This window comes from Methylobacterium sp. J-068, assembly GCF_022829445.1.
Lineage (GTDB): Bacteria > Pseudomonadota > Alphaproteobacteria > Rhizobiales > Beijerinckiaceae > Methylobacterium.
In genome coordinates, this window is record NZ_JAKSXY010000049.1 from 1 (window position 1) to 57,671 (window position 57,671).

44 protein-coding genes are annotated in these 57,671 nt (G+C 69.8%); 18 read left to right on the forward strand and 26 right to left on the reverse strand.

The features are described from left to right. The 4 genes from MKK54_RS05105 to MKK54_RS05120 all read left to right on the forward strand — a co-directional run. Window positions 1-928 (forward strand): glycosyltransferase family 2 protein (locus MKK54_RS05105; RefSeq protein WP_244009622.1); only part of this gene is annotated, 928 nt, incomplete at its 5' end. A 477-nt stretch (window positions 929-1,405) separates the two neighbouring features. Continuing rightward, the gene (locus MKK54_RS05110; RefSeq protein ID WP_244009624.1) at window positions 1,406-8,827 is read left to right on the forward strand and encodes a type I polyketide synthase; all 7,422 of its coding nucleotides are present in this window, start codon (window positions 1,406-1,408) and stop codon (window positions 8,825-8,827) included. Window positions 8,828-8,852: 25 nt separating this feature from the next. After that, window positions 8,853-10,229 (forward strand): aminotransferase class I/II-fold pyridoxal phosphate-dependent enzyme, encoded by a 1,377-nt coding sequence (locus MKK54_RS05115; RefSeq protein WP_244009625.1) that lies wholly within the window; start codon window positions 8,853-8,855, stop codon window positions 10,227-10,229. 237 nt (window positions 10,230-10,466) lie between these two features. Continuing rightward, window positions 10,467-10,616: a hypothetical protein gene (locus tag MKK54_RS05120; RefSeq protein WP_244009626.1), complete on the forward strand. Its 150-nt coding sequence runs from the start codon at window positions 10,467-10,469 to the stop codon at window positions 10,614-10,616. 98 nt (window positions 10,617-10,714) lie between these two features. Here MKK54_RS05120 and MKK54_RS05125 read toward each other — a convergent pair whose 3' ends face one another. Continuing rightward, window positions 10,715-12,103 carry an Nramp family divalent metal transporter gene (locus tag MKK54_RS05125; RefSeq protein ID WP_279597184.1) on the reverse strand — a complete coding sequence of 463 codons (1,389 nt, stop codon included), beginning with the start codon at window positions 12,101-12,103 and terminating at the stop codon, window positions 10,715-10,717. Between the two features lie 131 nt (window positions 12,104-12,234). Next, window positions 12,235-13,932 carry a PAS domain S-box protein gene (locus tag MKK54_RS05130; protein WP_244009627.1) on the reverse strand — a complete coding sequence of 566 codons (1,698 nt, stop codon included), beginning with the start codon at window positions 13,930-13,932 and terminating at the stop codon, window positions 12,235-12,237. A 788-nt stretch (window positions 13,933-14,720) separates the two neighbouring features. Between MKK54_RS05130 and MKK54_RS05135 the strand changes: the two genes are divergently transcribed. Next, window positions 14,721-15,749, forward strand: coding sequence for a DUF2865 domain-containing protein (locus MKK54_RS05135; RefSeq protein WP_244009628.1), 1,029 nt, complete (start codon window positions 14,721-14,723; stop codon window positions 15,747-15,749). 178 nt (window positions 15,750-15,927) lie between these two features. Continuing rightward, window positions 15,928-16,845, forward strand: a complete 918-nt coding sequence (locus MKK54_RS05140; protein WP_244009629.1) for an MBL fold metallo-hydrolase — start codon at window positions 15,928-15,930, stop codon at window positions 16,843-16,845. Window positions 16,846-16,901: 56 nt separating this feature from the next. Here MKK54_RS05140 and MKK54_RS05145 read toward each other — a convergent pair whose 3' ends face one another. Next, window positions 16,902-17,681, reverse strand: coding sequence for a DUF1499 domain-containing protein (locus tag MKK54_RS05145; RefSeq protein ID WP_244009630.1), 780 nt, complete (start codon window positions 17,679-17,681; stop codon window positions 16,902-16,904). 281 nt (window positions 17,682-17,962) lie between these two features. On the opposite strand from MKK54_RS05145, the gene MKK54_RS05150 reads away from it, so the two are divergent. After that, complete coding sequence (locus MKK54_RS05150) at window positions 17,963-18,439, forward strand: MarR family winged helix-turn-helix transcriptional regulator (RefSeq protein ID WP_244009631.1); 477 nt, start codon at window positions 17,963-17,965, stop codon at window positions 18,437-18,439. Here MKK54_RS05150 and MKK54_RS05155 read toward each other — a convergent pair. Then, on the reverse strand, window positions 18,436-19,164 hold the full coding sequence (locus MKK54_RS05155) for an HAD family hydrolase (protein WP_244009633.1): 729 nt from the start codon (window positions 19,162-19,164) through the stop codon (window positions 18,436-18,438). The two genes, MKK54_RS05150 and MKK54_RS05155, sit on opposite strands and share 4 nt — an antisense overlap. Further along, window positions 19,154-19,693 (reverse strand): hypothetical protein, encoded by a 540-nt coding sequence (locus MKK54_RS05160; protein ID WP_244009635.1) that lies wholly within the window; start codon window positions 19,691-19,693, stop codon window positions 19,154-19,156. The genes MKK54_RS05155 and MKK54_RS05160 overlap by 11 nt, the downstream gene beginning before the upstream one ends. Window positions 19,694-19,798: 105 nt before the next feature. Between MKK54_RS05160 and MKK54_RS05165 the strand changes: the two genes are divergently transcribed. Together MKK54_RS05165 and MKK54_RS05170 are read left to right on the forward strand one after the other, a co-directional pair. Beyond that, window positions 19,799-21,193: an aminotransferase gene (locus MKK54_RS05165; RefSeq protein WP_244009636.1), complete on the forward strand. Its 1,395-nt coding sequence runs from the start codon at window positions 19,799-19,801 to the stop codon at window positions 21,191-21,193. Window positions 21,194-21,883: 690 nt separating this feature from the next. Continuing rightward, entirely contained in the window at window positions 21,884-22,834 is a 951-nt protein-coding gene (locus MKK54_RS05170) for a metallophosphoesterase (protein WP_244009637.1), read from the forward strand. A 54-nt stretch (window positions 22,835-22,888) separates the two neighbouring features. Here the strand turns inward: MKK54_RS05170 and MKK54_RS24485 are convergent, their stop codons facing one another. From MKK54_RS24485 to MKK54_RS05210, 9 genes are all read right to left on the reverse strand, one after another. Then, window positions 22,889-23,017, reverse strand: a complete 129-nt coding sequence (locus tag MKK54_RS24485; protein WP_279597185.1) for a hypothetical protein — start codon at window positions 23,015-23,017, stop codon at window positions 22,889-22,891. Between the two features lie 109 nt (window positions 23,018-23,126). Continuing rightward, a complete protein-coding gene (locus tag MKK54_RS05175) occupies window positions 23,127-24,659 on the reverse strand; it encodes an acyl-CoA carboxylase subunit beta (RefSeq protein WP_244009639.1) in 1,533 nt (510 codons plus the stop codon). A gap of 144 nt (window positions 24,660-24,803) precedes the next feature. Further along, on the reverse strand, window positions 24,804-25,598 hold the full coding sequence (locus MKK54_RS05180) for an ATP12 family chaperone protein (protein WP_244009640.1): 795 nt from the start codon (window positions 25,596-25,598) through the stop codon (window positions 24,804-24,806). Window positions 25,599-25,653: 55 nt separating this feature from the next. Continuing rightward, window positions 25,654-26,328: an HAD-IA family hydrolase gene (locus MKK54_RS05185; RefSeq protein WP_244009641.1), complete on the reverse strand. Its 675-nt coding sequence runs from the start codon at window positions 26,326-26,328 to the stop codon at window positions 25,654-25,656. Window positions 26,329-26,341: 13 nt separating this feature from the next. Continuing rightward, on the reverse strand, window positions 26,342-26,800 hold the full coding sequence (locus tag MKK54_RS05190) for a hypothetical protein (protein WP_244009642.1): 459 nt from the start codon (window positions 26,798-26,800) through the stop codon (window positions 26,342-26,344). A gap of 81 nt (window positions 26,801-26,881) precedes the next feature. Continuing rightward, window positions 26,882-28,327: an RluA family pseudouridine synthase gene (locus tag MKK54_RS05195; protein WP_244009643.1), complete on the reverse strand. Its 1,446-nt coding sequence runs from the start codon at window positions 28,325-28,327 to the stop codon at window positions 26,882-26,884. Between the two features lie 81 nt (window positions 28,328-28,408). Then, complete coding sequence (locus MKK54_RS05200; RefSeq protein WP_244009802.1) at window positions 28,409-29,656, reverse strand: Hsp70 family protein; 1,248 nt, start codon at window positions 29,654-29,656, stop codon at window positions 28,409-28,411. Between the two features lie 81 nt (window positions 29,657-29,737). After that, the gene (locus MKK54_RS05205) at window positions 29,738-31,234 is read right to left on the reverse strand and encodes a carboxypeptidase M32 (RefSeq protein WP_244009644.1); all 1,497 of its coding nucleotides are present in this window, start codon (window positions 31,232-31,234) and stop codon (window positions 29,738-29,740) included. Window positions 31,235-31,476: 242 nt separating this feature from the next. After that, on the reverse strand, window positions 31,477-32,793 hold the full coding sequence (locus tag MKK54_RS05210; RefSeq protein WP_244009645.1) for a replication-associated recombination protein A: 1,317 nt from the start codon (window positions 32,791-32,793) through the stop codon (window positions 31,477-31,479). A gap of 135 nt (window positions 32,794-32,928) precedes the next feature. Between MKK54_RS05210 and MKK54_RS05215 the strand changes: the two genes are divergently transcribed. Next, window positions 32,929-33,654, forward strand: coding sequence for an intradiol ring-cleavage dioxygenase (locus MKK54_RS05215; RefSeq protein ID WP_244009647.1), 726 nt, complete (start codon window positions 32,929-32,931; stop codon window positions 33,652-33,654). A gap of 10 nt (window positions 33,655-33,664) precedes the next feature. On the opposite strand, the gene MKK54_RS05220 is transcribed toward MKK54_RS05215, so the two are convergent. The 4 genes from MKK54_RS05220 to MKK54_RS05235 all read right to left on the reverse strand — a co-directional run bounded on the left by MKK54_RS05220 (window position 33,665) and on the right by MKK54_RS05235 (window position 37,947). Continuing rightward, on the reverse strand, window positions 33,665-35,116 hold the full coding sequence (locus MKK54_RS05220) for a Do family serine endopeptidase (protein ID WP_244009649.1): 1,452 nt from the start codon (window positions 35,114-35,116) through the stop codon (window positions 33,665-33,667). A gap of 121 nt (window positions 35,117-35,237) precedes the next feature. Next, window positions 35,238-36,050 carry a hypothetical protein gene (locus MKK54_RS05225; RefSeq protein ID WP_244009651.1) on the reverse strand — a complete coding sequence of 271 codons (813 nt, stop codon included), beginning with the start codon at window positions 36,048-36,050 and terminating at the stop codon, window positions 35,238-35,240. A 155-nt stretch (window positions 36,051-36,205) separates the two neighbouring features. Beyond that, a complete protein-coding gene (locus tag MKK54_RS05230) occupies window positions 36,206-36,568 on the reverse strand; it encodes a phasin (protein WP_244009653.1) in 363 nt (120 codons plus the stop codon). Between the two features lie 125 nt (window positions 36,569-36,693). After that, complete coding sequence (locus MKK54_RS05235) at window positions 36,694-37,947, reverse strand: glycosyltransferase (protein WP_244009655.1); 1,254 nt, start codon at window positions 37,945-37,947, stop codon at window positions 36,694-36,696. A gap of 139 nt (window positions 37,948-38,086) precedes the next feature. On the opposite strand from MKK54_RS05235, the gene MKK54_RS05240 reads away from it, so the two are divergent. The 3 genes from MKK54_RS05240 (at window position 38,087) to MKK54_RS05250 (ending at window position 41,846) form a co-directional block, all read left to right on the forward strand. Beyond that, a complete protein-coding gene (locus tag MKK54_RS05240; protein WP_244009657.1) occupies window positions 38,087-39,358 on the forward strand; it encodes a glycosyltransferase family 4 protein in 1,272 nt (423 codons plus the stop codon). A 371-nt stretch (window positions 39,359-39,729) separates the two neighbouring features. Beyond that, a complete protein-coding gene (locus MKK54_RS05245; protein WP_244009658.1) occupies window positions 39,730-41,547 on the forward strand; it encodes an acyl-CoA thioesterase in 1,818 nt (605 codons plus the stop codon). A 116-nt stretch (window positions 41,548-41,663) separates the two neighbouring features. Next, complete coding sequence (locus MKK54_RS05250; RefSeq protein ID WP_244009659.1) at window positions 41,664-41,846, forward strand: hypothetical protein; 183 nt, start codon at window positions 41,664-41,666, stop codon at window positions 41,844-41,846. A 98-nt stretch (window positions 41,847-41,944) separates the two neighbouring features. On the opposite strand, the gene MKK54_RS05255 is transcribed toward MKK54_RS05250, so the two are convergent. Both MKK54_RS05255 and MKK54_RS05260 read right to left on the reverse strand, forming a co-directional pair. After that, on the reverse strand, window positions 41,945-43,627 hold the full coding sequence (locus MKK54_RS05255) for an acyl-CoA dehydrogenase family protein (RefSeq protein WP_244009660.1): 1,683 nt from the start codon (window positions 43,625-43,627) through the stop codon (window positions 41,945-41,947). 191 nt (window positions 43,628-43,818) lie between these two features. Then, window positions 43,819-44,691 (reverse strand): DMT family transporter, encoded by an 873-nt coding sequence (locus MKK54_RS05260; protein ID WP_244009661.1) that lies wholly within the window; start codon window positions 44,689-44,691, stop codon window positions 43,819-43,821. A 140-nt stretch (window positions 44,692-44,831) separates the two neighbouring features. On the opposite strand from MKK54_RS05260, the gene MKK54_RS05265 reads away from it, so the two are divergent. Both MKK54_RS05265 and MKK54_RS05270 read left to right on the forward strand, forming a co-directional pair. After that, a complete protein-coding gene (locus MKK54_RS05265; protein WP_244009662.1) occupies window positions 44,832-45,716 on the forward strand; it encodes a YihY/virulence factor BrkB family protein in 885 nt (294 codons plus the stop codon). 132 nt (window positions 45,717-45,848) lie between these two features. Next, window positions 45,849-46,673: a transglutaminase-like domain-containing protein gene (locus MKK54_RS05270; RefSeq protein ID WP_244009663.1), complete on the forward strand. Its 825-nt coding sequence runs from the start codon at window positions 45,849-45,851 to the stop codon at window positions 46,671-46,673. Window positions 46,674-46,996: 323 nt separating this feature from the next. Here the strand turns inward: MKK54_RS05270 and MKK54_RS05275 are convergent, their stop codons facing one another. Further along, window positions 46,997-48,772, reverse strand: coding sequence for a glucan ABC transporter ATP-binding protein/ permease (locus MKK54_RS05275; RefSeq protein ID WP_244009665.1), 1,776 nt, complete (start codon window positions 48,770-48,772; stop codon window positions 46,997-46,999). A gap of 231 nt (window positions 48,773-49,003) precedes the next feature. Between MKK54_RS05275 and MKK54_RS05280 the strand changes: the two genes are divergently transcribed. Together MKK54_RS05280 and MKK54_RS05285 are read left to right on the forward strand one after the other, a co-directional pair. Beyond that, on the forward strand, window positions 49,004-49,777 hold the full coding sequence (locus MKK54_RS05280) for a motility protein A (RefSeq protein WP_244009666.1): 774 nt from the start codon (window positions 49,004-49,006) through the stop codon (window positions 49,775-49,777). 51 nt (window positions 49,778-49,828) lie between these two features. After that, entirely contained in the window at window positions 49,829-50,662 is an 834-nt protein-coding gene (locus MKK54_RS05285; RefSeq protein WP_244009667.1) for a flagellar motor protein MotB, read from the forward strand. A gap of 67 nt (window positions 50,663-50,729) precedes the next feature. Here the strand turns inward: MKK54_RS05285 and MKK54_RS05290 are convergent, their stop codons facing one another. Next, a complete protein-coding gene (locus tag MKK54_RS05290; protein WP_409564131.1) occupies window positions 50,730-51,242 on the reverse strand; it encodes a CAP domain-containing protein in 513 nt (170 codons plus the stop codon). A 22-nt stretch (window positions 51,243-51,264) separates the two neighbouring features. Beyond that, the gene (locus MKK54_RS05295) at window positions 51,265-53,970 is read right to left on the reverse strand and encodes a DUF3772 domain-containing protein (RefSeq protein ID WP_409564132.1); all 2,706 of its coding nucleotides are present in this window, start codon (window positions 53,968-53,970) and stop codon (window positions 51,265-51,267) included. 587 nt (window positions 53,971-54,557) lie between these two features. On the opposite strand from MKK54_RS05295, the gene MKK54_RS05300 reads away from it, so the two are divergent. Further along, window positions 54,558-55,106, forward strand: coding sequence for an HNH endonuclease (locus tag MKK54_RS05300; RefSeq protein WP_244009668.1), 549 nt, complete (start codon window positions 54,558-54,560; stop codon window positions 55,104-55,106). Window positions 55,107-55,248: 142 nt separating this feature from the next. Here the strand turns inward: MKK54_RS05300 and MKK54_RS05305 are convergent, their stop codons facing one another. From MKK54_RS05305 to MKK54_RS05315, 3 genes are all read right to left on the reverse strand, one after another. Beyond that, window positions 55,249-55,494: a hypothetical protein gene (locus MKK54_RS05305; protein ID WP_244009669.1), complete on the reverse strand. Its 246-nt coding sequence runs from the start codon at window positions 55,492-55,494 to the stop codon at window positions 55,249-55,251. A gap of 80 nt (window positions 55,495-55,574) precedes the next feature. After that, complete coding sequence (locus MKK54_RS05310; RefSeq protein WP_244009670.1) at window positions 55,575-56,495, reverse strand: outer membrane protein; 921 nt, start codon at window positions 56,493-56,495, stop codon at window positions 55,575-55,577. 269 nt (window positions 56,496-56,764) lie between these two features. Further along, entirely contained in the window at window positions 56,765-57,607 is an 843-nt protein-coding gene (locus tag MKK54_RS05315; RefSeq protein WP_244009671.1) for an outer membrane protein, read from the reverse strand. Window positions 57,608-57,671: the final 64 nt, after the last annotated feature.

Consider the following 57,671-nt stretch of genomic DNA (forward strand, 5'->3'; position numbering starts at 1 on the left):
GGCGGCACGGCTGAACGCTCTCGCGGACATCGCCGCGCCGATGGGGGCCAGCGCCGTGCGGGGGCCCCTGGGCTTCAACCGCCTGGTGCGGTCACTGCCGGAACCGGCGCCGCTGGTCTCGGTGATCGTCCCGACCCGCGATCGGGCGGAACTGCTCGGCGTGGCTCTCGAAGGCCTGCTGACGAGCACGGATTATCCCGTCCTCGAGGTCATCGTCGTCGACAACGAGAGCATCGAGGCCGACACGCGGGCCCTGTTCGCGCGCCATGCCGGCGATGCGCGGGTCCGCGTTCTGCCGGTGCCGGGCGCCTTCAACTTCTCCGACCTCTCCAACCGGGGCGCCGCCGCGGCGCGCGGCTCCGTCCTCCTGTTCCTCAACAACGACATCGAGGTGATCGAGCCGGGCTGGCTGCGCGAGATGGTGTCCATCGCCCTCGATCCCGGGATCGGCGCGGTGGGTGCCAAGCTGCTCTACCCGGACCGGACGCTGCAGCACGGCGGGATCATCCTGGGGATCGGCGGCGTCGCCGGGCACAGCCACCCGGGATTGGGGGAGGCGGAACCGGGCTACTTCGCCCGCATGGTACTGTCGCAGGAGGTCTCGGCCGTCACCGGAGCCTGCCTCGCCGTACGCGCCGACGCCTTCGCCGCCTGCGGCGGGTTCGACGCGGAGCGCCTCGCCGTGGCCTTCAACGATGTCGATCTCTGCCTGCGCCTGCGCGCCCACGGATATCGAAACGTGTGGACGCCCCACGCGCGCCTGATCCACCACGAGTCGAAGAGTCGCGGCGCCGAGGATACCCCGGAAAAGCGCGCGCGTTTCGAGGGCGAGGTCGCCGTCATGCGGGCGCGCTGGGGAGCGCAACTGCGCGCCGATCCGTACTACAACCCCAATTTCCCGCGCAGCGGCGCGCGCTTCAGAATCTGATGCCGCGTTGCAGCAAGGACCCGTCGCATCGCAAAGTCGCCGCATTCGAGGATTTAATCCCCGTCCACACGTTTGGACCCTGGACGACGATCGGTCTGCCACGCGGCCGCCCGAGGCCGGCCCGGAGATGCCGCAGGTCCGATGGGCGGTCCGAACCTTGACTTGTCGTCGTCAGCGTTCTTCCAAGGCCGTGTTCGCGCCAATAGTTTGGGCCGGAAGACGGCGAATGCGGCGTTTGTTGGAATGATCGAAGCGAAGATCCGAATGGTTACTGCTGATCTTTGCGGCGTATCGTTCGAAATCCGCCGTTTCAATTGATGGATACGTGCAACAGGGGTCATTCTTTATGATGACAGGCCTGTTCGTTTCGCGCTCACAGGTTGGACAGCAGCCTGGAGCCATACTAAGGATCGGGCGGATTGCCCCGGTGGTATCAGTCGATCCTGTCCCCCGTTCAAGAGCGTGTGCGAATCGAACGTGACTCAACGTACAGACATCGCGATCATCGGCCGTGCCTGCCGGCTTCCCGGCGCTTCGAGCGTCGAAGGCCTCTGGCAGCTTCTCACGGAGGCGCGTTGCGCCGTTGGCCGCATCCCCGATGACCGCTGGTCCCTGGAGCGATTCGGGCACCCGCGCGCCCAGGAGCGCGGCAAGAGCTACACCTGGTCCGCCGGCGTGCTCGACGACATCTGGTCGTTCGATCCGGGCGTGTTCGGCATCTCGCCGCGCGAAGCCGAGCAGATGGATCCGCAGCAGCGCCTGCTGCTGGAATTGACCTGGGAGGCCCTGGAGGATGCGGGCCTGCGGCCCTCCGACGTGGCGGGCAGCCAGATCGGCGTCTTCGTCGGCGCCTCCTCCCTCGATTACGGCAACCTGCGGGTGCTCGACACCTCCTCGGGCGATGCCTACGCGGCGACCGGCAACACGCTCTCGATCCTGTCGAACCGCATCTCCTACATCTACGACCTGAAGGGGCCGAGCTTCACCGTCGACACGGCCTGCTCGTCCTCCCTCGTCGCCCTGGATGCCGCTGTGGCCGCCATCGCCAGCGGCCGGATCGACACGGCCGTGGTGGCCGGTGTCAACCTGCTGGCGAGCCCCTTCAACTTCATCTGCTTCTCCAACGCGCAGATGCTCTCGCGGACCGGCCTGTGTCAGGCCTTCTCGTCGAGCGCCGACGGTTACGTCCGCTCCGAGGGCGGCGTCGTCCTGGTGCTCAAATCCGCCAAGGCGGCCCTGCGCGACGGCAGCACCGTGCGCGGCGTGATCGCGGCGAGCGGCGTCAATTCCGACGGCCGCACCACCGGCATCTCCCTGCCCTCCGGCTATGCGCAGGGCGCGCTGCTGGAGCAGGTCTACCGCGAGGCTGAGATCGACCTCGATTCCGTGGTCTTCGTCGAGGCGCACGGCACCGGCACGCCGGTCGGCGACCCGATCGAGGCCAGCGCCATCGGCGGCAAGCTCGGTCGGCCGCGCAAGGCACCGCTGCCCATCGGCTCGATCAAGAGCAATATCGGTCACACCGAGCCGGTCTCGGGCCTCGCCGGCCTGCTCAAGGCCAGCCTCGCCCTCGAGCACGACCTGTTCCCGACCTCGCTCCACGCGGCCGAGCTGAACCCCGACATCCCGTTCCGGGACCTCAACCTCTCCGTCACGAACAAGCCCCTGGCGCTGACCCGCGACGGCAAGGCGCGCTTCGCCGGCGTGAACTCCTTCGGCTTCGGCGGCACCAACGCGCACGTCGTCCTCACCGACGCGCCGCCGGTCAAGGTCGCGGCAAACGCCCCCGAGGGCGCGCGGGCTCCGGAGGTGCTGCTGCTCTCCGCTCAGAGCCGCGCCGCGCTGAACGAACTCGCCCTCGACTACGCCGAGCGCCTGGACGGTGCCGCCCCGGCGCAGGTCGCCCGCATCGCGGCGGCCGCCGCGCATCGCCGCGAGCGCCTGTCCTCACGGCTCGCCGTGCCACTCGACGCCGATCTTCCGCAGGTGCTGCGCGCCGTCGGCGAGGCGGAGGACAATCCGGCCGCCCTCCTCGGCACCGCCGTCGATCGCGCGGCCGAGGTCGCCTTCGTCTATTCCGGCAACGGCAGCCAGTGGGCCGGCATGGGCCGCGAGGCCTACGATCGGAACGCCGTCTTCCGCGAGGCCTTCGACCGGATCGACGGTCTGTTCCTGAAGCTCTCCGACTGGTCGCTCAAGGAGGCCCTGTTCGCCGAGGACCTGGACGAGCGCCTCGTTCTCACCCGCGTGTCGCAGCCGCTGATCTTCGCGATCTCCAGCGCCTCGACCACGGCCCTGCGCGCGCGGGGCCTGAAGCCGAGCTACGTCCTCGGCCACAGCGTCGGCGAGATCGCGGCGGCCGAAGCCGCCGGCATCCTCAGCCTCGACCAGGCCGTCAAGGTCATCTTCTACCGCAGCAAGCACCAGGAGACGACGCGCGGCTTCGGGACCATGGCGGTGCTGCTGGCGCCGGCCGACGAGATCGCGCTGTTCCTGCAGGACTACCCGACCCTCGACATCGCCGCCTACAACAGCCCCAAGGCCATTACGGTCGCGGGCCCGGTCGAGGATATCGACGCGGCCATGAGGGCCCTCTCGCGCAAGCGCCGGCGCGGGCGCAAGCTCGACCTGGAATACCCGTTCCACGGCCGGCTGATGAACCCGACCGAGAAGCCGCTGCTCCGCGACCTCGCCGGGCTGAAGCCGCGGGCCGCCACCACCGCCATGGTCTCGACCGTGACCGGCACGGTGCTGCCCGGCGAGCAGTTCGGGGCGGGCTACTGGTGGCGCAACATCCGCGAGCCGGTCCGCTTCTGCGAGGCCATCCAGGAAGCCACGCGCCGGGGCGCCCGCGTCTTCATCGAGGTCGGGCCGCGCGCGACCCTGCTGTCGCATATCGGCGACGCGATCGAGCCGCTCGGCATCGAGAACGCGACCATCGGCGTGCTGCACCGCAAGCCGGCCGACGGCGATCCGATCGCCCGCACGGTCGCGGCCGCCCTGGTCCAGGGGGCCGCCGTCGACGAGGACACCGTCTTCGGCCGCAATCCCGAGGGCGACGTGCCGCTGCCGCTCTATCCCTGGCAGCGCCGGCCGTTCCGCCTCGCCGAGACCACCGAGGGCGTCGGTGCCGCCACCCCCCGCCCCTATCATCCGCTCTACGGTTCGCGCCTGACCCCCGACGGCCTGGAATGGCACGGCCACGTCGACATCGCGACGGTGCCGGACCTCGACGATCACCGCATCGACGGACAGGCGATCCTGCCCGGCGCGGCCTTCATCGAGATGGCGCTCGGCGTCGCCCGCGAGGCGATGAAGAGCGACAGCGTGGTCCTGGCCGAGTTCGAGATCCAGTCGCCGATGGTGTTCGGCGAGGAATCCCTGCGCGAGGTCGCGGTGCGCATCGCCGGCTCCGGCAACGCGATCCAGATCCTCAGCCGTCCGCGCCTGACCCAGGCCGCCTGGCAGATCCATGCGGCCGCCAAGATCATCGACGGCAGCTTCTCCGATCCGGCTCCGGTCGACATCCACGTTCCCGAGGAGCAGGCCGTCGAGGGGGCGGCCCTGTACCGCCTCGCCGCCGCGTCCGGCCTCGGCTTCGGCCCGAGCTTCCGTCAGGTGGCGCACAGCGCCCGGATCGACGAGACCACCATCGTTTCCGAGCTGGTGCCGGCCGAGGCCGATGCCCGCTTCGGCCTCGTGCCCGCGCGCCTGGATTCCTGCTTCCACGGCCTCATCCTGCTCTTCGCCGGCCTGATGGGCGAGGGCTCCACCAAGGCTTACGTGCCGGTTCGCTTCGGCGAGATCCGCCTCGTGAAGCCGGGTGCCGTCATCGCACGGGCGATGATCAGGACCCGGCGCGCCAACGAGCGCAGCATCCTGGCCGACTTCACCCTGGTCGATGCCGAGGGAGCCGTCATCGCCACGTTGCGCGAGGGCCGGTTCCAGGCCCTGCGCACCAAGAGCGGCAGCGAATTGGCGGCCTACGCCATCGCGCAGCGCCCCGAACTCGCCGCCGAGCCGACGGCGATCCCCCTGGAACGCGGGGCGCGCATCGCCGACGCGGTCCGACCGGCGGTCAAGGCGGCCTTCGCGCCGGCCGAGGCTCCGCTCGCCCCCGGCCATCTCCTTCTCGAAGGCTGGGCCACCTCGATGGCCTACCGCCTCGCGGAGGGCCTTCAGCGCGCGGGCTCCGTGGCGATCGACGACCGGGTTCCGGAATCGATGCGCCCCTGGCTCCTGAATGCGCTCCTCGCCCTGGAGAGCAGCGGGCTCGCCACGCATGACGGCGACCGCTGGACCCTGCGCAAGGACGTCACCCTGCCGGCGCCCGACGAGATCATGCGCTGGATCGCGGCCGATCATCCCGAACTCTCGGCCGAACTGGTGCTGACGGCCGATATCGGCGCCGTGATCGGCCGCCTGCTGGCGGGCGATCTGACGGTCGCGCCGACCCTGTCGCAGAACGCCCTCGACGCCTTCATCCTGCGCAGCGCCACCGCGCGGGCCTCGGCCAACGTCATCGCGGCGCTCGTGGAATCCGGCCGCGCCGCCCTGCCTCGCGATCGGGCGCTTCGCGTGCTTCAGGTCGGGTTCGGCCCGCTCTCGGCGCAGGCGGCGAGCTTCGCCGATGCGGTCGAGGCGCAGCTCACGGTCTTCGAGGCGGATCGACGCCTCGCCGAGCGCGCCCGCCTCGCCCTGCCCCGCGGCGTCACGGTGATCGAGGATCCGGCGGACCTGACCCAGGGCGGCTTCGATGCCATCCTGGCGAGCAACGTCCTGCATCGCTCCGAGCGCGCGCTGCTGAACCAGGTCTCCGATGCTCTCGCCACGGGCGGCTTCCTCCTCGCGGTCGAGCCCGGCGCCTCGCTGTTCCGCGACCTCGTCTTCGGCCTCACCCCGGACTGGTTCGACGCCCTCGGCGACCTGCCGGTCGGGCGCCTCGACGACATCACGGGCTGGCAGCGCTCGCTGAGCAACACCGGCCTCGTGCGGGTGGCGGTCGACCGCGCGGTCTCGGCCAATGGCGACGACCTCCTGTTCATCGCCGAGGCGCCCGCGCGGACCAAGCCCGCCGCCGGCCAGACCTTCGCCTTCGTCATCGGCTCGCACGACGCCTTCGCGGCGGAGACCGCCTCGTCGCTGGCGACGCTCCTGGTGGCCGGTGGCGTCCACGTCTCCATCATCCTGGATTCCGAGCAGTCGCTGCTCGAACTGGAGCGGGAGACGCCGGACACCGTGGTGTTCCTCGCCGGTGCCTTCAACCACGACGGGTCCGCCGCCGACCGCCTGCGCGAGCGCTGCCTCAGCCTGAAGCGCTGCGTCGAGCATCTCGGCAGCCGCCAGACCCGGCTCTGGGTCGTCTGCCCCGGCGCCACCCGCGATGCGGGCGATCCGACCGGCTCGGTGGAGGCCGGCGTCTGGGCCTTCACCCGGACCCTCGCCAACGAGGTCGCCAACCTCGACGTGCGCCGGATCGATCTGGCCGAGGCATTGTCGACCAAGAGTGCCGCCGAGCGTCTGCGCGACCTCATCCTCTCGGGCACGCCCGAGACCGAGATCATCCTCGACGCCGACCGCACCCGCGTGATCCGGTTCGCGCCGGGTCAGCTCGCGCGCCGTCCCGCCGCCGATGCGGTGCCGGCTCCGGCCGCGCGCCTGGAGCGCAGCAACACCGGCGGCCTCAACGAGATGACCTGGGGACCGGCGACGCGTCGCGCGCCGGGACGTGGCGAGGTCGAGATCGCGGTCGAGGCCACCGGCCTCAACTTCCGCGACGTGCTCTGGGCGCTCTCGATGCTGCCCGAGGAAATCCTGGAGGACGGGTTCGCCGGTCCCCGCCTCGGTCTCGAGGTCGCCGGCCGCGTTCTCTCGGTGGGCAAGGGCGTCGCGGCGTTCAAGCCGGGAGACCGCGTCGTCGCCTTCGCGCAATCGGGCTTCGCGACGCACATCGTCGTGCCCGAACTCGTGGTGGCGCCGAGCCCGCCCGGTCTCGATCCGCAGGCCGCCGCCACCGTGCCGGTGGCCTTCCTGACCGCGTATTACGGCCTCGTGAGCTGCGCCCGCCTGCGCCGCGGCGAGTGGGTGCTGGTGCATGGCGGCGCCGGCGGCGTCGGCCTCGCGGCCCTGCAGATCGCCAAGCTCAAGGGGGCACGCGTCATCGCCACGGCCGGGTCCCGCGAGAAGCGCGCCCTGGTCAAGGCGCTCGGCGCCGAGCACGTGCTCGACTCGCGCTCGCTCGCCTTCGTGGACGACGTGCGCCGCATCACCGGCGACGGTGTCGGCGTCGTGCTGAACAGCCTGTTCGGCGAAGCGATGGAGCGCAGCCTCAACTGCCTCAAGCCGTTCGGCCGCTTCATCGAACTGGGCAAGCGCGACTACGTCGCCAACACCCATATCGGCCTGCGTCCGTTCCGCCGGAACCTGTCGTATTTCGGCGTCGACCTCGATCAGGTGCTCCAGCACCAGGGCGAGGACGGAGCCCGGCTCTTCCGCGAGGTCATGGCCCTGTTCAACGAGGGCGGCCTGAAACCGCTGCCGTTCCAGCCCTTCACGGCGGACGAGGTCTCCGACGCCTTCCGGCTGATGCAGCAATCGGGTCACGTCGGAAAGATCGTGATCGCGCCGCCGAAGCCCGGCAGCGTGATGCAGGCGGAGAAGTCCGCCTTCGCGATCTCGCCTGAGGGCGTTCACCTCGTCACCGGCGGTCTCGGCGGCTTCGGCATCGAGGCCGCGCGCTGGCTGGCGGATCGGGGGGCGAAGCACATCGTCCTCGTCGGCCGCAACGGCGCCGCGAGCCCTGAAGCCAAGCAGGTGGTGGCCGATCTCGGCGGACGTGGCGTCAACGTCGCGGCCATGGCCTGCGACATCACCAGCCGCAAGGCGGTCGATGCGCTGCTCGACGCGGTGGAGCGCAAGGGGCAGACGCTCGCCGGCGTGATCCACGGCGCGATGGTCCTGCAGGACGGCCTCATCGCGAATATCGACGCGGCGGCCCTCGACGCGGTCATTCGTCCGAAGGTGATCGGTGCCGAGAATCTCGACGCGGCGACGCGGAGCCGCAAGCTCGACTACTTCGTGATGTTCTCCTCGGCCACGACCTTCATCGGCAATCCCGGCCAGGGTGCCTATGTCGCCGCCAACGGGTTCATGGAGGGGCTCGCCCGCCGCCGTCGCAAGGCCGGCCTGCCGGCGCTCGCCGTCGCCTGGGGCGCCATCGGCGATGTCGGCGTGCTGGCCCGCAACCGCGCGGTCATGGAAACCCTCGCGGGCCGCGTCGGCGTCACGCCGATGGACGCCCGCCACTGTCTCGACCTCATGGCCGACGCGCTCGAGGGCCAGGGCAACAATCCCGACGACGCGGTGATCGCGATCGCCTCCATGCACTGGGGCAAGGCGCGTGAGCGCCTCGCCACCATGAAGAGCCCGAGCTATGCCGAACTCGGCTCAGACCAGCAGATGGAAGCCGGCACCGTGGCGGCCATCAATATCGGCCTCCTGCTGAAGACGCAGGACATCGACGCGGTGCGCAAGACGGTGGCCGACGCCATCGTGGAGGACATCGCCCGGATCCTGCGCCTGCCCAAGGACGACATCAGCCGCGTGCGCCACCTCTCCGAGATCGGCCTCGATTCGCTGATGGGCGTCGAACTCGGCGCCAGCCTGCAGGAGCGCTTCGCCCTCGAAGCGCCGCCCTCCGGCATCTCGTCGGGCCTCACCGTCAACGAATTGACCGAGACCCTGATCCAGTCGATCGCGGCCCCGGTCGACGAGGCGGCGGCGGCGGTGATGAGCCTGGCGCAGCGCCATGCCAGCGAGGGGGTCGACGTGCGCACCCTCGAGCCCTTCCACGCGCTGGTCGAAGAAAACAGCCTCGTCATCAAAGAGATCCTGCCGTGAGACATCTCAGCCAGAGATATGCCGCATGAGTAATCCCGCGAGACCAGACGGCGGACGCGCGGCCCTGGCGGGCTTCGTGACGAACCGCCTCGGGCGCAACGCCAACCGGCCGGCGCCCGCTCGGCCGGCGCAGCGGCCCTCGGGCGATCTCTCGGTGCAGAACTTCGAGTCGCTGCCGGGCTATCGCGAACTCCGGCTCCAGCGTTCGGCCGCCGACCTGATCGGCCTCGGCAACCCGTTCTTCCGGGTCCACGAGACCAAGGCGGGCGCCACCACGCGCATCGCCGGCAAGTCGTTCGTCAACTTCTCGTCCTACGATTACCTCGGCCTGAACGGGCATCCGGACGTCAACGCGGCCGCCTCCCGGGCGATCGCGGAGTACGGGACCTCCGCCTCCGCGAGCCGGATCGTGGCGGGCGAGCGTCCGGGCCATCTCTCCCTCGAGAAGGCGCTGGCCGACCATTACGAGACCGAGGCCTGCGTGGTGATGGTGAGCGGGCACGCCACCAACGTCACCACGATCGGCGCTCTGCTCGAGCCCGGCGACGTGATCTTCCACGATGCGCTGAGCCACAACAGCATCGTGACGGGCGCGCAGCTCTCGGGCGCCCAGCGGCGCTCCTTCTCCCACAACGACCTCGATGCCCTGGAGACGCTTCTCGGCGCCACGCGCCACGAACATCGCCGGGCGCTGATCGTGGTCGAGGGCCTCTACAGCATGGACGGCGATGCGCCGGACCTCGCGGCCCTGATCGCCCTGAAGCAGCGCTACGACGCTTGGCTGATGGTGGATGACGCCCACGGTCTCGGCGTTCTCGGACGGACGGGCGTGGGCCTCGCCGAGCATTGCGACGTCGACCCGCGCGGCGTCGACATCTGGATGGGCACGCTCTCGAAGACGCTCTCCACCTGCGGCGGCTACGTCGCCGGCCCGGCGCCCCTGATTGAATATCTCAAATGCACCGCCGGCGGCTTCATCTACAGCGTCGGCATCTCGCCGCCCCTGGCCGCCGCCGCGGAGGCGGCCCTCGACATCATGCATGCCGAGCCGCACCGGGTGGAACGCCTGCGCCAGAACGGACACTTGTTCCTGTCCTGCGCCAAGAAGCATGGGCTCGACACCGGCACGAGCCTCGGGCTCGCGGTGATTCCGGTCATCGTGGGCGATTCCCTCAAGTCGGTCACGCTGTCGGACCGCCTCTACAAGCGCGGCATCAACGTCCAGCCGATCATCCATCCGGCGGTACCGGAGCGGGCCTCGCGCCTGCGCTTCTTCATCACCTCCGAACATACCCCCGAGCAGATCCGCGAGACGGTGGACGCGGTCGCGGAGGAACTGGCGGCGATCGAGAAGGGCGGCTCGCTCATCGAGCAACTGATGGCCAAGCGCGGCAAGCCGTAGGTCTCGCGGAAACGCCGCGCCGCGGCGGTGACCGAAAATATCTGGCAAGTTTTATGCACCGGCCCCAGGGCCGGTGTTTTTTTTGGTCTCCGCCTTCCTGCGGCGGATTGCCCTCAGCCCCTGAGCAGGAGACACTCGCTTCGCCATCTGTCTCTCAGTCGCCACCCGGAACCCGCGCCACCGGAACCCGGCTCTGTATGCGGCGTTCGTCCCCAGCCCGTCGGTCAGGAGCCCGTCATGAGACAATCGACTGCCGCCTCCATCGTGCGACGTCTGATCAAATCCGTCGCCGAGGCAGGCCGGTCGCTCATCGGTGCGGTCGTCGAAGGCGCGATGCCGGTGCCGCAGCCGGTTCCCGTCCGCGTGCGCGCGGTGCGCCGCCCCTAAGGCGCGCGGAATCCGGTGTTCGAAAGCGGCGCGGACCTTCACCCCGCGTCAGGCGCCGCTTCCCGTCAGATGAGCGAAATCACGGGGGCGTTTCGGCCTCAGGCGCCCGTGATCGTGTCGAACAGCAGTTTCACGTTGAGCGCGACGATGATGGCGGCGATGGTCCAGGCCAGGATCTTGAGCCAGTTCGGAATGACGTGGGCGCCCATCTTGCCCTTGTCCGACACGAACCCGACCAGCGGGATCACGGCGAACGGCAATTGCATCGAGAGCACCACTTGGCTCAGCACGAGGAGCCGCGCAGTGCCCTGCTCGCCGTAGAGGGCCGTGACCCCCACTACCGGGACGATCGCGAGGGCGCGGGTGAGCAGCCGACGCGCCCAGTCGGGAATGCGCAGGCGCAGGAACCCCTCCATCACGATCTGACCGGCCAGCGTCGCCGTGACGGTGGAGTTCAGTCCCGAGGCCAGCAGCGCCACCGCGAAGAGCGTCGAGGCGATGCCCGCGCCGAGGAGCGGCGACAGCAATTCGTAGGCCTGCTCGATCTCCTGGACGTCGGTCCGTCCCTGCGCGTGGAACACCGAGGCCGCCATGATCAGGATCGCGGCGTTGACGAACAGGGCCAGCATCAGCGCGAGGGTCGAATCCGTCACGGCGAAATGAATGGCGTCCCGTCGTCCCGCCTCGTCGCGCGGATAGGCCCGCGTCTGCACGATGGAGGAGTGCAGGTAGAGATTGTGCGGCATCACCGTGGCGCCGATGATGCCGATGGCGATGTAGAGCGCGGCCGGGTTCGTCACGATCTCGGGCGTGGGCAGGAAGCCGCCGAGCACCGCCTGGATCGGCGGCGCCGCGAGCGCGATCTGCACGCCGAAGCAGACGAAGATGACCGCCAGCAGCGCGATGACGAACGCCTCCAGGGCCCGGAAACCGCGCCGCATCAGCAGCAGGATCAGGAAGACGTCGAGGGCGGTGATCGTTGCGCCGAGGATCAGCGGGATGCCGAACAGCAGCTTGAGCGCGATGGCGGTCCCGATCACCTCGGCGAGATCGCAGGCGATGATCGCCGCTTCGCAGGCGATCCAGAGCAGCAGGCTGACCGGACGCGGATAATGATCGCGGCAGGCCTGGGCGAGGTCGCGACCCGTGGCGATCCCGAGCCGTGCGGCGAGGGCCTGGAGCACGATCGCCATCAGGTTCGAGAGCAGGATGACCGAGAGCAGCGTGTAGCCGAACTGCGCTCCGCCCGCGATGTCGGTCGCCCAGTTGCCCGGGTCCATGTAGCCGACCGACACCATGTAGCCGGGGCCGACGAAGGCCAGGAATCGTCGCAGCCAGGTGCCGCTCGCCCGCACCGGCACGCTGGCATTCATGCGCCCGAGGCTCGGCTGTTCCCGCGTCGCCCGTTCGAAGCGCCAGGATCCGGGCGCCGATCCGGGCGCCTCGGTCACCGCGTCGCAGACCGTGCCCTGTTCGTGTCGAGCCATGTCCACGCGTGCTTCCGCCATAGAGAAATCGGGCGCGCGTCGCGGCCCGAGGCTTTATAGCAGAGGCTATAACAAGAGCAAGCGGCTAAGTTCGGACGGAAAGCGCGATCTCCCGCTTCGTTCCCAATCCGTCAGGATGCCAGCGCCTGGATGTTCCGGTCGATCTCGGCGACCCCGCTCGCCGCGATCTGCATGCTCAGGGAAATCTCTCCCGTCACCGCGCTCTGCTCCTCGATCGCCGCGGCGACCCCGGTCACGATCTCACGGACCGCGACGATGGACTGGCCGATGGCGCTCAGCGAGCCGACCACGTCCACCGAGATCGACTGCATCGCCTTGATGTCCTCGGCGATCCGTGCGGTGGCGCTCGTGACCTGGTTCGAGAGGTTCTTCACCTCACCCGCCACCACGGCGAAGCCGCGTCCCGCCTCCCCGGCCCGTGCCGCCTCGATGGTGGCGTTGAGCGCCAGAAGGTTGATCTGGCCGCCGACGCCCTGGATGAGCTGGACGATCCCGTTCATGGAGTTGGCCGCATTCGCGAGGTCCATGGTCGAACGGTCGACCCTCTGGGCCCGGCTGTCCATCTCGTCCACTTCCTGGCGCGAGCGCGCGAGGCTGCCGGCGATCTCACTGATCGAGGCGTTCAGCTCCTCCGCGGCCGAGGCGACGGTCTGGACATTGGTCAGCATCGTGGTCGAGGTCCGCCCGACCTCGATCTGCGACCGCATCCGCCCCGACACGTCGGTGGCGTATTTCACGATCTTGAACGGCTTGCCGCTCACGTCGAAGATCGGATTGTAGGAGGCCTGGATCCAGATGTCCCGTCCGCCCGCGCCCACCCGCTGGAAGACGCCCGCCTGATACTCGCCCCGCCGGAGGGCCGACCAGAACGCCTGGTAATCGGCGGAGGCGGCGTAGGCCTGATCCACCAGCATCCGGTGATGCTGCCCACGGATCTGCTCGAGCCCGTAGCCGAGGACGCCGAGGAAATTCGCGTTGGCGTCGAGGACATGCCCGTCGAGATCGAAGTGGATGACGCCCTGAGAGCGGCTGATCGCATCCACCTGCCCCTGCATCTCGGCGTTGCGGCGCTTCTCGGCGGTGATGTCGCTCGCGAACTTCACGATCTTGACCACCTTGCCGGTGTGGTCGAAGACGGGGTTGTAGCTCGCCTGCAGCCAGATCTCCCGGCCGTCCCGCCCGGCGCGGCGGAACTCACCGGCCTGGAACGTGCCGCGCGCCAGCGCCTCCCAGAACGCCCGGTAGGGTGCGCCGTCCCGCTCTTCGGCCGTCACGAACATGCGGTGCTGCTGCCCCACCACCTCCGCGCGTGTGTGGCCCACCAGGGTCAGGAAATTCGCGTTGGCCGTCAGGATCGTTCCGTCGAGGGCGAACTCGATCACGCCCTGAGAGCGGCCGATGGCCTCGATCTGGCTCATGTTGTCGGCATTCCGGCGCTTCTCGGCCGTGATGTCGGTGGCGAATTTGACCACCCCGATCGTGCGTCCGTTGCGCCCCAGGATCGGATTGTAGGTCGCCTGCAACCAGATCTCGCGACCACCTTTGCCGATCCGCTTGTACTCGGCGCGCTGGAACTCACCCTTTGCGAGGGCCGCCCAGAAGTCGCGGTAGTCGAGACTGTCCCGCTCCGCCGTATCCACGAAGAGGCTGTGATGACGGCCCTTGATTTCCGAGAGGGAGTACCCGACCGTCGCAAGAAAATTTTCGTTCGCGTCGACGATCGTCCCATCGATCTTGAACTCGATGATGGCTTGCGAACGATCGAGCGCGACGAGTCTTGCTGAATTTGCACCACCAAAGAATATCATGGCTCGAAACCTTGAGTTCCGGCGTGCTGTATCTACTCATCACAGCGCCGTGGCCACTATGCTCGATGATGCTTGTATAATGTCTAACGCCGGGATTATGTCCGAGAAAATAATCCATCACGTTTATGTTATCAAGATCTATGAGATGGACTTGCTACACCGTAACTGTAACGCCAAGTCTTGGCGGGGGTTGAAGTGTCATCGTCGCGCTTGGCTATGGCAGCGCGGGTCGGGCGCCGCCGGAACGGATCGATATTCGCGCTGTGGACCCGAGATGTTTCGCTCGATCCGACGGCTCGGACGTGCGCTGATCCGTGGAGCCCTGTCGCAACCACTGTCTCATGAGAACATTGATCTATCGGACGATGCATGCGTGCTTGAACCCAACCACAGGAGGCATGGCTGCGGCGATGGACATTTCGGCCTGAGACGAGCGTCGTCAGGCCGATGCAGACCACGGGCGAGGCCGTTCTCCCGCCACCGACACATGTCCTCCGTGAGCCGTGCCGAAGCCGCTTCCGCGTCGGTCACGATGGCGCGACCCCGCAAGGCCCAGACGCGGACGGCATACCCACAGCCGAATGCATCCGCGACCGGCGTCGTTCGGGAGGCCAAGTCCTCACAAGGCGATGACGGCACGGCCATATCGCCGCCGCGCGCGTCCGCCTCGGTTGTTTGCCGCCGTTGCGGGTCGCCACGGATGATGTGTAGCTGCGGGAATGGAAATGCCTCGACGCCCAGATGCGGGCGGTTGGTCCGGAGGCACGTCGAGGGGAGCCCGCGTGGGTATGGATTGGCAGCGTCTCGCGCCCGCAAGCACGCGCAAGCAGATGGTGGCGACGGCCCTGGCCGGGCTTCTGCTCGGTCTCGGGGGCGTGACCGCCGGGACGAGCCTCGTCCAGGCGTCGGAGCGTGGCGGCCTGTTCGACTTCTTCGAGACGATCTTCCGGGGCCCGGCACCCGAGCCCGTGGCGATGCCGGCGCGTCGGCGCCCGGCGCATTACGCTTCGCTGCCCGATGACCGTACGGCGACACGCGCGGTCCGCCAGACGCCGCGTCCACGCTCCTCCGTCGCGCTCGTCCGAGCCGGTCGGCGGGCGAAGACCGGGCGCGGCGACCCCCGGCTCGATCAGACCCCGAGCGGCGCCGCGGCGCGTCTCGTCGGCGTCGCGCTCGGAGCCCGCACCGTCTGCGTGAGATCCTGCGACGGCTATCTCTTTCCGCTCGGGCGCCTCGCCGGGCGGGCCGACCTGCCGGTTCACGAGGCGGCCTGCGCGGCGGCCTGCCCCAACACGCCCACCCGCCTGTTCACCCTCGGTGCCGGCGAGGCCGAACTCGACCGGGCCATCGGTCTCGATGGCCGGCCCTATCGCAGCCTGGCGGTGGCCAATCTCTACCGGACCCGGCGCGTCGCGCAGTGCTCCTGCCAGCCGGAGGGCCATGTGGCGGTCCCGCTGCCGATCGCCCAGGACCTGACGCTGCGGGCCGGCGACGTGGTCACCACCACGACCGGCGCCGGCGTGGTGACGCCCTCCCGTCCCGGCGGCTTCACGGTAGTGGATTTTCGCGAGGCCAGGGGAATCTCCCGGCGGGCGCGGCGGGAGATCGACGCCAAGGTCGACGTCATCCGTCGCGAAGCCGATGCACGGGCGTTCCGCAAGGCGATGCGCAGCGCCGATCGGGCCGGTCGCATCCGTGTGGCGGCCGGTCCGGGCTTCCAGCCCGTGCCCCCGCCGATCGAAGTCGAGGGGGCCTTCGCGCCGGTGCGTGCCCCGGCCGGCCCCCGGGTCGTGATGGCTTCGCCCTTCGTCTACTGACGGGCCCCGCGTTGTCGTCGGCGCGCCGATGGCCTAGAGCGCAGACCGGCGCAATCGACACCGGTTCGTCGAAAGCGCGCGCGTCGGAACGAGAGCTCAGGGAGGCCGGCCCGATGCGATGGGGTCGGGGATGGCTCCGAGGCCGACGGACGCCCAGCGAAGGACGCCCGGATTCGGCATGAGCGAGACACGGACAGATCCCGTCTTCGACGGGGCGGCTCCTTCCAATGGGGAGACCGTTCGGCTTTCGCCCCTGGTTCGCAGGCGGATCGCGCCGAATGCCGGTCCCTTCACGGCGAGCGGAACCTGCACCTACATCGTCGGGACAGAGGACGTGGCGATCGTCGATCCCGGTCCGGACGATGCGGGCCACATCGCCGAGCTGATCGCGGCCTGCGCCGGTGCCCGCATCGGCGCCATCGTGGTCACGCACACGCATCGCGATCATTCGCCGGGTGCGCGCCTGCTCCAGGCCCGCACCGGCGCGCCGATCGTCGGCTGCGGACCGCATCGCGCCGCGCGGGCCCTCACGCAGGGGGAGTTTCCGCACCTCGACGCCAGCGCCGACCGCGATCACCGCCCCGACCGCGCCCTGCGCGAGGGTGAGGTCGTCTCGGGCGCCGGCTGGACCCTGGAGGCCGTGGAGACGCCCGGCCATACCATGAACCATCTCGCCTTCGCGCTGCGCGAGGAGGAGGCCCTGTTCTCGGGTGACCACGTCATGGCCTGGTCCACGAGCATCGTCGCCCCGCCCGATGGCTCGATGCGCGCCTACATGGCCTCGCTCGACAAGCTGCGGAGCCGCCGGGAGGTGGTCTACTGGCCGGGCCATGGCGGTCCGGTGCGCGATCCGCAGCGCTTCGTGCGCGGCCTCGCTTCCCATCGCCGCCAGCGTGAGACTTCGATCCGCGCCCGGATCGAGGCGGGCGACCGGGACATCGGCGCCATCGTCGCCGCCATCTATCAGGGCCTCGATCCGGCCCTGCGGGGCGCGGCCGCCCTCTCGGTCTTCGCGCATCTGGAGGATCTGGTGGAGCGTGGCCTCGTCCTGAGCGACGGGCCGGCCCGGCTCGACGGCCGCTACGAGCCCGCCTGAGCGAAGCCCAGATCCGCCATCCCGAAGGGATCAGCCGGATTTGGCATGACTCGGCCTCACTTCACCGCGATGGCAAGGTTGGCGACCTCGTCGAGATAGGCCCGGATCCGGTCGGCGTTGCTGCCGAGGTCGCGCGTGCCGAGGCGGGAGGCGGAGCGGACATCGATGCGCGCCCCGTCCGCCCGGGGACGAACCCGCACCGTGACGTCGTCGGCGAGGTTCAGCACGGGGCCACGGGACACCGCCTCGATGCGTCCGTTCCCGATGCGGCCACCGGGACGGATCGCCTCGACGATCTGCCAGCGCCGGTTCACCGCCGCCTTGCGTGCGAGTTCGAACGCCTCGTCCGCATCGAGATCGAGCGTGAGGGGGGCGATCTGCGGATAGGCCGCGCGCTGGGCCGCGCGGGCCGCCGGTCCCGGATCGGGCGGGTAGCGGCCCTCCCGGGCCGCGAAGGCGGCGCGCGAGCGCGAGAAGGCGGGTGGATTCTCGGTGTCGGTGGTCACGTCCGCGATGGCCGGCAGGGCCAGGCCGCGCAGCGCCGCGAAGGCCGGATAGGCGAGGATCAGGCTCGCCAGGAACAGGCCGGCCAGCGCCGCTCCGAGGCCGCGCGCGCCCTCGCGCCAGACGCGGACGAAGGCCACCAGGGCGAGGCCTATGGCCATCACGGCCAGCATCAAGCCGGCGCCCAGGGTTGCCAGGGCCGGGCCGGCCTCGGCGCGCGGATCGCGCACCAGGACCAGAGCCATCAGGGTGACGAGCAGCGCCAGGATCGCGAGGGTCCGCGAGACCGGGCCGGCGCGCGTGACGGGATCTTCGTAGGGCAGACGGCGCATGCTGGGATGAAATTCGCTGTCCGGATGAGCGGCGGAGCCTCGTGCAGGAAGCTGTACCGATCCGCGCCCCTCGGCGCCATCCATCCGGCGCAGCAATCCCGAGGCCGTGTTCGCGCTCCGGCGCCCGTCCGGCGTCGGACAGGCGCCTCCGAACCGGGGCCGCATGGGCATCGCCTGCGGTGTGGCATGGCGTCCCGAACGCACGGCCTTGTGACCGGTCGGCGCGATGTCCGCCGCCTGCTTCCGGGCGGCTGCCCGAGTCTGCTATAGCGGCGCTCACGATGCCCGCACCCTCCCCGATGTCCGACGAGGCCGCCGATCCGCTGCGGGTCTGGTTCCGCTTCATACGCCTCAACCGCCGCGTCACCGCCGCGATGGCGGGGGAGTTGCGGGGGCTCGGCCTCTCGATCCCGCAATTCGATGCGCTCTCGACGCTGACCGAGCGCGAGGGCATGACGCAGCAGGACCTCGCGGCCCGCCTCTACGTCACGAAGGGCAACGTCTCGGGGCTGATCGATCGCCTCGTGGAGGCGGGTCTCGTCGAGCGGCGCCCGATTCCGGGTGACCGGCGCTCGCACGCCCTCCACCTCACCGCTCCGGGCACCGACCTCGCGACGCGCGGGATCGCGGCCCAGAAAGCCTACGTGGCCCGGACCCTCGGGCGGCTTCCCGCCGACGACATCGCGGATTTCGAGCGGCTGGTCCTGAAATGGCGCGACCTGGCGCGCGAGCCGCCGCGCCCGGAGGCGGAGGGTTAGAGCCCGAGCAGGGCCGGCAGGTCCGCGGCGGAATCGAGAACGTGGTCGGCGAGCGGCGCCATCTCGCACCGTGCCGCCGAGCCCAGCGGCCCGCTCAGGACGGCGATCGCGATCGCGCCGGCCGCGCGGGCCGCGACGAGGTCGTAGGGCGAATCCCCCACCATCGCGATCCGCTTCGGAGGGACGCCGAGATGCTCGGCGAAGGCCGTGACCATGCCGGGACGCGGCTTGGCGCCGTGGCCGGAATCGTAACCCACCACGAAGCCACAATGCGGCGCGAGTCCGAGAGCCGCGCATTGTGCCCGTGCCGAGGCCTCCGCGTCGTTGGTGGCGATGCCCAGGACGTAGCCGCCCCCGACCAGCCGGGCGGCGAGGTCGGCCGGCGCGCCGATCGGCCTCAGCGAGTCGAGGCCGGCGGCCCGGAACAAGGCGTCCATCTCGGCATAGAGGTCCGGGCCGGCCGGGCGATCCAGCACCTCGGCCCAGAGCGGGCCGTAGCCCGCCGAGGAGCCGGCGATCAGCGGGGAGGTCGGCGCGAAGCGGCGCTCGGCCTCGACGTAGTGGCTCACCCGCATCAGGGCTTCCAGGCGCGCCCGGTCTCCGCGCGCGAGGTCGGTCATCACCGAATAGGCCGCCGGGCCCCAGGTCCGGTCGAAATCGACGAGCGTCCCGTCCTTGTCGAACAGGATGCCGCGGATCGTCTCTCCGAGGGTCTCAGGCCGCATCGCGGACCTTCTCGACCTCGATGACGACGCCCTGCGGCGTCATGCGCTCGCGCGCCACCATGCGGTCGCCGGGCTCGAACACGCCGAGCGCCACGTCCCGGTCGGGCAGCACGACCGTGGTGGCCTTGTTGAGGTGGACGAGGACGTGGCGTTTCTGGGCCAGGGAGGAGGCCGCCCAGCGCTTCAGCTGGGTGTAATACGGCTCCCGCCGCCAGGCGTTCGGCTGGCCGGGATCGACCTGCACGTTCATGTGCCGCGAGACCGGATCGAGGCTCAGGACCATCTTGGCGCGCTCGGGCTTCCAGTCCGGCCCGAGCCAGGCCTCCGTCATCCAGAGGCAATGGAAGGCGCGGCAATGGTCGGGCCGCGTGGCGTGAATGGCGCAGCCCCTGCCCTGCTTCGTGTGCCGGCACCATTGCCCGGCGACGCTCTCCACGGCGGGCACGTCGTAGACCTTGCAGCAGAGCGTGCAGGTTCCGCAGGCGCGGCCGGGTGCCGGATGGGCCACGATGGTTGCGGGGTCGAGCATGGCTTCGAATCCGGTTGCGACGTCGCGCGGGTTTATACGGTGGGCGCCCCTCGTTACAGTCGCGTACCGCCGCATGCGGCCATCGGCCAACCGTCAGGCAAAAATATGCTCTCGAACCTCGCGACCCGCGACGTCGAAACCCTGATCCACCCCTACACGAACCTGGAGACCTTCCGCGAGACGGGCCCCCTGGTGCTGGAGCGCGGGCACGGCGTCTGGGTCTATGACAGCGACGGCCGGCCCTACCTCGAGGGCATGGCGGGGCTCTGGTGCACGGCCCTGGGCTACTCGAACGAGGAACTGGTGGAGGCGGCCAGCGAGCAGATGGCGCGCCTGCCCTTCACGCACCTGTTCTCGGGGCGCAGCCACGACCCGGCGATCGAACTCGCCGAGACGCTCAAGGAACTGATGCCGGTTCCCACCTCGAAGATCTTCTTCACCTCCTCGGGCTCGGAGGCCAACGACACCCAGGTCAAGCTCACCTGGTACATGAACAACGCCCTCGGGCGCCCGAAAAAGAAGAAGATCCTCTCGCACATCAAGGGCTACCACGGCGTCACGGTGGCCACCGCCTCGATGACGGGGCTGCCCGCCAACCACGCCGATTGGGACCTGCCGCTGCCGGGCTTCCTGCACGTGGGCTGCCCGCACCATTACCGCTTTGGCCTCGAGGGCGAGAGCGAGGAGGCCTTCACCACGCGGCTCGCCGCCGAACTGGAGGCCGTGATCCTGCGGGAGGGGCCCGACACGGTGGCGGCCTTCATCGCCGAACCCGTGCTGGGCGCCGGCGGGGCGATCCTGCCGCCCGCCGGCTACTACGCCAAGATCCAGGCCGTTCTCGACCGGCACGACGTCCGCTTCATCGCCGACGAGGTGATCTGCGGCTTCGGGCGCCTCGGCACCTGGTTCGGCTCCGAGGCGATGGGATTGCGGCCCGACAGCCTGTCCTTCGCCAAGGCGCTGACCTCCGGATACCTGCCGCTGGGCGGCGTCTCGGTGGACGAGCCCCTGTATCGCCTGATGGTGCAGCAGAGCGCCAAGCTCGGCACCTTCGGCCACGGCACCACCTATTCGGGGCATCCGGTGGCCTGCGCCGTCGCTCTCAAGACCATCGCGATCTACAAGCGCGACCGGATCATCGAGGGGGTCGCCGAGAAGGCGCCGCAATTCCAGGCGCGGCTTTCGGCCCTCGGCCAGCACCCCCTTGTGGGTGAAGCGCGCGGGATCGGCCTCATCGGCGGCCTCGAGATCGTCGCCGACAAGGCGTCGCGGCGGCAATACGAGCCGAAGGCCGGGGTCGCGGCCCGTTGCGTCGCGTTCGCGCAAGGAGAGGGGCTGATCGTACGCTTCCTCGCCGGGGACCGGATCGCCGTGTGCCCGCCCCTGGTGATCGCGCCGAACGAGATCGACACGCTGTTCGACCGGCTGACCCGCGCCCTGGACCGGACGCAGGCCTGGATCGCCGAGCAGGGCCTCCAGGCCGCGCCGCCCGCGCGCTGACGGGCGGCACCGAGGGTCGGCCGCGCGTGCAGCGCGAAGGTAGTATTCGCGCTGCATCATGTCTTCGCAATGCAATGCGTATTCAGTTCACGCCTCGATCAGTTGTCGTGGAGCGGTTCAGGATGACGCCTTCAACGGATCGTGAGGGAATTAAGCTTTCATTCAGGTTAGTCGCGGCTCTATGATGGGAATGTCGCTCGACGAGCATCCGGGTGAAACCGGCAGGTGCCCGGAAGATGCGCATGGTTATGAACTGGGCAGAGCGCTTAAGTATACCATGTCGAGCGTTGGTAAGGACTTCGTGTCATGCACCCCCGTCAACAGACTTCACGGCCGACGCAACGATCCAATCGATCGACGATCATCGTCGATCATTGTGCGGAGACGCTTCGCCCCGTGGCGCTTCCTGCCCTTGCCGCGGCCGTCCATGCCACCACGACGGCGCGCAAATCGACGCGGACCACGCTCCTGAGCAGCACGCATTCGGACCGTTTCGAGCACGAGGACACCCCGGTGTCCTGAGCACCGATCGGCGGGCCGGCGGGATCGGCCGGTGTTTCGACGGTCCCGGTAGCCCTTCCTCAATGCCTCGGGCCTATCGCTCCACGGGTGCGGGGCGTCCTCCTCGATTTGGTCACCATTGGTGACGAGGAAGGCGCTGCGCGCTTCGCGCGATCAAGGATCCTGACGATGCTGATTCTGCCGAGCCGCCGGCAGTTCCTCACGGGGCTCGGAGCGAGTGCCGCCGTCGCCGGCTCGACAGGGGTCTATGCCTTCGGCATCGAGCCGCTCTATCGCCTCGTCGTGACGCGCTACGCACCCGTCCTGCCGCACTGGACACCCGGCCTGTCCCTGCGCGTGGCCGTGCTGGCGGATTTCCACGTCGGCGAGCCCTTCATGCCGCTCGACCGGATCGCCGAGATCGTCGACGCCACGAACGCGCTGAAGCCCGATCTCATCCTGATGCTGGGCGATTATCCCGCCGGGCCGAGCGTGACCTACCGCAAGGTGCCGCTGACCGATTTCGCCCGCGTGGTGGCGCCGCTCCGGGCGCCGCTCGGCGTCTACTCCATCCTCGGCAATCACGATTGGTGGGACGATCAGGAGGCCCAGATGCGCTTGGCCGGCCCCGTCGCGGCCCGGCGGGCCCTGGAGAATGTGGGCATTCCCGTGATGGAGAACGATGCGCTCCGTCTCGTGAAGGACGGTAAGCCGTTCTGGATCGCCGGCGTCGGCGATCAGATCCCCTTCCTGATGCAGGGGTACGACGAGGGCCTGGACGATCTTCCCGGTACGCTCGCCAAGGTGACGGATTCCGCGCCGATCCTGCTCATGATTCACGAGCCCGACCTGTTCCTCGACGTGCCCGGGCGGGTGTCCCTGACGCTGGCGGGGCATACCCATGGCGGCCAGATCCGCCTGTTCGGCTATTCGCCGGTGATCCCGTCCGTGCGCGGCAACGACTTCGCCTATGGCCACGTGGTGCGCAAAGGCCAGCACATGATCGTCTCCGGAGGCTTCGGCGTCAGCCGCATTCCGGTGCGCCTCGGCGTCCCGCCCGAGATCGTGCTGCTGGAACTGGGGGGCGATGCCGAATCCACCGGCAAGACCGTCGAGCGGACCAGGATCCTCCGCGGCTGAACCCCGTGAGCCGGGCGACAGCCGAGGGCTGCGCGCCGGCCCTGACGGGAAATCCTACTTCTTGCCGGCCTTCGGGGCCGCCACGACCGCGCCCTTGGTGGAGGGAGCCGATGCGTTCGTCTTCGGGACGGCCTTCTTCGGCTTCTTGGCCTCGCGACTTCCACGTTTCTGTTCGGTCGCCATGATGTGTCTCCTCCCGTGATCGGGACGCGGATCATGGCAGCCTTCGGGAAAAGGGCCACCGGAATGTTCGTCGGGCCGGCGCACCGATGCGCCGGCCCGCAATCCGCGCTCAGAGCGGGATGTTGTCGTGCTTCTTCCAGGGCTGCTCCATCTCCTTGGTGCGCAGCATGCCCAGCGCCCGCGCGATCCGCTTGCGGGTGGAGTGAGGCATGATCACCTCGTCGATGTAGCCGCGCTCGGCCGCCACGAAGGGCGAGAGGAAGCGGTCCTCGTACTCGCTGGTGCGCTCGGCGATCTTGTCCGCGTCGCCGATCTCGCTGCGGAAGATGATCTCCACCGCGCCCTTGGCGCCCATCACGGCGATCTGGGCCGTGGGCCAGGCGTAGTTGAGGTCGGCGCCGACGTGCTTGGAGGCCATCACGTCGTAGGCGCCGCCGAAGGCCTTGCGGGTGATGATCGTCACCAGCGGTACGGTGGCCTGGGAATAGGCGAACAGCAGCTTGGCGCCGTGCTTGATCAGGCCGCCATATTCCTGCGCCGTGCCCGGCAGGAAGCCCGGAACGTCCACGAAGGTGACGATCGGGATCGAGAACGCGTCGCAGTAGCGCACGAAGCGCGCGGCCTTGCGGGAGGCGTCGGAATCGAGCACGCCGGCCAGCACCATCGGCTGGTTGGCGACGAAGCCGACGGTGCGGCCCTCGATGCGGCCGAAGCCGGTCATGATGTTGCGGGCGTAGGTCGCCTGGATCTCGAAGAAGTCGCCCTCGTCGGCCACGCGCCGGATCAGCTCGCCCATGTCGTAGGGCTTGTTCGGGTTGTCCGGGATCAGCGTGTCGAGGCTCATGTCGAGGCGCAGCGGATCGTCGAAGCTTTCGATCTCCGGCACGCCGTCGATGTTGTTGGCGGGCAGGAAGTCGACGAGGCGGCGGATCTGCAGGAGCGCCTCGACGTCGTTCTCGAACGCACCGTCGGCGATGGACGACTTGGTGGTGTGGACCTTGGCGCCGCCGAGTTCTTCCGCCGTGACGACCTCGTTGGTCACCGTCTTCACCACGTCCGGGCCGGTGACGAACATGTAGCTCGTGTCGCGGACCATGAAGATGAAGTCTGTCATGGCCGGCGAGTAGACGTCGCCGCCCGCGCACGGCCCCATGATGACGGAGATCTGCGGGATGACGCCGGAGGCCGCGACGTTGCGGCGGAAGACCTCGCCGTAGCCGCCGAGCGCGGCGACGCCCTCCTGGATGCGCGCGCCGCCGGCGTCGAAGATGCCGATGATCGGCGCGCGCATCTTCAGGGCCATGTCCTGGACCTTGACGATCTTGGCGGCGTGCGACTCCGAGAGCGAACCTCCGAAGACCGTGAAGTCCTTGGAGAACAGGAAGACGGTGCGGCCGTTGATGGTGCCCCAGCCGGTGACGACGCCGTCGCCGGGAATCTTCTGCTTCTCCATCCCGAAATCGGTGGAGCGGTGCTGCACGAACATGTCGAATTCCTCGAACGATCCGTGGTCGAGGAGGAGTTCGATGCGCTCGCGCGCCGTGAGCTTGCCACGCTTGTGCTGAGCGACGACGCGGTTCTCACCGCCGCCGAGGCGGGCCTGGGCGCGCCGCTCTTCCAGTTTCTCGAGAATGTCCTTCATGCGCGGTGGGCTTCCGAATGAGAGATGACGCCGCGCCGCGCACGAACCTTCGCCGGAACCTTGACGCAGGAACCTCGGCGCAGAAACCTTGGCGGTCGCGATTTGAACCGCCCTTAGCACGGGCCGCATTCGGCGAAAATGGATTTAACGGGCCAGTGCGGCCAAGTGTGCGGCGGCTTCGAACTCGGCCCGACGCAGGGCATGGCGCGCCTCAGCCTCGGCGTCGCCCCCCCAGACGCTCGCCTGATAGGTCTCGTCCACGTGGGCCGCCACCCAGGCGTCCCGCGGCGTCAGGTGACCGTGGAGGGTGGCGAAGGCGAGCACCAACGATCCCGTGAGCGTCGTCATGGTGTGAAGGGCCGCCAGCCGGAACGGACCCTCGGTCGCCTCGATTCCCTGGCGCAGGGCCGCCACGGTGGTGTCGGGTTGGGTGACGTGCATCACGCCCTCGCCCAGGATGAAGCGGGCGCCCAGGGTTTCGCGCGCCCAGTCCAGAACCGGGTCCCAGGCCTCGGCCTGCGCCGTCACCAGCCGGTCCGGATCGCCGGCGCGGTAGGCCAGGAGATCGGTGCCCGCATAGGCCGAGAGATCGTCCACCACGGCCGCGCGACGGGGGGCCACGCCGTCGATGGCGGTGTTGGCGAGCCGCGTCAGCGGCATCGTCGCCGGGTCGATGACCGCGACCTGCGCCGCCCATTCCGCGGCCACGGCCTCGGCCAGGCCCCGCGTCGGCAGGGCGAGCGGGTTGCGGGCCGGCGTGTTGGCGGGCCGTCCGTCGAGGGTCAGGCGAAAGCCTTCGGCCTGCGGGGCGAATCCGGCCTCGCCGTAGAATCGCTTGGGGAGGGCGGGACGGCCGGGACCGCGTGCCGCGCGGGTGGGATCGGGGGCTTCGGGGCTCGCGGCCGCGCCAAGCCAGTCGGATGTCGGATCGTCGCTCATGAGGAACCAGATAGGGCATCGGGAGGGGAGCTGCGAGGCGCGCCGGTCGTCCCGATCAGGCGGGCGACACCGCGTTGCCGGCGGCCTCGGGGAACAGCGCGCCGAGGTCGACGGCGTTGTCCACCACGATGGAGGCGCCCGCGCCGAACAGCGCGCCCGTCGGATGGTAGCCCCACCCCACCCCCACCGCCGCGACGCCCGCGCTCACCGCCATCGCCATGTCGTAGGTGGTGTCGCCGATCATCACCGTGGCGCCGGGCTCGATGCCGGTCTCCGCCATGGCCTGTCTCAGCATCGCCGGGTCCGGCTTCGACGGCGCGTCGTCGGCGCTCTGCGTGGTCGCGAACCAGCCGTCCCAGCCGTGGCTCTCGATCAGGCGGTCGACCCCGCGCCGCGCCTTGCCGGTGGCGATGCCGAGCCGCACGTCGTCGCGCGCGTGGAGGCGCGCCACCAGGTCGCCCATGCCGGGAAAGAGCGGCTCCTCGTAGTTCGGATCGAGGCGCAGGATGTTGAAGGCGCGCTTGTAGCTCTCCGACAGGCCCTCGATCGGCCCGTCCTCGCCCACGAGGCGCCGGAACGCCTGGGGCAGGGACAGCCCCACCACCGAGAGCGATTCCGTCCGGCTCGGCGCCGTCAGGCCGTGCTCGGCGAAGGCCATGCCCTGCGCCGCCACGATGAGGTGCTGGCTGTCGACGAGGGTTCCGTCGACATCGAAGACGATGAGCTTCACGGGCGCGCGCGCCTCATGGCTGGCGGGCCGGAGCCGCTTGGGGCTGGCCCGCGCGAGGCCGATCGTAGCCGAGCTTGCAGCGCACCAGGAACCGGCGTCGGGCACCGCCCCGCAGGTTCCGCGCGTGCGAGATGCGGTTGCAGGCGGCATAGGAGGGCCGGCGCGACCGGCCGACCTGGGCCGCGCCGCGTCCGCCGGACGTGCCCGCCGCCGGGATACGGGGTGCCTGCGGCTGCGCGGCGGCGGGCGCGGGTTGCGGCCGGGCCTGGACCGCCGGTGCCTGTGCCGGCGGGGCTGCCTGCGCCAGCGCCGAACTCCCGACGGACGGATGTCCGGTGAGCACCGCCAGGGCGAGAAGCGCAAGGCCCGCCACGGTCGCGGGCTTCAGGATCGTGTCTCGATGCATCGTGGCGCGACGGTCCTTGGCCGGCGGCGGCGAGCCGTCGGGGATGTGGTGGAGAGGATAAAGCATGGCGGGCGCTTGCCAAGGTGCAAGCCCGAACACCCGCGCCGTCCTGTCCGGTCGGGTGCCGCTTCCGGGAAGGCGGCGCGCTCAGGCTTCCGGCGCCTCGACGATCGGATCGTATCGGGAGGCATCGAATCCGAGCAGGTTCCAGCTCTGCGCCATATGCGGCGGAAGCGGGGCCGTGACGTCCACGGGTTTGCCGGTTCGCGGATGCGGGATCACGATTCTGCGTGCGAGCAGATGGAGGCGGTTCTGGATGCCGCCGGGCAGCTCCCAGTTCTCGATACTGAAATATTTCGGGTCGCCCACGATGGGGTGGCCGATATGGGCGGCGTGCGCGCGCAGCTGGTGCGTGCGCCCCGTGACCGGCTTCAGCGACAGCCAGGACAGCTTCTGCGCCGCGTTGTCGACCATGGCGTAGTAGGTCAACGCGTGCGCGGCGCCCTCGTCGCCGTGCTTGGCGACCCGCATGCGCGCATCGGCGTCGGTGGGCTCCTCCTTGGCGAGGTAGGTGGAGATGCGCCCCTGGGCCACGCGCGGCACCCCGGCGGTCAGCGCCCAGTAGACCTTGCGGGCCGAGCGCGAGCGGAAGCTCTTGGCCAGCGTCGCGGCGGCGAGCCGGGTCTTGGCCACGATGAGGCAGCCGGCGGTGTCCTTGTCGAGACGGTGGACGAGGCGCGGCTTCTGGCCGTCCTTGCCGGTCAGGGCTTCGAGCAGGCCGTCGACGTGGCGCACGGTTCCGGAGCCGCCCTGGACCGCCAGGCCGAAGGGCTTGTTGAGAATCATCATCTCGGCATCCTCGTAGAGGATCAGCGAGCGGATGAAGTCGGCATCCGTGGCGTCGCGCGCGGCCGAGCGCGGGCGCTCGGCGAGGGCGTCGAGCTTCAGGGGGGGCACGCGCACGCTCATGCCCGGCTCCAGCCGGTCGTTGGGCTTGGCGCGCTTGCCGTCGACCCGAAGCTCGCCCTTGCGCACGATGCTCTGGACGCGGGTGAAGGGCAGCTGCGGGAAGCGCGTGGTGAGGAAGCGGTCGATCCGCATCCCGGCCTCGTCCTCCTCCACGATCAGCGTCTGGACGCCGGAGGCCAGGGTGGCGGAGGCCGACGCGCGCTGCTCGCGCCGGGTCGGGCCTTCGGCGACGGGCGCGGCGACACGGGGCCCCGCATCGGCGCGGCGCGGACGCGGCGCCTCGGCCGCGTCCGGCCGTTCCGCCCGCGGGCGGCGGGCCCGGCGCGGCGCTTCGTCGAAGGCCTCGGCCGGGGCCCGCGTGAGCGCGTCCTGCTCGTCGTGCGCCTCCCGATCGCGCGGCTCCTGCCCCGGACGCCAGGGAGCGTGCTTGGCCGCCTCCCCCCGCCCCTGCGCGGCGCGCTGGGCGGCGTCGAGGGCGCTGGTGCGCGGGCCGGTGCGCTCGCGCTCGGGACGCTTGAAGGTCCCGGGCTTGCCCGGACGGCCGGCTCTACCGGGTGGGCCGCTGCGGCTCGGTCCCGCGCCCTTGCGCCCGGAGCCGCCGCGTGATGGTGGTCGTGTGGTCATGGCCTGCTCGTAACACCCGTCCGCTCCGCGACAAAGCGCGTGCGCGGCAGGTTCCTGTCGCCCCTGGCGTTTTCCGCCGGATCAGGCCGCGCGGCGGGCGGCCTCGATGGTCAGCCCCGTCCCGACCGAGCCGAAGGTGTCCCCGTCGACGACGCGGGCCTGGGGCACGCAGGCGGTGAGCGCGGCGCGGACATGGGGCAGTCCCGTCGAGCCGCCGGTGAGGAACAGCGCGTCGATCCGCTCAGGCCCCAGACCCGCCTGGGACAGGCAGCGCCCGATCCGCTCCGCGATGCGGCGGGCGAGCTCGTCCGTGTGGGTGACGAGGCCCGCGCGGTCGATCGCGGCGGCGAGCCCGGCCTCGACCCAGTCGAGATCGACCCGGCCCTGCCCCTCCTCCGAGGTCGCGATCTTGGCGTCCTCCACCTCCATGGCGAGCGAGTGGCCGCGCTCGGCCTCCACCACGGTGGAGAGCCGCGCCAGCAGGTCGGGGCGCCGCGCATCGCGGCGCACCTCCTCGATCTCCCGAAGGGTCTTGCCGTTGTAGAGTCGGTTGATGCTCGACCAGGTGGCGAGGTCGTGGAAATAGCCCGTGGGCACGTCGAGATCGCCCCGGTTCATCGCGCTGCCGAGGCCGAGCAGCGGCATCACGGTCCCCAGGCTGAGGCGGCGGTCGAAATCCGTCCCGCCGATGCGCACGCCGTCATTGGCCAGGATATCGTCGCCGCGCTCGGCCTTCGCGTGGCGCTCGGGCGACAGGCGCACGATCGAGAAGTCGGAGGTGCCGCCGCCGATATCGGCGATGAGGGCGATCTCCTCGGCGCGCACCTGCTGCTCGTAATCGAGGGCGGCGGCGATCGGCTCGAACTGGAACGAGACGTGTCGGAAGCCGATGCCGGTCGCGATCTCCCGCAAGGCGTCCTCGGCCCGCGTATCGCCCTCCGGGTCACCGTCGACGAAGTGGACCGGGCGGCCATGCACCACGGTCTCCAGGGGTTGGCCCGTCTCGGTCTCGGCCCGCGCCTTCACGGCGGCGAGGTAGCGCCCGATGACGTCGCGGAACTTGATGCGCTCGCGGCCCACCGGCGTCGTCTCCTCCAGGAGCGAGGACCCCAGGACCGACTTGAGGCTGCGCATCAGCCGCCCCGGCGTGCCCTCCACGTACTCGGCCATGGCCGCGCGCCCGACGAAGGGAGCCTGACCCGGGGGGAAGAAGATCGCGCTCGGGATCGTGACGTGTCGGCCCTCCAGCGGCACGAGTCGCGGGCGCTGGCCCGTGACGAGGCCGAGCGTGGTGTTCGAGGTGCCGAAATCGAGGCCGCAGGCCGCCATGATCGTCAGAAATCCGTGGGGAAGGGGCGGCTGCGTTAGGGTGTTGCCGCCCGACATGCAATCCCGCGGCCGCGCGCCGCCTCAGGATTCGCCGAGGTAGCGGCGCTCCAGATGGCTCAGAAAATCCTCCGCGCCGAGCGGCTTGCCGGTGGCCGCGACGAGGAGGTCGTCGGTCTCGAGCAGGCTGCCGCGCGCGTGGACGGCGTCCCGCAGCCACGCGCGCAAGGGGGCGAAATCCCCGGCCGCGAGGCCGGTCAGGAGGTCGGGAACCCGGGTGCGGGCGGCGTGGAACAACTGGGCGGCCGCCATGGCGCCGAGCGTATAGGTCGGAAAGTAGCCGAAGCTTCCATCGGGCCAGTGGATGTCCTGCAGGCAGCCCCGCCGGTCGTCGGGCACCGTGATCCCGAGGAGGTCGCGCATTCCGTCGTCGAAGGCACCGGGCAGGTCGGCGACGTCGAGGTCGCCGGCGATCATCGCCGTCTCCAGGCGATAGCGCAGCAGGATATGGGCCGGGTACGTCACCTCGTCGGCATCGACCCGGATGAAGCCCGGCTCGACCCGGGTGTAGAGACGCCGCAGGTTGTCCGCGCTCCAGGCCGGGCCCGTCCCGCCGAAGGACTCCCGCAGGATCGGTGCGAGATAGGCGCAGAATTCGGCCGAACGGCAGGCCTGCATCTCGACGAGCAGCGACTGGCTCTCGTGCAGGGTCATGCCCCTGGCGGCGCCGACCGGCTGGTGACGCCACGCGGCGGGGAGACCCTGTTCGTAGAGGGCATGCCCGGTCTCGTGCAGCACGCCCATCAGGGCGCCGGAGACGTCGGCGGGATCGTAGCGGGTGGTGATCCGCACGTCGTCCGTGGCCCCGCCGCAGAAGGGATGCAGGCTCACGTCGAGCCGCCCCCGCTCGGAATCGAAGCCCACCGCCCGCATCAGGCCTCGTCCGACCGCCTCCTGCGCCGCCACGGGAAACGGACCGGGCAGAGGCAGGACGGCCGGGCCCTCGGCCTGACGGGCGCGCACCCGCTCGATCAGACCCGGCAGCACGTCGCGCAGGCGCGCGAAGAGCGGGTCGATGGTCGCGCGCCGCATGCCGGGATCGTAGCCGTCGAGGAGCGCATCGTACGGATCCAGCCCCAGGGCCGCGCCCTTCGCGGCGCCGACCTCGCGCTCCAGGCGCAGGGTCTCGGCGAGCGCGGGCGCGAGCTGCGCGAAATCGGCGTTGGCGCGGGCCTCCCGCCAGATCATTCCGGACCGGGACGACGCCTTGGAGCGGGCTTCCACCAGATCGGCGGGGACGGCCGATGCGTGCAGGTAGGCCCGGCGCATCTCGCGCAGGTTCGCCCGCTCCCAGGCGCCGAGGCCCTCGCCCGCGTCACGGGACCGATCGATCAGGTCGCGGGTTTCCGGCGCGGTCAGGATCTCGTGGGCGATGACGGAGAGCTGCGCGATCTGCTCGGCACGCCCTTCCGCCGCGCCGGCGGGCATCAGCGTCTGCCGGTCCCAGCTCAGGATGCCGGCGGCATCGTTGAGGGCGCCGAGGCGGGCGAAGCGGCCCGCGAGGGTGTGATAGGCCTGCATGGTCGCCGGGTGTCTTTCGCCTGTTCCGCGCGCCCGTTCCGCGCACCGGTCGCGAGGCTTCCATGCCCGGCGCGGCGCTGTCCAGCAGCGGCGTCGTCGCGGGTCCGATCCGATCAGAGCCCGTTCGGCCTTGAGGAAGATCGCCGGGGCGGCCACGAGCCATGCGCCGGCAGCGCCGCGCCGAGGAGACCCTTCCGGAGGACGTCCATCGTCTTACCGCTTCGAATCGAGCGGAGACGGTCTCACGCCTCCTCGGCGCGGCGTTGCCGGCGCAGGGCTTCCCAATGGGCGAGGCGGTCGGTGTAGCGGCTCTCCATGCCCCGGTCCGTGGGTTCGTAGAAATGCTGGCGGCCGAGTTTCTCGGGCCAGTAATCCTGGCCCGAGAAGGCGTCGGGCTCGTCGTGGTCGTAGCGATAGCCCTCGCCGTAGCCGATCTTGCGCATCAGCTTGGTCGAGCCGTTGAGGATGGTGCGCGGCGGCGGCAGCGATCCATGCTCCTTGGCGACGCGGGTGGCGGCCTTGTAGGCGTTGTAGACCGCGTTCGATTTCGGCGCGCAGGCGAGATAGACCGTGACCTGAGCCAGGGCGAGTTCGCCCTCCGGCGAGCCGAGAAAGTCGAAGGCGTCCTTGGCGGCGGTGGCGACCACCAGGGCCTGCGGGTCGGCGAGCCCGATATCCTCCACCGCCATGCGCACGAGGCGGCGCGCGATGAACAGGCGGTCCTCGCCCCCGTCCAGCATCCGGCAGAGATAATAGAGCGCCGCGTCGGGGTCGGAGCCGCGCACGGTCTTATGCAGGGCGCTGATGAGGTTGTAATGGCCCTCCTGCGACTTGTCGTAGATCGGCGCGCGGCGCTGGATGATGGCCTGCAACTGTTCCGCGTCGAAGACCTCCCCGGGCTTGGCCGAACGCCAGACCTCCTCCGCGAGGGTGAGCGCGGCGCGGCCGTCGCCGTCGGCCATGCGGACCAAGACGCCGCGCGCCTCCTCGTCGAGCGGCAGCGGCTGCCCGGTCAGCGCCTCCGCCCGCACCAGCAGCTTGGCGATGGCCGCGTCGTCGAGGGACCTGAAGAGCAGCACGCGGGCGCGCGAGAGCAGCGCGGCGTTGAGCTCGAAGGACGGGTTCTCGGTGGTGGCGCCGACCAGCGTCACCGTGCCGTCCTCCATCACGGGCAGGAAGGCGTCGAGCTGCGCCCGGTTGAAGCGGTGGATCTCGTCGACGAAGAGCAGCGTGCCCCGGCCCATGGCCCGGCGTCCGCGCGCCGCCTCGAAGACTTTGCGCAGTTCGGCGATGCCGGAGAAGATCGCCGAGATCTGCTCGAAATGCAGGTCGGTCTCATGGGCGAGCAGGCGCGCCACGGTGGTCTTGCCGGTGCCCGGCGGACCCCAGAACACCAGGGAGCCGAAGGACTTCGCGTTGAGGAGGCGGGTGAGCGCCCCGTCCGGTCCGGTCAGGTGCTCCTGGCCCACCACCTCGGCGAGGGTCTTGGGGCGCAGGGCATCGGCGAGGGGGCGGGGCGCGGCGTTGCCGAGGCCGGCCGAGGCGAAGAGATCGGACATCGGCGCATCAAAGACTTGGGCTGCCGCCGCTCGCAACCGGGAAAATCACGGCCTCCCCTGCCCGCTTCGGCAACATGCGGGATACACGCATGGCGCATCAGGCCCGCTCCCGCCTCGATCCGTGAGATCTGCGCCATGTCCTTCAGGGCCGTCCTCTCCCGCCGCGCCGCCTTGCTCGGCCTCACCGGCAGCCTCGCGGCCAGTCACCGGGCTCGCGCCGACGCCACCCCCTCGCCGCTCGCGGAAGGGGTCTGCCGGCTCATGCCGCAGACCGTGGAAGGTCCGTTCTACCTCGACCCAAAGCTGGTCCGAGACGACATCCGCGAGGACCGGCCCGGCCTGCCGCTCACCCTGCGGCTGCGGGTCATCGAAGCCGGTCCCTGCACGCCCGTGCCCCACGCGCGCGTCGATGTCTGGCACGCGGACGCGCGAGGGATCTATTCGGGCTATCGGCGGCAGGGCGACACCGGCGGTCTCTCGACCGAGGGCCAGACCTTCCTGCGCGGGACGCAGACCAGCGATGCCGAGGGCTGGGTCGCGTTCCGGACGATCTATCCGGGCTGGTACCCCGGCCGGGCGACCCACGTCCACTTCAAGGTGTTCCTGGATGCCCGTACCCTCGTCACCGGGCAGATGTACTTTCCCGAACCCGCGACCGCGGCGGTCTATCGCGACGCGGCCTACGGCAACCGTGCCGCCGCGCGCGACACGCTCAACGCGCAGGATGGCATCGCCCGCCACGACGACCCGGCGGGGATCGGCCTCTGCACCCTGGCGGAGGACCAGACCGGACGAATCGCCTCGCTGATCGTCGGCATCGACCGGAAAGGTCCTCCGAAGGCCGGATGGTGGCGCTTCTGAGCCCGGTCGTTCAGCCGCCGAACACCGAGGTCAGCACCTCGCCGCCCCGGTTGATCGAGACCTCCCACATGCTGAGGCTGTTGCGGGTGACCCGCTCCAGGTCCTTGGTGGTGGCGATCGGCGCGCCGTTGATGGCGACGATCATGTCGCCCTTCTGCAGGCCGGCGCGGGCCGCGACCGAGCCTTCGTCGACGGCCGAGACGGCGACGCCCTCGGCGGGGAAATCGGCCTGGAGTTCTTCCGCCACGGCCGGCGACGTGTTGACGAGGGTCGCGCCGAGGAAGGGGGAGCGCGTGCGCACCTTCAGGGTGTCGCGCGGGCGCGTCTCGGGGGCGGGTCCGAGCTTGACCGGCACCGTGGTGCGGCCGGTGCCACGCAGGATGCCGAACTTGGTCTGGCCGGTGAGGCCCTTGAGGGCGAAGCGGTAGCCGAAGGCTTCCGGGTCGTCGACGATCTTGCCGTCCACCGTCAGGATGAGGTCGCCGCGCTTCAGGCCCGCCTCCTCCGCCGGACTCTTGGGCTGCAGGCTCGCCACGAGGACGCCCGTGGGATGGTCGAGCCCCATGCTCTCGGCGATGTCGGGCGTCACGCTCTGGACGCGGGCGCCGAGCCAGGGGCGGCGCACCGCCGTGGCTCCGCCCTTGGCGGTCTCGACCACGGCCCGCACCATGCTGGCGGGAATGGCGAAGCCGATGCCGTGGCTGCCGCCCGATTGCGAGTAGATCGCGGTGTTGATGCCCACGAGCTGACCCTGGAGATCCACCAGCGCGCCGCCGGAATTGCCCGGATTGATCGCCGCGTCGGTCTGGATGAAGAACTGGTAGTCGGACGAGCCGACCTGCGTGCGCGCCAGCGCCGAGACGATGCCCTGCGTCACCGTCTGACCGACGCCGAACGGGTTGCCGATCGCCATCACGAAGTCGCCGACCTCGAGGGACTCGGAATCGCCGAAGGCCATCGGGATCAGGCCGCCGGCGGGATTCTTGATCTTGACCACCGCGAGATCGGTGCGGGGATCGCGCAGCACGATGGTGGCCTCGAACTCGCGCCGGTCGGCCAGCGCGACCCGAACCTCGTTCATGTTCTCGATGACGTGGTTGTTGGTGATGACGAGCCCGGATTCGTCGACGATCACGCCGGAGCCCAAGGATTTCTGGGCCCGTTCGCCGGGCGCGCCGCCGCGTCCGCGTCCGCCGCCGTTCTCGCCGAAGAACCGGCGCATGAACTCGTCCATGGCGCTGCGGCTCTGGCCGCGCGTGTCCACGTGGGAGGCGTAGACGTTCACCACGGAGGGCGCGGCCCGCTTCACCACCGGCGCGAAGGAGAGCTGGACCTGGCCCTTCGATTGCGGCGCGGTCTTCTCGGGCGCGGCGTCCGGCGATTTCATCATCTGCGCCGTGGCGGGGGACGCGACGAGAAGCGGAACCAGCAACGGGACGATCAGACGGAACGAGCGCGGCATGGGGACTCCCGGTGACAGGCCATGGCGGCCCCGCCCCGCTTCCGGGGCCGGGCCGCGACGTGTGCCGGGATATCTAGACGCGCCGGGCCCCCGGCGCGAGGGGCACCGGGCCTTCGGATGGTTACGCCTTGCCGATCACGGACGTGAAATGGCTCGCGCGCCTGGCCAGGGCCGTGAAGCAGGTCAGCGACGCATCCGCCGCGCGCTGCATCTCGTCCACCTGGATCCGGATGGCATCGGCCGGCGTCCTGGCACCCGCGAGCGCCTGCCAATGCGCCAGGGCGGCGGTGCCCTCCCCGCGCAGGTAGGTCAGCACCGTGGCGTTGACCTCGCCGAGTTCGCCCATCACCTCCGCGATGCGCGGGGCCTTCACGAGATCCATGAGCTTGCCGAGATCGGGCGCCCCGACAGGCAGGCCTTGGACGAAGTCCGGTCCCTTCGCGGCGGCCGGAAGGATCTCCGAGGTCGGAAGACTCTCGGCGATGGTTTCGGGCACGGCCCGGGCCACGGTCTCCGCCGCCGCGCCGGCCGCCTCGACGGTCTCGGTCGCCAACGGGACCGGCTCGGCGGCCTCTTCCGGCACGATCGTCAGGTCGTCGGCCAGGGGCGCGGCGGCCGCGTCGTCGTCGGCCGCATCGGGCTCGGCCCGATGCGCGGGGTGTTCGGACCCGGCGTCACCGCCGCCCCCGGAGACGATGGCCTCCGGCGACACGCTTTCCAGAAGCGTCTCGTGGACGTTCGGCTCCGGCGCCTCGACCGGCAGGGATGCCGCGACGGGAGAGGCCCCTTCGGAAGCCTGAGCCTCCGGCCCGTCCTGGTGCTCCCGGCCTTCGTCCTCGGCCATCTGCACGTTGTCCGTGTTCATCGGTCCGCCCCTCTGGTCGCCCGCGATCTCGGACGGGGCTCCTGCCCGGTCCTGAGCCTTGGGTGGCATCCTGCGCCGTCTCGCCATGGCTTTCGGCCTCCTTGCCGCTTCGGACCCGATCCGCGTCCGAAGCGGCGCTTCTGCTCGGTGCTACGGGTCCGGCCGGTAGTGGCGGCCGCGCGGCGGGGTCGCCGCCACGCGGTGCCTCGGCCGGGACTGTCGGGTCAGGCGGACGGACGCAGGGTGTTCTGGGCGAGAGTGCCGAGATCCTTGGCCTGGGCCTGGAGATTGGCGATCTGGCTGCGCACGAACTCGGTCTGGAGCTCGATCGCCTCGCGCACGTCGCGGCTGCGGACGAGCTTCTGGGCGAAATCGAAGGTGGCCGCCGCGTTCTCCTGAACCTGATCGAGGCCCTTGGCGACCACGCCCTGCATCGACTCCTGGACCGACTTCGAGCTGGTCTGCATCTGCTCGGCGGTCTTGATGGCGGTGCTGATGAAGGTGCCGACGGCGGTGCGGGCCTGGTCGACGCTCTTCTCGGCAAGGGCGCGCATCTCGGCGGGGATCTCGAAGGTCTGGCCGTTCATTTCGGTTCTCTCCAGGGCGATCGCGCGATTCGGCGCGCTGCAAAGGCTTTATGTTGCGGTGCAACATGATCGTCAAGGGCAGATCGTGGAAAGTGGCACAATTTTGCCGGCATGCATGCCGGCCTTCAGGCGGCCGATGCCACCCGGCTCCCGTGTCGCGGAGATGTTCCGCGCGCCGCCAGGATGCGTTCGTAGACGCCGATCAGAGCGGCGGCGTGAGCGGCCAGGGTCATGGGCGCCGCCCAGTACCGCGCATGGGCCGCCGCGCCGAGACGGCCGACCGTGCTCCCGTCCGTGAGGGCGGCGAGCGCCCGCGTGACGGCGTCCACATCGGGCGAAACGGAAAAACCGTTCACCCCGTCGACCACCTTCTCGGCCGCGCCCGAGCGCTTCGAGGCGACGACCGGCAGGCCATGGGCCAGGGCCTCGTAGATCGTGAGCGGCCCGGTCTCGTACCAGCGCGACGGGGCCGCGACCGCCCGCGCCCGCCGGCGCAGGATGCTCCAGACGGTCTCGGGCGACTGCCAGCCGAGCAGTTCGACGTCGGGGCGGCCGCGCAGCTCGGCCTCCAGGGGGCCGGCGCCGATGAACAGGGCGGGAAGGCCGGCCGCCCGGGCGGCATCGGCCACGAGGTCGGCGCCCTTCTCGCGGGTGAGGCGCCCGACATACGCGATGGCGTCGCCCTGGGCCGGATCGGCCGCCGGGCCTTCCGCCACGCGCACCGGATTGTCGACCCGGTGATGGGTGAGCGACGGGCCCCGCATCAGGGCGCCCATGCGCGGCACGCTCGCATCGCAGACGTGGATGACGTCGAGGCGGTGCTGCTTCAGCGCAGCGCGCAGGGACACCGAGCGGCCGACCCGCACGAGCTTGTGCAGCCGGCTCCTGCCATCGCAGGGCGCGGCGATACAGGCCGCGGAGAGCGGCGTCAGGGCGCAGGGCTCGGCCCGGTCGAAGCGGTAATAGACCCCGTTCGGGCAGGCGAGGAAGTAGTCGTGCAGGGTCGCCGCCACGGGTAGATCGCGCGCGAACAGGGTCGGGAACACGCTCGGCGACAGGCTGCGGGTCCATTGGTGGAGATGGACGAGGTCGGGGCGCACGGGCAGCGCGTCGAGCGCCGCGCCGAGGCGGCTCGCGGCCTCCGCGTCCCAGAGTCCGGTCACGGCCGCCCTGTGCGCGGGGCGCTTCCAGATGTCGGTGTTGCCGAGGCTGATCCGGCGAATGCCCGGATGGTCGAGCAGCGGATCCGCCGGTCCGTCGATTGCCTGGATGTAGGTGACGTCGACGCCCGCCTCGGCGAGGCCGCGCGCGGATTCCACCGCCACCTTCTCGGCCCCCCCGCTCGCCACCGCGAATTCGGCCAACACGACGATCTGCATGGGAATGCCCAAGAATTTCGGGGGCGCCGGGATGATCTTGCGCCTGCCTTCGAGGTTTACCGGAGATCAACGCACGTTCGGTAAAGATCGGGTCGTCACTCTCGGGGCCGCGAATCCCGTCGGCCGGGACCGTTCCGCCATGCACGTCGTCCTCGTCGTCGACCACGCCTACGTGAATGGCGGGCAGGCCAAGGTGGCCCTGGATGCCGGCCTCGGCCTGCGGGCGCGGGGACACCGCGTCACCGTGTTCGCCGCCGTCGGCCCCGCCGACCCGCGCCTGGAAGCGGCCGGCATCCGCGTCGTCTGCCTCGGGCAGGACGACATCGGAACGACCACCAACAAGCTGGCCTTCGCCGCCCAGGCGATCTGGAACCGCGTCGCCGCCCGCCGCCTCGCGGCCGAACTGCGCGGGCTCGACCCACGGGACACGGTGGTCCACGTCCACGCCTTCGCCAAGGCGCTCTCGCCGTCGATCGGGCGGAGCCTCGCGGCCTCGGGGCTGCCGCTGCTCTACACCATGCACGAGTTCTTCCTCGTCTGCCCGAATGGCGGGTTCTACGAGTATCCGGCGGCGCGGATCTGCCATCGCACGCCGATGTCGCTGGATTGCCTGACCACGAACTGCGATGCCCGCAGCTATCCGCGCAAGCTCCTGCGCGTCGTGCGCCACGCCGCCCTCGAGCATGTGGCGGGCATGAAGGCGCTGTTTCCGCACGTCGTGACCATCAGCGCCCTGCAGGAGCGGGTGATCACCCCGCACCTGCCCGCCGCGACCCGGTTCCACCGGGTCGACAACCCGATCGCGGTGACGAAGGCCCCGGCGCGTTCCGGCCCTCCGGGCGACGTGCTCTTCGTCGGACGCATCTCCACGGAGAAGGGCGCGCCGATCTTCGCCGAGGCCGCGCGCCGGGCCGGCATCCGCCCCGTCTTCGTCGGCGACGGTCCGGCGCGGGCCGATCTCGAAGCCCGCTATCCCGAGGCGGTGATGCTCGGCTGGCGGGACGAGGCCGGCGTCCACGAACTGATGCGCAGCGCCCGCGCCCTGGTGTTTCCCAGCGTCTGGTACGAGGGACAGCCGCTGACCGTCTACGAGGCGCTGGCCTGCGGGGCGCCGGTGATCGTGAGCGATGCCTGCGCGGGGCGTGAGGCGGTGGAGGATGGCGCGACCGGCTACTGGTTCCGGTCCGGCGACGCCGACGCGCTCGCCGCCCATCTGACGCGGCTCGAGGACGACGACCTCGCCGATCGGATGGGCCGAGCGGCCTACGAACGCTACTGGGCGGCGCCCCTCAGCATCGAAGCCCATCTCGACCGGATCGGTGCCGTCTACGAACTCGTCCTGCGGGACGCGCTGGGCGCGGGCCTCCGCACGGTTCGAAACGCGCGGTCCCCGGTGCCGGCCGCGCCCTGAGCCGGAGGCTCGGCGCCCTCGACCCGACACCTGTGACCCTTCGGCCGGCTTGTACCCGGTCTCATCCCGGTTCGGCGGACGCCCGCCGTCGCGCGGGCAGACCTCGCGGGCAGACCTCGATTGAGTCACGCGCATCGAGGCCTGTCGTTAACGGCGCGGTAACGAACTCGCTTGGGACGGTCCGAACCTCCCCTGGCTATTCCGGGCGGAGCGGGTGATAATCCTCAGATCAGAGGGATGAATCCAAAGCTCGCGGGAGCGACCCTGCTTATTAGGGTGGCATGTGCTCATGGAAAGAACAAGTAAGTTCCTCATGGCCCGTGGCTAGAGCGTTGGAAATACCCTGTCCGTCGTAAATTGGCGCGATCGAGATGCCGTCATCATTCCTTCGTTCCCTGGTCTGGGCGCCGACGATCGCACTGTCCTGGCTCTGGGGGCTCGGTTTCTTCTACGCCATCCATGTCACGCTGACCTATGGATGGCTGGGTTTCATCGCATTCGCGGTGCCCAATGCAACGGGGCTGTTCCTCTTCGGCTGGATCCTGAATTCACCGCGCAGGGAACCGGAACAGATCCTGTCGAAGGCCGGCGGCCAATACACGTTGCTGTTTCTGCTCTGTCAGATTTTTGCCGTTGCCATCACGATCTTCGGATTTGCTTCCTGCCTCTGGATTCCTCTCTTCGGAGAGCATTCGGGCGTCGTCGTCGCGCTCCTGCTGCTGCTGTCCTGCGCGGTCGGGCACGCGGTGCCCCTGGCCCGGCTGCGTCTCCTGCACATCGCCTATCTGCCGCTCGGCGTCGCGGCGGGGCTCCTGGCGCTCTGGGCTCTGCGCGCCGCGCCGGTGACGCCGCCCCTCCCCCTGGCGGCGTTCGACGCGCGCTTCTACGGCCTCGTGCTGCCGACCCTGGTCGGCTTCCTGCTGGGGCCGTGGATGGACGTGCAGCAATGGCAGCGCGTGGTCGAAATCCGCCGGGCCGGCGCGTCGGCCGGGATCGCCTACGGGGCGGGCGCCCTGCTGTTCCTCGGCCTTCTCGCGCTCAATGCCGCCCTCGCGGCGGCCGCGGGCCGTGGTCACGTGGTGATCACGGCCGACGGACTTCCGGCGGCGCAGGCCGCGGTCGCCCTGGCGATCCGGGCCGCTCACCTCGATCTCGCGGCGATCGGGTTCACGATCTGGGCGGCGATCGCCGTGGTGTCGACGATCGACAGCGCCTATTGCGCGACGCGCTGGCTGATGAGTGGGATCACTACGCGCAGCACCGCGCCGCTGATGGCCTTCGTCCCCGAGGGGCTCGTCTCGTCGCCCGTCTCGCTCATGCTCGCCGCCGGGGGCATCGCGATCGCGATGGTGTCGAACGACCTGTCCCTCATCTACCTGATGATCCCGTTCGCGACGCTCCTCGTCGGGTCCGCCGCCTGCCTCGTCTGCACGGCTTTCGGGGTGACCCAGCGACACGATGCCGTGCTCAACCTGATGATCGGCCTGGCGGCCGCCATCGTCTTCCTGGCGGGCTACGTCGCGCCGGTTCCGGTCTTCCTGACGCTCGCCCCGCTGATCGGGCTGATCGGAGCGGTTCCGTTGCTGCTGGAGCGTCTCGGCTGGCGCGCGAAGGCGCCCCCGCCCGAAGCCGCGATCGAGGCGGGCGCCACTCGCGAGGTCGCGACCGTGCATCCCATGCCCCGGCCGGAATCCGGCGCGTCGCACGGTTTCGACGGAGAGTGGTTCGTCCTGCGCATGACGCCCACCTACGACGACACCAACTCGGTGGGAAACATCTACTTCGCCAACTACTTCCGCTGGGTCGGCAAGGCCCGGGAGCTGTTCTTCAACATCTGCGTCCCGGACTTCGACCTCAGCCGCACGGATTTCTACATCCTCACGCGCTCGTTCACCCATGACTTCCGGCGCGAGGCGCGGGAATTCGATCCGGTCACGGTTCGGATCAAGGTGGCGGAGCACAACCGCAAGTTCGTCACCCTGGCGCACGAGATCCACAGCGACACCCACGGGCTTCTCGGTCGCGGCGAACAGACCCTGATGTTCGTGGATCCGCGGAGCTATCGCCCGCTCGATATCCCGCGCGTCGTGCTCGAGGGCTTCTTTCCCTACCTCCCCGCGACTTCGGCCTACGTCGCCCGTCGCGCCGCCGCCCTGGCCGAGGGGCAGACGGTTCGGGCGATCGGATAGGAAATCCCGCACCCCCGCGCGGAGATTCGGGAAACAGGCTCGTGCGGCCCGCGTTGATCCGGCTCACGTGCCGATGACGGCGCCTGCCGCAGAATGCAGAACGAGGAGTGCCGCCCATGGCCGACCAGCAGAAGCCCCCGGAGACGGACACCATCTCCACGACCGGCAAACCCGCCCCGAAGGATTCCGACAAGAACCGCCCCGAGAACCAGCAGGGCGAACTCGACCAGCGCCTGGACGAGGGGCTGAAGGAGACGTTTCCGTCGAGCGACCCGGTCTCGGTGAAGGTGACGAAGTAAGGCGTACGCGCTCGCTTCGGGAGCCGAAGACAAAACGCCGGGGTGAGCGATCACCCCGGCGTCCCGTCATGCATTCATGCGGCTCGGCCGCGACGCGTTCAGGCGGCTTCGAGCAGGCGGCGCGCGATGACCTGGGCCTGGATCTCGGCGGCGCCCTCGAAGATCGAGAGGATGCGCGCGTCGCAAAGCACGCGGCTCACCGCGTATTCCAGGGCGAAGCCGTTGCCGCCGTGGATCTGGAGGGCGTTGTCGGCCGCCGCCCAGGCGACGCGGGCGCCGAGCAGCTTGGCCATGCCGGCCTCGAGGTCGCAGCGCTTGCCCTCGTCTTTCTCGCGCGCCGAGAAGTAGGTGAGCTGCCGGGCGATGTTGATCTCCACCGCCATCATGGCGATCTTGTCGGCCACGCGCGGGAAGTTGATGAGCGCCTTGCCGAACTGCACGCGCTCCTCGGCGTAGCGGAGGCCCAGGTCAAGGGCGCATTGCGCCACGCCGATGGCGCGGGCCGCCGTCTGGATGCGGGCGGATTCGAAGGTCTGCATGAGCTGGGCGAAGCCCTTGCCCTCGACCTCGCCGAGGAGGTTGCCGGCCGGCACCTCGAAATTGTCGAAGGCGAGTTCGTACTCCTTCATGCCGCGATAGCCGAGAACGTGGATCTCGCCGCCGGACAGGCCCTCGACCGGGAAAGGCTCGGCATCGGTGCCGCGCGGCTTCTCGGCGATGAGCAGCGACAGACCCTTGTGGCCCTTCTCCTCGGGCTTGGTGCGCACGAGGCAGGTCATGATGTCGGCGCGCACGGGGTGCGTGATCCAGGTCTTGTTGCCCGAGATCTTCCAGACGTCACCGTCCTTGACCGCCTTGGTGCGGAGCGAGGCGAGGTCCGAGCCGGTGTTCGGCTCCGTGAACACGGCGGTGGGGAGCGTGTCGCCCGAGGCGATGCCGGGCAGGAAGCGATGCTTCTGCTCCTCGGTGCCGCCGCACAGGATGAGTTCGGCGGCGATCTCCGAGCGGGTGCCGAGGGACCCGACGCCGATATAGGCGCGGGACAGTTCCTCGGAGACCACGCACATGGAGATCTTCGGCAGGCCCATGCCGCCGTATTCCTCCGGGATGGTCAGGCCGAAGACGCCGAGTTCGGCCATCTTGGTGACGATCTCCATCGGGATGTAGGCGTTCTGGCTGTGCCATTCGTGGGCGTGCGGCACGACCTCGGCGAGGCCGAAGCGGCGCATCTCGGAGCGGATCGCCTCCATGTCCTCGTCGAGGCCGGACTTGCCGATGGTGGCCGCGCCGCCGTTGTCGCGGATGCGGGCGACGAGGGCGGCGCGGTTCTCGGCCGTGTTGCCCTCGGCGATCAGGCTCTCCACCGCCTCGGTGCGGAACTTCGCGACCTCGCGCGCGGCGAGGCCGAGGGAGCCGGTGGGGCGCACCATCTCGCCCTGGCTCATCGGGATGCCGGAGAACATCTGGTCGAGGTACTCGCCGAGACCGATCTTCACGAGCAGGGTCTCGGTCTCGCCGAACTCACCGGCCTCCGTCAGGCGCTGCGCGTAGGCGCCGAGTTCGCGCACGCCCTCCGCATAGGTGGCGATCCAGGCCAGACCGTGGGTGGCGTGCTGCTCGGCTTCCATCTTCTCGGCCGAGATCTTGCCCTCGTCCGAGAGGACGGTGGTCCGCACCCGGCGGGTCGCCTCGGCGACGAGACCCTTGGCGGCCTCGCTCGCGTCGCGCGCCAGGGACAGAAGATCCTGCGGTTCGGTCGAGACGACGGGGGAGGCGGACATGGCAAGCTCGCTGCTGAAGGAATGAGACTTTGGTGCTCATTATAGGCAGGTTTGCCGACCCTGTAGAGGCGTCTCGCCGCAGCGCGAGATTATCCGGCCTGAATGCATTATTCGCGGGGGCGAAAAACCCTTACGTTTCTTCGCCGATGCAGGTCGGATGAATTTTATTGAGGCGTCTCACAAAGAAAAAGTCATCCCCGGCTGGCGATCGCGACGCCCATCGCGGCCAGCGCCATGCCGCCCATCTGCACCGGCGCCAGGGCCTCGCCGAACAGCGCGTAGGCCATCACGGCCGAGACCGGCGGCACCAGGAAGAGCAGCGACGCGACGCCCGCCACCGCCCCTCGCCGGATCAGGGCCAGGAGCAGCAGGATTCCCGCGACGGAGTTGACGAGGATCGACCAGGCGAGCCCCCACCAGAGCGGAGGCGAGGCATCGAACCGGCCGGTTCCGAGCATCAGCGCCACCGGAACCGCGAGGAACGCGGCGCCGACGAACTGGATCGCCGCATTGCTGAGAAGGTCCGCGCCACCGCCGCGGCTCTTCTGCAGGAGCGTGCCGCCGGTCATGGCCACCATGGCGGCGAGGCAGGCGGCGAGGGCCGGAACCGGGATGCCGGCGGAATCCGGTGCGCCGACCTTCGGAGCCAGCACCAGGAGCGCGCCGGAGAAGCCCGCCGCGATGCCGAGCCAGCGCCGCCGGCTCACCCGCTCGCCGAGGACCGGACCCGCGAGCATGGCGGTGAGGAGCGGCTGCAGGCTGCCGACCAGGGCCGCGATGCCGGCGGGCAGGCCGTGCTGGACCGACCAGAACACGCCGATGACGTAGATGCCCTGCATCAGCACGCCCGCCAGGGCGGCGTGGAGCCAGTCGGCACGATTGCGCGGCCAGCGCGCCCCGAGCACCCGGGCGAGACCCGCCAGGATCAGCGCGACGCCGACGACGCGGATCGCCACGAAGGTGAAGGCCTCGGCATGCGGCGCCACGAAGCGCGCGGCGACGAAGCCTGTCGCCCAGATCAGGACGAAGAGGGCGGGGACGAGGGCCGGGGTGGCATGAGGCATGGCACGCGCAGGCACCACGGCACTCCGGAAAATTCAACCGGGTTCTGCTCTGGTCGACCGACGGGGCGTTGCGCGAACGGTCCGCGTTGCGTTTAGAAGACACGCTCTCCGTCCGATCCCCGAGGACAAGTCCCCGCCCCGTGAGTCCCATCCGCAAACCCATCGAGATCGCGAACGTCGCCGCGCAGCGCTTCGTCGCGCATGACGGCTGGGCCATCGCCAGCCACATCGCGCTCTCGAGCCTCACCGCCCTGTTTCCGTTCCTCATCCTGCTCGCGGCCCTGGCGGGCCTGTTCGGGACGAAGTCCCTCGCCGACGAGGCCGGCGTCCTCATCTTCGATGCCTGGCCGCGCGAGGTCGCCAAGCCCATCGTGGGCGAGGTGCATCGGGTGCTCACCGAGCAGCGCGGCGGCGTGCTCACGATCGGCGCACTGCTGGCGCTGTACTTCTCGTCCTCGGGCGTGGAGAGCCTGCGGGTCGGACTCAACCGCGCCTATGGCCTGCGCGAGTCGCGGCCCTGGTGGCTGACGCGGCTGGAATCCATCGGCTACGTCGTCTGCGGCGCCTTCGCGATGCTGGCCTTCGCGCTCCTCGTCGTGCTGGGGCCGTTGATCTGGCGCAAGGTCATCAACGTCGCCCCCGGCCTGGAGCCCCTGAGCCTCACGGTCGCCATCGGACGGATCGGCATCACGGCGTTCCTGCTGCTCACCGTCCTCATCATCGCCCACAAGTTCGTCGCCACGGGGCGCCGTTCCGTTCTGGCGGTGGTTCCCGGCATCGCCGTGACGCTGCTGCTCTGGTTCCTGGCCGGGCTCGGATTCGGCTATTACCTCGACCGGTTCTCAAATGCCTACGCCTCCACCTATGGCGGTCTGGCCACCGCGATGGTGTTCCTGGTCTTCCTCTACTGGCTCGCGGCGATGTTCCTGTTCGGCGGCGAGATCAATGGCACCGTCATTGCAGCGCGTCGGGTGCGGCTCCAGGCGCGGATGCAGGAAAAGCAGGCACGGGCCCGCGGGCTCTGAGCCGGCTGCTTCATCTGCGCGCAGAACGCGCGATGACATCCGCCTGTGACCTTTGCGGCCTAGTGTCTCCGAGCGGGGGCAGGCAGTGAGGCATGCAGGCGACGGCGTGGTGGCCGGCCCGGGGGAGCTTCGATGCGGATCAGGTTCGGTTGCGAGATGGGTTATGAATTCCCACAACCGACCCCGCTGATCGCCCGCCTCAACGCCTACCCGGTCAAGGGCCTCGCGGCCGTCCCGCCGGACGTCCTCACCCTCGATCCGCCCCTGCCGGTGCGCACCTTTCGCGACGTGTTCGGCAACCGCGCCGTGCGCTTCGTGGCCCCCGCCGGCGCGATGACCCTCAGCGTCCGGGCCGAGATCGACGATGACGGCGCCCTCGACCCCGTGGTGCCGGAGGCCGGGGAGCACCGGGTCGAGGACCTTCCGGAGGAGGCCCTGCCCTTCCTCGTGGCGAGCCGCTACTGCGAGTCGGATCTACTCTCCGGCGACGCCTGGGCCCTGTTCGGCCACCTGGAGCCCGGCTGGTCGCGCGTGCAGGCGATCTGCGACTACGTCCACGGCCACATCACCTTCGGCTACGGCTACGCCCATGTGGACCGGACCGCGGCGGACGCGTTCGCGAGCCGGCGCGGCGTCTGTCGCGACTACGCCCACCTGTTCGTGGCCTTCTGCCGGGCGCTGAACATCCCGACCCGCTACTGCACCGGCTATCTCAGCTTCATCGGCGAGCCGGAACCGCACGCCCCGGGCGACTTCGCCGCCTGGACGGAAGTCTATCTCGGGGGCGCCTGGCACGTCTTCGATCCGCGCAACAACGCGCCCCGTCGGGGCCGCATCCTCGTGGCGCGCGGCCGGGACGCGGCGGACGTGCCGCTGACCCACACCTTCGGCTCGAACCGCCTGACCCGGTTCCGGGTCTGGGCTGAGGACGCGGCCGTTCCGGCCAGCGCGGACTGATCCGGCCTCAGCCCGCTCGGAGCGGAACGCCAATCCGTGAAGCCATCGAACAGGGTTCGCTCGCGGCCGATCGGGCTTGAACGGCAAGGGGTTGCGCGCCGAACCCGAACCGGCACCGGAACGTCGTCGCGACGTGGGGGACCGGGGTCGCGGTATGGCGCCCGGGCTACCTACCCAGCGGATGGGAGGCGGACGGAGAATCCGCCTGACGCTGCCGCGAAAACTTCCGAAAGCCGTTGCAAGTGCCTGCGAACGAAACAGAAAAAGCCCTTCCGAAGTGACCCGGAAGGGCTTTTTCACGAGACTTCGGTGTCGTGGACGGATCAGGCCGCCAGGAGAAGCTCCTCCGGCTCCTGCGAGGCCATGAACTGCGCCCGGGCGAGTTCCGCGAAGCGGCCGTTCTGGGCGACGAGGTCGTCGAAGTCGCCCGATTCCACGATCCGGCCCTCGTGGAAGACGAGGATGCGGTCGGCGTTGCGGATGGTCGCGAGGCGGTGCGCGATCACGAACGTGGTGCGGCCCTCCATCACGGCTTCCAGGGCGCCCTGGAGCTTGCGCTCCGTGGTGGCGTCGAGGGCGGAGGTCGCCTCGTCGAGGATCAGCACGGGCGGGTTCTTGAGCAGGGCGCGGGCGATGGAGAGGCGCTGGCGCTCGCCGCCGGAGAGCGAGCGGCCGCGCTCGCCGATCACCGTGTCGAGGCCGTCGGCCTGACGGGCCATGAACTCGGTGGCCTGGGCCCGCTCCAGGGCGTCGAGCATCTCGGCATCCGTGGCATCGGGGCGGCCGACCTGCAGGTTCTCCCGGATCGAGCGGGCGAACAGCATCGGCTCCTGGAAGACCACGCCGATGTTGTGGCGCAGGGACGAGAGGCCGATGTCGCGGATGTCGGTGCCGTCGATGCGGATGGCGCCGTGGTCGGGGTCGAAGGCGCGGTGCAGCAGGCCGAGGGTCGTCGACTTGCCCGAACCGGTGGTGCCGACCAGCGCGACGGTCTCGCCGGCCCGCGCCGTGAAGGAGACATCCTCCACCGCCTTGCGGCGGGCGTTGTAGGAGAAGCCGACGCCCTCGAACGCGACCTCGCCGTCGAAGCGCGCGACCTGCTGGGCGCCCGGACGATCGTGGACGGCCGGCGTGGTGTCGAGGATCTCGAAGAATTCCTGGATCTTGGGCATCTGCTGGAACAGCCCGTTGATGCAGGTGGCGACCTGGTCGAGGCGCGAGACCAGCATGGTGGCCAGACTCATGAAGGCCACGACCTCGCCGACGCTGGCCTGACCGTGCTGGTGCAGCGCGATGCCGGTGATGAAGATCGCCGTCATGGTCAGGGTCGCGGAGGCGCGGGTGGCGACGTTGGCGAGCGCCCACCAGGACAGGACCGGGATCTGCGCGGCGAGGAGGTTGCGGATGATGCCGTGCATCGCCTCCTTCTCGGCCTTGGCGCGGGTGAAGGACTGGATGACCGCGACGTTGCCCAGCGCGTCCGAGGCGTGCTCGGCCAGACCCGACTGATAGGCCTCGACCCGGCCCTGCAGGGTCTCGGTGCGGCGCATGACCAGGGTGGTGAGCGCCGTGAAGGCGAGGACGAGAACGACGAGGATCGCGCCAAGCTGCCAGTTCACGAACAGCGTCATGGGCAGCAGCACGATCAGCGAGACGAAGGCGACGAAATGGTCGCGGAAGAAGCCGAGCCAGAGCCAGAACATGCCGTTCGAGCCCTCCAGCATCGCCTTGAGGACGCGGCCCGAATGGTTCGAGGAGTGGAACGCCAGGGGCAGTTCGAGCACGTGCTCGAAGTAGTTCGCCATGGCCGACAGGCGGTTGCGGTGCGCGAGCCGGTCCGCGTGCAGGGCGATGGTGACGCCGGCCGCGATCGTGAACAGGCCGAAGGCGACCCAGGCGCCGATCAGCGGCGCCAGCGTGCCGAAGGCGTTGGTGTTGCGGTTGAGGTGGGTGAGCTGATCGATGATGCGGCCCATCAGCAGCGGCTCGGCGAACGCCGCCACGGCCAGGGCCACGTTGGCGCAGGCCAGCACCGCCGCGAGGCGACGGTCGGCCCCCAGGAGGCCCATGACGCGCGCATAAAGACGAACCAACGACATGATACCGTATGCTCCGTGCCGACCCGCGAAGGTCGCCAAACTCCCGCAGCCAAAACCGTTGGCGCTGTGTGCCTTATGTCCGGCGCTCCCTGAACGCTGCATGACCCGATCGGGCAGGGTTTGGCCAGGGTTTTTACGGTTCGTTCAACCTGATTCCGTAATCGTGGGGACGGCGCCTCGTCCCGTGGCGCCAACGCGGCATGCGGGCAGCCGCTCAGGCTTCGAGTGATCATGGATCTCGCAACCGGTATCGGCCTCGTCGGCGGCTTCGGCGTGGTCTTCGTTCTGATCATGATCGATGGCGGCAACTTCGCCGCCTATTTCGACAAGCACGCGGTCATCGTGATCTTCGGCGGCGCCACCGCCGCCACGATGATGCGCTTCCCCTTCTCGACGATGATGCACGGCCTGCCGATGGGCCTGCGCTACGCGTTCTCGATGCGGGCCATCAAGCCGCGCGACCTGATCGAGGAGATCACCAAGATCGCCGACGTGGTCCGGAAGTCCGGCCCGATGGCGCTGGAGAACATGGAGATCTCCGATCCCTTCCTGGCCCAGGGCGCGCGCTACATCGCCGACGGCTACGACCGCGAGTTCATCCGCGACACGATGGAACGCGACCGCGACAACTTCCTGATGCACCTCGACGAGGGCTCGAAGATCTACCGCGCCTTCGGCGACTGCGCGCCGGCCTGGGGCATGATCGGCACGATCCTCGGCATGGTGACGATGTTCGCCAACATGTCGGACCCCTCGAAGCTCGGCCCCGCCATGGCGACCGCGCTGCTGGCGACCCTCTACGGCGCGCTGATCGCCAACATGATCACCCTGCCGCTGGCCGACAAGCTGCACGTGAAGCTGGAGGAGGAGGACGTCTCCCGCTCCCTGATCATCGACGGCATCCTGCTGATCCGCGATGCCAAGAGCTCCTCGCTGGTGCGCGAGATGCTCATCGCCTACCTGCCGCACAACCATCGCGACGAGCTCGTGGCCGAGGCGGCCTGATGCGCATGACCGGGCGGACGATCATGGGCAAACCGGCGCGCGGCGGTTCCGATGGCTAAGAAGAAGCGCGGCGGCGCGCATGGCGGCCACGGCTGGTTCGTGACCTTCGCCGACCTGATGGCGCTGCTCATGAGCTTCTTCGTCATGATCGCCGCCTATTCGACCCAGGATCAGAAGAAGATGCAGGCGGTCGCCGGCTCCATGCGCGACGCCTTCGGCGTCAACAAGGAGTCGCGCTTCGCCGGCATCATCGAGAAGGACGGGCTCGCCCACGCGGACAAGGTGAAGTACCGGCGCGACATCCCGCCGGAACTCGCCTCCGACCACACGACGCCCCCGGCCGTCGACGGCAACGTCGACGAGGGCATGCCCGACAAGGGCTATCCGGATGGAGCCGGGCTCGCGGCGGCGAGCCTGCGCCAGGCGCTTCAGGACATGCCGGAGATCGCCGAACTGTCGAAGAACATCATCGTCGCGCCCTCGCAGCGCGGGGTCGACCTGTCCCTGGTCGATCAGGACGGCGCCTCGATGTTCCCCGACGGTTCGAGCCGGCCCAACGACCGCACCCGGCGCCTGCTGGAACGCCTGGCGCCGACCTTGCGCAAGATGGCGAACCGCATCGCAGTCACGGGCTACACCGCCAGCGACCGGCCCGGCACGCGGCCCCCCGCCCCGCCCTGGGAGCTTTCCGCCAACCGGGCGATCAGCGTGCGCGAAATCCTGGCCGGGAGCGGCGTTCCGGACGATCGCTTCGCCTCGGTGACGGGCAAGGCCGACACCGAACCGATGTTTCCCGACAATCCCTACCTGCCCGCCAACCGGCGGGTGACGGTGACGCTGCTGAGTGAAACCGCGCCGTTCCCCCGCATGAAGACCTTCCCTTGAGGCCGGTCCGCCATTCGCCGCTGCCGGACCGTCCGCCCGGAGCGAATCGGCGCGCGCCCCCCGGGCGCTACTTCGCGACGAGGAGCGCCCAGTAGACCTTGTACTTCGAGCCGGGCGCGTAGGCCGTGGCGATGCCCATGCGCTGGGCTTGGGGCGCCAGCAGGGTGGCGTTGTGGGCGGGGCTGTCGCGCCAGCCCGAGAACGCCTCGGCGAGGGTGTGGTAGCCGGCCGAGAGATTGGCCTCGGCGGACGCGAAGCCGAGGCGCTCCACCGCGTTCTTCACGGTCTGCGCCCGGCTCGGCCGGTCGGCCGCCGCCATGGCGGCGGCCTCGGCCTCCGCGAGCTTCTGGAGATCCGGATCGAGGCGCAGGGGCGCCAGGCCGCTGCGGGCCCGATAGGCGGAGATCATGTCGCGGGCCGTGCCCGCATCGACCTGCGCGCCCTGGCTCGTCATCGGCCAGTACAGGCTCGGCAGGGCGGCATTCACCGGCTCGGGCGTCGCGCAGGCCGCGAGCCCCAGGGGGGCGATCACGGCCAGGCCGATACCGAATCCGCGTCCCGTCCCCGAAATCCGTGCCACGCCCGACTCCTGTCCCGTCCGTTCAGCCGCCGGCCCTGCGGCGTGCCGCTTCCGCCGAGCGCATCGGCTCGGCCTCGTCGAGCCGCGCCTCCGACCCTTGTGCGGGGGCTGTCTGCTCCCCAGAACGTTGCGGCGCGGTGAACGCGCTGGCGATCTGCCCGACCGCGCTCTGGAAGGAATCCAGCCCCTGGACGGTGACCACGCTGGAGCCCGGGCCGAGGGCCGGGATCATTCCGGCCCCAGACAAGGTCTGGAAGACGCTAAGGTTCAAATCATTCTGCACTTTCAGGCCGAAGCTGACGTCGACGATCATCACGATCAGCTCGAATTCGAGGAACGGATCGCCGATCTTGCGGAACACCACGCGGGGCGGCGGCTCCTTGAGCACCTCGGGCTGGGCCTGGGCGCAGGTCATCAGAAGCTCGGCCGCATGGACGGGGTCCTGGTTGCGCAGGACGCTGACCGTGATGCTGACCCGGCCGGTGCGGTCGCCCCGCACCCGGTTCTTCACGATGCCGGAGATGAGGTTCGAGTTCGGGACGATCACCGCCGAGCGGTCGAAGGTCTGGATCTCGGTGGAACGCACCGAGATGCGCTTCACGATGCCTTCGCTGTCGCCGATCAGCACCTGGTCGCCGACGCGGATCGGACGCTCCCACAGGAGCAGCAGGCCCGAGACGAAGTTGTTGACGATGGATTGCAGGCCGAAACCGATACCGACCGAGAGCGCGCCGGCCACGATGGTGAGCTTCTCCAGGCTCAGGCCCAGATAGGAGAAGGCCAGCGCCAGGGTGAGCAGGAAGCCGATATATCCCGCGATCGTCGAGATCGAGTTGCGCAGACCGGCGTCGAGGTCGGTGGCCGGCAGGTAGGTCTGTTCGAGCCAACGCTGGATCGCGCGCGTCACCGCGATGCCGAGCATCAGGAGGCCGATGGCGAGCACGATGGTGGAGAGCGAGATCGTGACGTCCCCGACCTTGAAGCCGAAGAAGGCGGTCCGCACCGAACTGAACACGTCCGTCGAATCGAGACCCCAGGGCGCGAGCGCCAGCAGAGCGGCGACCATGACGAGGCCGACGCGGGCGAGGCCCGTCGCCAGCACGGCGATCTGGTTGATCGAGCGTTTGCGCAGGCCCGTATTGGCCTGGAGCGCCGTGGCGATCTTCGTGTCGTCGCCGAGCGTTCCGCCAATGAAGGTGTCGGCGCTGGAGATCAGCAGGAACAGCAGCACGAACAGGCCCGCGACCCAGACGAGCTGGTCGATGACGAAGGCCGCGAAGGCGACGTAGCCGACCAGCGGCGCCACCGCGATCACCACCACCGCGGCCCATCCGAGGAGCCGGGCCGGGCCGCCGATGCCGGTGGTGGCTTCCGGCGCCACGTAGGGCCCGAAGCATGCCTCCTCCTTCTCCGCCGTGTCGGCGAAGCGATGCAGGCCGATGGCGAGGATCAGCGCCGTGGCGAGGGCCCCGATGCCGCGCGTGGCGATGGAGACCGGCAGGGCCGCCGAGATCCCGGAATTCAGGGCCTCGATCGACTTGATCACCGTGATCACGATGGCGATGCCGACGGCCAGCCGCGTCACCCGCGCGGCCGCGGTGTCGTCCATCGTCGCCACCCGCCAGGACGGCTTGTCGGGCGAGAGCAGCGCGTCGGCCAGCGCCTCCACGAAGGCGATGAAGGCGAGGCCGCCGAGGATGGCGCCGGCCACCGGCAGGAGCCGGAGCGGCAGCAGGTCCGTGGCATCGAGGGCGTAATAGACCGCGTAGCTGCCGATGAAGGCCGGGATGGTTCCGAGCAGGAACACGCGCCAGGCCGCGAGCAGCTTCTTGCGCTGAGAGGGCGCCACGGCCTTCGCATCGCGCCGCCCGAAGCGCGGGGCGATGTTGCGCCGCCCGAAATACAGGGCGATCGAGATGCCGAAGGCGGCCCCGAGCAGGATGAGGTTGCCGATGGTGCCGTTGCGGGCGAACAGGGAGGCGGTGTCCTCGACCGCCCCCTGCAGGGAGCGCAGGTCGCGCGGGATGTCGGCGGCGATCCGGACCCACAGGTCCGGGCTGACGAGGGCGGTGGAGCGCTCGAACAGACCCCGCGTGAAGGCGGCGCGGCGGCGGTTCGAGACCTGATCGACGATCTGGTCGCTCTGCACGAGGAGCGATTTCGCCAGCCGCTGCGTCTCGTCGATCTCCGCGACGGCGTGCTCGCGCTCCGTGCGCTCGCGCGCCACGTCCTCGCCCTCCTCGCCCTCCTTCGGCTTCGGGCCGAGCTGCGTCATGCGCTCGCGGGCGGCCTCCAGGCGCGGCGTGGTGATGTCGATGACGTGGCGGATCTTGTCGGCGAGCGCCTCGAGACCGTCGCGGGCGCGGGTCAGGTCGCCGGCACCGACATTCGGGCCCGTCACGAGCTTCTCGCGCTGTTCCAGGTCGGCCTTCACGCGGTCGAGCTGGTCGCGGACGTTCTGGATCTGCTCGGACACCACGGGCTTGGGCGCGGGCGGCTTCGCGGCGGGCTTGGCGGCGTCTGCCGGCGCGGTGGCCGGAGCGGCGGGCGCGGTCTTGGCCGGCGCGGCGGGCGCCGCGTTCGGCGTCCCCTGTCCGAGCGCGCCCACGGGCATCAGGGCCACGGGCATCAGGACGAGGGGGGCCACGACGAGGGCACGGCGCCAAGCGGCGGCGAGAGCCGTCCTCCGGGTGCCGCTGAACGTCTGGCCTCGCGCGATGCCGCCCATGATGATCCTTTCGTACCGCGCATGCCGCACGGTCCTGGTGCGTCGACGCCTGATCCTGGCGCCTCGACGCGCCGCGCCTCGACGGGTCGCTGGCAACCCGCATGCCCGTCTCGAACAGCCGAAGGTCTGCGCGAGTCGAGGGGCGAGGAGCGACCGGGGCCCGCCCCTTCGCCGAGCAATGGGGCGAAAGGCTGACGAAGCGGAAATTTCGGGACGCAACGGCGGCGCCGGGCCTGTGGGCGCGACATCGCAGGAGGCGGCGGCGACCTTCACAAGCGTGTCATGCTGATATTAGACTAAGCCCCGATGGACTTGGCCTTTTCGTTCCCGTGCGAGGAGGTGGCGACGACCATCCGCGCCGATGAGCGTCGCCACGAACCGGGCGTCTTCGCCCGATGCGACGGCTTTTGGCCAATGCCCGGCTCTTCCCCGCCCCGCCGCCACGGCGCAGGAGCCCTCCGGAACGCCCGCCCCGCGCGCCGGCCGTCCGGGATGCGGAGATTTCTGATCTTTCACCAACCTGGGACGATGCGCCGGCCGAACCCCGCGCGTTGTCCCTTCGTCGACCCGTCGAGAGGGTAGCGCCGATGCTGGATCTCCAAACGCTCGTCCTGAACGCGGATTACCGGCCGCTCTCGTACAATCCGCTCTCGCTGTGGTCCTGGAAGGACGCCTTCACGGCGCTGTTCCTCGACCGGGTCACCCTGGTGGCCAGCTACGACGTCGAGGCCCGCTCGCCCTCCCGGGCCCTGCGGGTCCCGAGCGTCGTCGCCCTGAAGAGCTACGTGACGCTGGCGCGCAGCCCCGCCTTCACGCGCTACAACATCTACCTGCGCGACACCTTCTCCTGCCAGTATTGCGGCCTTCGCCTGCCTTCGGGCGGCCTGACCTTCGACCACGTGGTGCCCCGCTCGCGCGGCGGCCAATCAAGCTGGGAGAACGTGGTCGCGGCCTGTTCGCCCTGTAACCTGCGCAAGGCGAACCGCACGCCGGCCGAGGCCGACATGCCGCTCCTCAACGAGCCGCGCCGGCCGACCCGGCACGAACTGCACCGTCGGCAGCCGGAATTCGACCACCGGGAATACCACCACACCTGGCTCGATTATCTCTACTGGGACACCGAACTCGAGAACTGAGACCGTCTCCGCTCGATCGAATCGGTGGCGGTCTCGCTCAGCCCGCGCGGCGCCTGGGCCAAGCCCAGATCCACCATCCCCAGATCCACCATCCCCAGATCCACCATCCCGAAGAGATCGACCGGATCTGGTCTGAGGCGGTTCAGGGCGTCGGGAAGCGCGGCGGCGGCTCGTTGTAGAGGGGGAGCCCGAGGGCGCGCGGGGCGAGGAATTCGGGCGCCACGATCACCGCGCGTGGCGGTGGCGCGAGGTAGGCCGGATCGCGGTAGGCGATTTCGGGCGGAAGGCTCGGGCCGCGCCGATAGGGACCGGGTTCGCCGCCCGCGAGGACGGGAGCGGCGCTCGCCGCGAGCGCGACGGCACTGCCGAGCAGGACATGACGAAGCATCGAGAACTCCGGGCAGCGGTTTTTCCAGCCACGGCGGGCACTCTAGGGGCCCAGATGCGACCGAGCGCTTAACGGCACGATCAGAATTTCACCGCCGCGCCGCCGCGCACGGTGTTGATCGCGATGCCGCCGCCCGAGCTCTTCTGGAAATCGTTGAGCATCACGTACTGGTATTCGCCGCGCAGGATGATGTTCTGCGTCACCGCGAATTCGAGGCCGGCGCCGAGCGTGAAGCCGCCCATCGTCTTGATCTTGTTGTTCTGGATGACGGTCCGGGCCGGCGTTCCCGCCTCGGGGTTGTTCTGATCGAAGCCGCCGTTCGCGTAGCCGAAGTTCTTCACCGCGACGGCGGTGCCCGACGTCAGGGCTTGGTTGCTCCGGTAGGTCGCGACGTCGTAGCCGTAATCGGCGATCGAGACCGTCTGGTTCGACTGAACGCGGCCGATCGCGAGACCGCCGGTGACGTAGGGCAGGAAATTGCCGATCGCATAGCCGCCGCGCGCGCGGATCGTCCCGTAATCCTCGACGCGCTGGCTGGCGGAACCCGCCAGGGAGACGGTGTGGAGGTAGCCGAGGGAGTCGGTCTTGAAGCGGGTAATGCCGTCCGACGTGGAAATCGCACGATCGAAATGCGTGTAGTCCGCTTCGATGCCGACGACGGTCTCGTCGAACTGGTAGTTGAACCCCATGAAGGCGCCGTAGCTCGCGCCCTCGGTGCTGCTGCCTCGCGACGCCAGCAGGGTAGAGGCGCCGAATTCCGATTCGGCCACCGACGCCCGCAGCGCGTTCGCGATGAGCGGCTTGTAGGCGTCCTTGAAGTTCGCCGAGGCCGACGAGTAGCCGCCATGGCCACCGAAGTAGATGCCGTTCCAGTCGATGACGGCCACCTCGGGCTCGTAATCCGGTCCGCGCAGGACCCCGTAATCGAGATCGGCGGCCTGGGCGGGCGCGGTGACGCCGAGGGTGAAGCCGGCCAGGAGCGCGAGGGTTACGGTACGCATCGATGTCGTCCTCAGGGCCACGGCCCGACGGTCAGATTGCTGATCCTGTTGTATGGTTCTACTTGAGTAACCTTAACGTTCCGTTGCCTGGAGCCTAACGACAGTCTCCTCGCGGATAGTCCAGGCCGGAGATGTGCGTGAAATCCGGCGCTGCGGCCCTGCCCGTCGTCACGCGGACAGCCCGACCACGGATGGCCGGTTCGGCCTCACGCGCGGACCCAACCCGGGGAACGCGAGGGACCGATGGTTCCGGGAGCGCGCGACCGGCCCTACTCGTAGGGATTCCGGTTCCAGCGCGGGAGCGACAGGTCCGCCAGGGGGCCGGGCCCGCTGGCGAAGCTGTAGCGCAGGCCGACCCGGACCTCATGGGAGGCGAGGTCCTTCAGGCGTGAATCGAAGCCATAGGCATCCGTCCCCGTCCGGGCGCGGCCGAGATCGACGTAGCGATAGCTCGTGTCGATGCTGAAGCCGTTGCCGACCGCGTAGGACACGCCGCCGGTCAGCGCCCAGGCGAGGGAGGTCACCGAATGGCTCGGGCGGCGGACGCGGTCGCGCAGGCCCGTGCCGGGATTGCCGTCGCAGAACGCGCTGAGGCAGGTCGTCTGGGTGTAGGCCTTGCCGAACCCCTTGTCGGCGAAGCCGATGCCGGCTCCGATATAGGGGGTCAATCCCCACCAGGTGCCGAGGTCCGCGTAGACGTTGACGAGGCCGGTGAGCACGTCGAGCTCGCCCGCCTCGACGTTGTAGCCGGTGCGGAAATTCGATCCCGAGGAATAGGCGCTGTATCGGGAGCCGATTCGCTGATCGACCGTGGCGTCCACGCGCAGCCAGTCGTTGATGCGGTAGCCGACGCCGCCGCCATAGCTCGGCACCGGGTCGAGATTCAGCCGCACCAGCGGCGGCGATCCCGCTGGCGGCAGGCTCGCATCGCGCGGCCGCGCGTAGTCGCTGACGGTGGCATCCACCCGCAGGTACCAGCCGTCGCCGATGGCGACCGGCGCGTCGGGCGGTGGCGGGGGCAGAAGATCGGCGCCCCGCGCGGTCCCGCCGAGGCTCTGACCGATCGAGAGGCATCCGAAGATCGTGATGGTCCAGAACTTCGAAGCGGCCATGACGTCCTCATACGCACGATAACGCGTGGTGCATCGCGCGTTGCTTGCGCTGATCGATGAACCT

Excerpts from the sequence above, each read along its gene's own strand:
- MKK54_RS05115 (WP_244009625.1), top strand. The coding sequence starts at position 8,853 with ATGAGTAATCCCGCGAGACCAGACGGCGGACGCGCGGCCCTGGCGGGC.
- MKK54_RS05120 (WP_244009626.1), top strand. The coding sequence starts at position 10,467 with ATGAGACAATCGACTGCCGCCTCCATCGTGCGACGTCTGATCAAATCC.
- MKK54_RS05125 (WP_279597184.1), bottom strand. The coding sequence starts at position 12,103 with ATGGCTCGACACGAACAGGGCACGGTCTGCGACGCGGTGACCGAGGCG.
- MKK54_RS05130 (WP_244009627.1), bottom strand. The coding sequence starts at position 13,932 with ATGATATTCTTTGGTGGTGCAAATTCAGCAAGACTCGTCGCGCTCGAT.
- MKK54_RS05135 (WP_244009628.1), top strand. The coding sequence starts at position 14,721 with ATGGATTGGCAGCGTCTCGCGCCCGCAAGCACGCGCAAGCAGATGGTG.
- MKK54_RS05140 (WP_244009629.1), top strand. The coding sequence starts at position 15,928 with ATGAGCGAGACACGGACAGATCCCGTCTTCGACGGGGCGGCTCCTTCC.
- MKK54_RS05145 (WP_244009630.1), bottom strand. The coding sequence starts at position 17,681 with ATGCGCCGTCTGCCCTACGAAGATCCCGTCACGCGCGCCGGCCCGGTC.
- MKK54_RS05150 (WP_244009631.1), top strand. The coding sequence starts at position 17,963 with ATGCCCGCACCCTCCCCGATGTCCGACGAGGCCGCCGATCCGCTGCGG.
- MKK54_RS05155 (WP_244009633.1), bottom strand. The coding sequence starts at position 19,164 with ATGCGGCCTGAGACCCTCGGAGAGACGATCCGCGGCATCCTGTTCGAC.
- MKK54_RS05160 (WP_244009635.1), bottom strand. The coding sequence starts at position 19,693 with ATGCTCGACCCCGCAACCATCGTGGCCCATCCGGCACCCGGCCGCGCC.
- MKK54_RS05165 (WP_244009636.1), top strand. The coding sequence starts at position 19,799 with ATGCTCTCGAACCTCGCGACCCGCGACGTCGAAACCCTGATCCACCCC.
- MKK54_RS05170 (WP_244009637.1), top strand. The coding sequence starts at position 21,884 with ATGCTGATTCTGCCGAGCCGCCGGCAGTTCCTCACGGGGCTCGGAGCG.
- MKK54_RS24485 (WP_279597185.1), bottom strand. The coding sequence starts at position 23,017 with ATGGCGACCGAACAGAAACGTGGAAGTCGCGAGGCCAAGAAGCCGAAG.
- MKK54_RS05175 (WP_244009639.1), bottom strand. The coding sequence starts at position 24,659 with ATGAAGGACATTCTCGAGAAACTGGAAGAGCGGCGCGCCCAGGCCCGC.
- MKK54_RS05180 (WP_244009640.1), bottom strand. The coding sequence starts at position 25,598 with ATGAGCGACGATCCGACATCCGACTGGCTTGGCGCGGCCGCGAGCCCC.
- MKK54_RS05190 (WP_244009642.1), bottom strand. The coding sequence starts at position 26,800 with ATGCTTTATCCTCTCCACCACATCCCCGACGGCTCGCCGCCGCCGGCC.
- MKK54_RS05195 (WP_244009643.1), bottom strand. The coding sequence starts at position 28,327 with ATGACCACACGACCACCATCACGCGGCGGCTCCGGGCGCAAGGGCGCG.
- MKK54_RS05200 (WP_244009802.1), bottom strand. The coding sequence starts at position 29,656 with ATGGCGGCCTGCGGCCTCGATTTCGGCACCTCGAACACCACGCTCGGC.
- MKK54_RS05205 (WP_244009644.1), bottom strand. The coding sequence starts at position 31,234 with ATGCAGGCCTATCACACCCTCGCGGGCCGCTTCGCCCGCCTCGGCGCC.
- MKK54_RS05210 (WP_244009645.1), bottom strand. The coding sequence starts at position 32,793 with ATGTCCGATCTCTTCGCCTCGGCCGGCCTCGGCAACGCCGCGCCCCGC.
- MKK54_RS05215 (WP_244009647.1), top strand. The coding sequence starts at position 32,929 with ATGTCCTTCAGGGCCGTCCTCTCCCGCCGCGCCGCCTTGCTCGGCCTC.
- MKK54_RS05220 (WP_244009649.1), bottom strand. The coding sequence starts at position 35,116 with ATGCCGCGCTCGTTCCGTCTGATCGTCCCGTTGCTGGTTCCGCTTCTC.
- MKK54_RS05225 (WP_244009651.1), bottom strand. The coding sequence starts at position 36,050 with ATGCCACCCAAGGCTCAGGACCGGGCAGGAGCCCCGTCCGAGATCGCG.
- MKK54_RS05230 (WP_244009653.1), bottom strand. The coding sequence starts at position 36,568 with ATGAACGGCCAGACCTTCGAGATCCCCGCCGAGATGCGCGCCCTTGCC.
- MKK54_RS05235 (WP_244009655.1), bottom strand. The coding sequence starts at position 37,947 with ATGCAGATCGTCGTGTTGGCCGAATTCGCGGTGGCGAGCGGGGGGGCC.
- MKK54_RS05240 (WP_244009657.1), top strand. The coding sequence starts at position 38,087 with ATGCACGTCGTCCTCGTCGTCGACCACGCCTACGTGAATGGCGGGCAG.
- MKK54_RS05245 (WP_244009658.1), top strand. The coding sequence starts at position 39,730 with ATGCCGTCATCATTCCTTCGTTCCCTGGTCTGGGCGCCGACGATCGCA.
- MKK54_RS05250 (WP_244009659.1), top strand. The coding sequence starts at position 41,664 with ATGGCCGACCAGCAGAAGCCCCCGGAGACGGACACCATCTCCACGACC.
- MKK54_RS05255 (WP_244009660.1), bottom strand. The coding sequence starts at position 43,627 with ATGTCCGCCTCCCCCGTCGTCTCGACCGAACCGCAGGATCTTCTGTCC.
- MKK54_RS05260 (WP_244009661.1), bottom strand. The coding sequence starts at position 44,691 with ATGCCTCATGCCACCCCGGCCCTCGTCCCCGCCCTCTTCGTCCTGATC.
- MKK54_RS05270 (WP_244009663.1), top strand. The coding sequence starts at position 45,849 with ATGCGGATCAGGTTCGGTTGCGAGATGGGTTATGAATTCCCACAACCG.
- MKK54_RS05275 (WP_244009665.1), bottom strand. The coding sequence starts at position 48,772 with ATGTCGTTGGTTCGTCTTTATGCGCGCGTCATGGGCCTCCTGGGGGCC.
- MKK54_RS05280 (WP_244009666.1), top strand. The coding sequence starts at position 49,004 with ATGGATCTCGCAACCGGTATCGGCCTCGTCGGCGGCTTCGGCGTGGTC.
- MKK54_RS05285 (WP_244009667.1), top strand. The coding sequence starts at position 49,829 with ATGGCTAAGAAGAAGCGCGGCGGCGCGCATGGCGGCCACGGCTGGTTC.
- MKK54_RS05295 (WP_409564132.1), bottom strand. The coding sequence starts at position 53,970 with ATGGGCGGCATCGCGCGAGGCCAGACGTTCAGCGGCACCCGGAGGACG.
- MKK54_RS05300 (WP_244009668.1), top strand. The coding sequence starts at position 54,558 with ATGCTGGATCTCCAAACGCTCGTCCTGAACGCGGATTACCGGCCGCTC.
- MKK54_RS05305 (WP_244009669.1), bottom strand. The coding sequence starts at position 55,494 with ATGCTTCGTCATGTCCTGCTCGGCAGTGCCGTCGCGCTCGCGGCGAGC.
- MKK54_RS05310 (WP_244009670.1), bottom strand. The coding sequence starts at position 56,495 with ATGCGTACCGTAACCCTCGCGCTCCTGGCCGGCTTCACCCTCGGCGTC.
- MKK54_RS05315 (WP_244009671.1), bottom strand. The coding sequence starts at position 57,607 with ATGGCCGCTTCGAAGTTCTGGACCATCACGATCTTCGGATGCCTCTCG.